The following is a 55998-nucleotide window of genomic DNA, read 5'->3' as shown; positions in this document are numbered from 1 at the left end:
GCGCCGGTTGGCCGACCGCTACGCGACCGAGATCTGCCTGGCCCGCTGCGCGGGCGATCCGGTGCCGCCGTGGGTGCGCGACGGCCTCACCGCGGCCGCGGAGTCGATGCGCCGCACCGACGCCGTCGCCGGAAAACTGGAGCGCGCCTGCCTCGATCTGACCGAGGCCACCGTGCTCGCCGCGCGGCTGGGCGGGGTCTTCAATGCCGTGGTGGTGCGGGAGGCCAACGGCAGCCGCCCCGCCGAAATATTCGTCTCCGATCCGCCGGTGGTCGCCCAATGCGTCGGCTCACCACCGGAAGGTTGGCGGGTGCGGGCTCGCCTGGTCGAGGCAGACCCGGCCAAGCGGACGGTCGTTTTCGCCTTCCCCGTGGACTGAGCGATCAATGCCGCGACACGGAATTGGGCTCGTGCCATACGTCCGATCCGTCGTCGCGGTGGTCGGCGCCGTCGTGCTGCCGAATCGGCGTCTCGCGGATCGGCTCTCGGATGGGGGCGAAGGGCGCGGTGACCTCGGTATCGGCGGGCGATGACACGCCGACGAAGGCGAGCCTGGATTCGTAAGGCGCCGTGTCCGTCTCGGCCGCGTCGTCCTCGATGTCCAATTCCTCCGAATGCGGTGGTGCGGCCTCGAGCCGCTGTTCGGTGAATTCCTTGGCGATCTCTACGCGATAGCCGATCAGGACCGAGGTGATCAGGGCGACGGAGATGATCGCTTCGGCCAGGAAGAACGAGGCGAAGTCGATGATCGAACCGATCGGCGGGGCGCCCGGGACGGCATTGCGCAACGGCACCAATGCGAACAACACCGCCGCCATCATGGAGCAGGCCGGGAAGAGCAGGCCGCGCCGCCACCGTAGGACGTAGTAGGCGGCCGTGGCGGCCGCCACCGCCAGGCCCAGCATCAGCACCATGATGAACAGGGCGAACACCAGGGTGGGCGTGGAACGCTTGATCTGCGTGTCTAGGACGGTGAGCGACGGCTCGGCAGCGGTGTCGAGGCGGGCGCCGACCTTGAAGAACGAATCACCGTTGCCCACGATCGTCACCGTCGGCAGCGGGTGCCCGTCGGCGCCGAACACCTGAAACGCCAGGCGCGTGCGATACCGGTCGAAGGGATAGTCGGTATTGGTGCCCAGCAGGGCGAATTTCGTGTCGATGGTCGAAACCGGCTGCCCCGCCGCGATTTTGATCGGATCCGACTTCGCCGCCGACGGCATGACCAGCACCGCACCGGACCTGAAGTATCCGGAGTCGTCGGCGAGTGCGCCCTGCGGGGACACATTGACGTCGACCATGACCGTCTGGGTCGCGGTGTCGACGCGGCTCACCCACACTCCCACGTCGACCCGGTCCGGGCGGTCGAGATCCCCGAAGGAGTAGGAGACGTCGGCACGGTGCTTGCCGAATACGTACATGCCCAGGCCGGCGCCTACCATCGCGATCAACGCCAGCGCGGCGAGCAGGGCCGTGAACAGGCCTCGTTGCTTTGACTTCGCGCGGTGCTGCATCGGGTGATGATAACGACGCCGGGGAAAACATTCCTAGTGACACGGCTAACTTGCGGCAAATTCTCATATCGGCGTTTCGGGACACGACCGACAAAGACCTGGTACTTCGCAGTGACCTGCTGATGACCCGTCGTGATCTCTCCGTTTCTTGTCGCAAATTCGACGTCCGGACCTGGAGATCATGCCATTCTGACATTGCGGGCCAACGGGACGTAACCGTCGAACGTGGCATCCGTCCAAGAGGATTCGAGGATCGGCGATCCGCTCCGGTTCAGCCCTCGAACTCATCCTGCAGAAAAGCCACCGCAACCGGATATTTGTCGAGTGCCTTGCGTGCCGCATCGGCCTCGGCGCGACACAGCTCGTCATACGGAGCGGTATCGGTGCCGCGCTTGCGGGCAGCCGCGGCACGGGCCTGGATGGTGGCCGTCGACTCGACGGCATCGCGGTGGTCGCCGAGCACCGACTGCAGCTTCTTGGCCCGGCGCGCCAACTCCTCGGCGGGTCCGTCGAGCACCCCGGCCGCGGCCTCGGCGGAATAGCGTAAACGCTTGGCCGCCTTGCGGATCTCGTGCAGATGCTCGATCCGTTCGTCCTCGGGAACGTCGGGCTCGGCGCGCGCCAGGCGGCGCAGGCGCCGGAAGTCCTTGCGCAACACCGTGGAAAAGACGTCGTCGGCCCCTTTCTCTGCGCGGTGCGACCGCAGGGGCGGATCGAAGCGCAAATCCAGCAGCCGCTCGCGCAGTGCGGCGTAGCGCTCCCCGTCGAGGGCGCGCAGCACCGCCTTGTGCGCACGGGTGTATTTGCCTCGTTCGATCGACGCCAGCCGCCTGCCGATGCGGCGCTGTTCCGGCGGCTGCTCCTGGGCCAGCGCCGCGAACCGCTCCGCGCGCACCTCGGCATCGCGCGCCACCCCGAGCAGTCCGGCCAGCCAGCGCAATTCGTCGCGGATCTCGTCGATCGGCTTGCGGTGGAACATCTTTCGATACGACTTCAGCACGCTGCGCAGCCGTCGGGTCGCCACTCGCATGCTGTGCACCGCATCCGGGCGGTCCGCGCGCACGTCGGGCTCGGCCGACAGCAGCCGGTCCAGATCGTCGGCCACGGCTGCGACGAGGGCGGGACCGGCTGCGGTGACCATCAGCTGTCCCGGAACTTGTCGGTGGCTTCGATCAGATGGTGGGTGATCCCCGGCTCGCTGGCGGAATGACCGGCGTCGTCGACGAGGTGCAGCACCGAATTCGGCCAGGCCTGATGCAGATCCCAGGCGCTGACGGCCGGGCACACGATGTCGTGGCGGCCCTGCACGATCACGCCGGGAATATGGGCTATGCGGTCGATATCGCGCAGCAGCTGGCCCTCGTCGAGGAATCCGCCGTTGACGAAGTAGTGGTTCTCGATCCGGGCGAATGCGAGCGCGAAACGTGGTTCGGCGGTTTCGGCGACCCGATCCGGTTGCGGCAGCAGCGAACTCGTCGCCCCCTCCCACGTCGACCAGGCCACGGCCGCGGCGGTGACGACGTCGGGGTCGGAGGAGTGCAGCAGCCGGTGATAGACGCTCACCAGATCTCCTCGGCGCTCGGATTCCGGCACTGGCGCCAAGAATTTGACCCATTCGTCAGGGTACACGTACCCGGCGGAGCCGTTGTAGTACCAGTCGATCTCCTTGCGGCGCAACAGGAATATCCCCCGCAGCACCAATTCGGTGACGCGGTCGGGATGGGTCTGCGCATACGACAGCGCCAGCGTCGAACCCCACGAGCCACCGAAGACCTGCCACCGGTCGATGCCCAGGTGTGTGCGCAGTTTCTCCATATCGGCCACCAGATGCCAGGTGGTGTTGGTGTCCAGGCTGGCGCCGTCGGCGATATGCGGTGTGGATCGGCCGCAACCGCGCTGATCGAACAGGACGATCCGATAGGCCTGCGGGTCGAAGAACTGCCGATGGTAGGGGGCGGTGCCGCCGCCGGGGCCGCCGTGCAGGAACACCACCGGCTTGCCGGCGGGGTTACCGCTTTCCTCCCAGTAGATGTGCTGGCCGTCGCCGACGTCCAGCATGCCGTCGCGGTGCGGGTCGAGGGGTGGGTACAGCTGACGCATCAGAACGCGATCCCCGAGGCGAGGTCCTGCAGCTCCAGCGCCTGCAGCGCCTGGGTGCGGACGTCCGGGCAGTTCTTGGTGGTGATGCGGTCGACGACCGGCTTGTCGGCGAGCACCTGCAGGTTGATGCCGCCGTTCTTCGCCGCCCATTCGTGGATGGTGATGTTCAGCGCGGCCCGGCCCAGCGTCGGTCCCTGCACCCGCCAGTCCGACAGCTGCGGTTGGAGGGCCTCGCAGAGCTGCTTGCCGGCCTCGTCGGTGATCTGCACCGGGCCCGGCCTCGCCCCGCTCGACGGCGCCGCCGACCCGCTCGGATGTGCCGTGGACGTGACCGATCCGCTGGATCCGGCGGGTGTCGGTGATCCGGTCGTACCACCCCCGCATCCGGCGATCAGCGCGGCGGCCACCACACCGGCGGCACCCAGCGCCCCGCGAGTCATCCAACGGCTCTGCGACATCTGTTCCCTTTGCTCGTTTCGTGCTCCGTCGGCTTCCGAGTCTGCCACTGATTTGCAGCCGACGTCTCCCGCCGTGGCGACGACCCGGCCGATTCCCGAGCTGCGCGGCCTCAGCCGGTGAGGGCGGCGCGCAGTTGGCCGAGCAGGGTGTCGACGAAGGGGGCGAGGCGGTCCGACGCCCCATCGGGCCACGCGTCGAGCGCGACGAAGGGGTGTAATGCGGTGAGCGGGGCGAGGCACTCGGCGAGCGCGATCTCGCCGGCGGTCACCGTGCTCACCGCACGCCACTGGTCGAAATACGCCGCACGCAGGGGGTCGCGCAACGTGCGGATGGACAGGAACGGATGCGTGATCAACGCATCTCCCCAGTCGAAAAGGGTTGTGGTGGAGTCGAAGACGTGCCGCGGATGCAGGTCGTTGTGTTCGAGGCTGAGGCGGCCGAAGGCGGCCAGCTCGGCCGCCGCGCGCTCGATGGCGGGTCCGAGGCCCGGAGCGCGGTGTTCGAAACGGCGGTAGACGGTGATCAACCGGCCCGGTGGCAGGACGGGTACGCCCGCGCCGCGCAACTCGCCGAGGTGCGCCGAAAGCCGGTGCTGCAGAGCCGCATACGATCGCAGGATGCCGCGCCACCGGTCCGGATCGGGCCGCACGACCGCGGCGGCACCGTCGATGAGATGCCGTTCGGAGGGGTCCTCGGGCAGCGTCGCACCACCGTCCGGGCTCACCAGCCACCCGTTGTCCCGATGCACCGCAAGGGGTTCGAGGACACTGCCCGGGGCGAGCCGAGCCAGCGTCTGCAGCAGTGGCCCTTCGTGGGCGAAGGCGCGAGAACTCGCCTTCGCCCACACCGGTCCGATATCGGTGGGTATGCGAGCCAGCAGCGTCCAGTCCCGCCGCCGCATCTCCTCGGCGGCACCGCACACCGCGATGCCCTGCGCCGCCAATTCCCGCGCGGCCCAGCCCACCAGCGGTTCCAGCGGCTGGTCGAGCAGAGAAACCGGCACGGACATCGGCCTCACCCCGGCAGGGGCGTCACCGGCTCAGAAGGTGTGTTCCTGGCTCGGGAAGGTGCCGCGGCGGACCTCGTCGGCGTAGGCTGCCGCGGCGCTGCGGAGCTGGTCGCCGAGTTGGGTGAAGTGCTTGACGAACTTGGCGGTCTTGCCGCTGGTGTAGGCGGCCATGTCCTGCCAGACCAGCACCTGGGCGTCGCAGTCGGCGCCGGCGCCGATGCCGACGGTGGGGATGGTCAGCTTGCGGGTGGCCTGGGCGGCCAGCTCGGCGGGAACCATCTCCATGACCACCGCGAACGCCCCGGCTTCCTGCACCGCGATGGCGTCGGCGATGAGCTGTTCGGCGCCGTCGCCGCGGCCCTGCACCCGATAGCCGCCGAGGGTGTTGACGCTCTGCGGGGTGAACCCGATATGGGCCATGACCGGGATGCCGGCCCTGGTGAGCGTCGCGATCTGCTCCGAAACCCGTTCGCCGCCTTCGAGTTTCACCGCCTGTGCGCCGCCCTCCTTCATCAGTCGCACGGCATTGGTGAGCGCCTGCTCGGGGGAGGCCTCGTAGCTGCCGAACGGCAGATCGGCGACCACCAGCGCATGCGGGGCGCCCCGAACGACGCCACGGACCAGCGGAATCAGCTCGTCCAGCGAGATCGGCACGGTCGTGTCGTAGCCGTACACCACATTGGCCGCCGAATCGCCGACCAGCAGGACCGGAATACCGGCCTCTTCGAACAATTTCGCCGTGGAGTAGTCGTAGGCGGTCAGCATCGCCCATTTCTCGCCCGCGGCCTTCATCTGCTGCAGATGCTGTACTCGAGTCTTCCGCCGGGAAGTTTTCGGTGCGGCACCGTAGGCAGGGGTTTCCTGATCGGACATCATCGTCCCTTTCGTTGTCGCCTCGAGGCCCGAACGGGTCCCCGGGATGTTCTGACCTGTCCAGTCTGCACCGGGCCGATCCGGCGATTAAGGCGTTCGGCCCATGCAATTCGTCACACGGGCGGGGATGGCAGGATCGGACCATGTCGTTGTTGCGTTCCGGTCGTGTCGCCGTCCTGGTGGCACTGACGTGTGTAGCCGCCGCCTGCACCACCTCCGGCAAGGAGGAACCCGCCCCGTCGTCGGCGCCCACACCGACGCCCGCGGCGCTGGACAAGTTCTACAAACAGACACCGCAGTGGGGCAGCTGCACCGGGTTCACCGGCGATCCCTCCGACCGGTTCCCGTCCGAGGCCGAGTGCACCCGGATCACCGTGCCGGTCGATTACGCCAAACCCGAGGGCAACACCGCGCAGATCGCGCTCTCGCGCATCAAGGCCACCGGGCAGCGCATCGGATCGCTGCTGTTCAACCCGGGTGGTCCGGGCCAGTCGGGGTTGTGGATGGCGCAGCAGGGCAAGGACACCCCGCTGGCCGAGCGCTTCGACCGGGTCGGATTCGATCCGCGCGGCGTGGGTGCCTCCCTCCCGGCGATCAAATGCCTGACGGCCGAGGAATGGGATAAGGAACGGGCCGAACCGCCCAAGGACAATTCGCCCGAGGGCATCGCGGCCGCCGAGAACGAGGACAAGCAGTTCGCCGCGCGCTGCAGCGAACGCACCGGCCCCGAATTCCTGGCCCACGTCGGCACCCGCGAGGTGGTGCAGGACATGGACGTGATCCGGGCGGTGCTGGGTGACGACAAACTCAACTACGTCGGGTACTCCTACGGCACCCGCCTCGGCTACAGCTATGCCGAGAAGTTCCCCGACCGGGTCCGTGCGCTGGTCCTCGACGGTGCGCTCGATCCGGAGCAGCAACCCGAACAGGAGTCGATCGAGCAGGCGGCCGGATTCCAGAAGGCCTTCGACGCCTACGCCGCCGATTGCACGAGCAAACCGGACTGTCCGCTTGGCACCGACCCGGCCCAGGCGGTGGCGCGGTTCCGGGCGCTGATGGCGCCGCTGTGGGACCGTCCGGCGACCACCAAGGACGGCCGGGGCCTGACCTACGGCGATGCGATCACCGGCGTGCAGAACACGCTGTACGCCGAGGACAACTGGGATCTGCTCAGCGCCGGGCTGAGCCAGGTCGCCGAGGGCAAGGGCGACATCCTGCTGAAGCTGGCCGACCTCTACAACGGGCGGCGCTCCGACGGCAGCTACGACAACTCCCAGGACGCCTTCCTGTCGATCCACTGCGTCGACGATCCGGCCATCAAGGACCGGGCCGCGACCGACAAGGAGGACGCCGAGATCCGCAAGGTCGCCCCGTTCCTCGACGACGGCCACGGCAGCGGTCACGCCCCGCTGGAGATGTGCGCTTTCTGGCCGGTGCCCAATACCGGTGGCCCCCATGACCTTTCGGTCTCCGGCCTGCCCAAGACCGTGGTCATCTCCACCACCGCCGACCCGGCCACGCCGTACCAGGCGGGCGTCGACCTGGCCAAAGACCTCGGCGCGGCCCTGATCACCAACAAGGGCACCCGCCACACGGCCTTCCTCTCGGGCGGCTCCCAATGCGTCGACAACGCCGTCTTCGAATACCTGACCGACCTGAAGGAACCGCCCGCCGGTCTCACCTGCGGGTAGCCACCGCCATCCTCCCGACGTGCCCTCTTCACTGTTCCCGGCGAGCGTCTTCACTGTTCCCGGCGAGCGTCTTCACTGTTCCCGGCGAGCGTCTTCACTGTTCCCGGCCTGCTTTTGGCCGGGACCACGCCGGGATGACGGGCGAGCTTTGCTTACGTAACACGGATTTAACGCCGTATGCCTACGCTCGCGGGCATGGATCGCCAGAAAGAATTCGTGCTGCGGACGCTCGAGGAGCGGGACATCCGCTTCGTACGGCTCTGGTTCACGGATGTCTTGGGGTATCTCAAGTCGGTTGCGATCGCTCCCGCCGAGCTGGAGGGCGCCTTCGAGGAGGGCATCGGCTTCGACGGCTCGGCCATCGAAGGCTTCGCCCGGGTGTCGGAGGCCGATATGGTGGCCAAGCCCGACCCGTCGACCTTCCAGGTGCTGCCGTGGTCGACCAGCAAGGGGCACCAGCATTCGGCGCGCATGTTCTGCGATATCGCCATGCCGGACGGCTCCCCGTCGTGGGCCGACCCCCGGCACGTGCTGCGGCGGCAGCTGAACAAGGCCGGTGACCTGGGCTTCAGCTGCTATGTGCATCCGGAGATCGAGTTCTTCCTGGTGAAGTCGGCCCTGGAAAACGGCAATCCGGTGCCGGTGGACAAGGGCGGCTTCTTCGATCAGGCGGTCCACGACGAGGCGCCGAACTTCCGCCGTCACGCCATCGACGCGCTCGAGTCGATGGGCATCTCGGTGGAGTTCAGCCACCACGAGGGTGCGCCCGGCCAGCAGGAGATCGATCTGCGCTATGCCGATGCGCTGTCGATGGCCGACAACGTGATGACCTTCCGCTACCTCATCAAGGAGGTGGCCATCGACGAGGGTGTGCGGGCGACGTTCATGCCCAAGCCCTTTGCCGAGCACCCGGGTTCGGCCATGCACACCCATATGAGCCTGTTCGAGGGTGAGCAGAACGCCTTCGCCGATCCCGACGACCCGATCAACCTGTCGGAGACCGCGCGCGCGTTCATCGCGGGAATCCTGGAGCACGCCAACGAGATCAGCGCCGTCACCAACCAGTGGGTCAACTCCTACAAGCGGCTGGTGCACGGCGGCGAGGCGCCCACGGCGGCGTCCTGGGGCCGCTCGAATCGCTCTGCGCTGGTTCGGGTTCCGATGTACACGCCGAACAAGCAGTCCTCGCGCCGGGTCGAGATCCGCAGCCCTGATTCGGCGTGCAACCCCTATCTGACCTTCGCGGTGCTGCTGGCCGCGGGCCTGCGCGGTATCGAGAAGGGCTACACGCTGCCGCCGGAGGCCGAGGACGACGTGTGGTCGCTGACCGCCGCCGAGCGCCGCGCGATGGGCTTCCGCGAGCTGCCCGCCAGCCTCGACGAGGCGCTGAAGGCGATGGAACGCTCGGAGCTGGTCGCCGAGACCCTCGGCGAGCACGTCTTCGACTTCTTCCTGCGTAACAAGCGCCGCGAGTGGGCGGGTTACCGGGCCCAGATCACCCAGTACGAGCTGCAGGAGTACCTGGACCTGTAACCGGGCCACGAAGTGAGAACAATCTCTCCGATACGCGGACACGCGGGCCCGGCGGTCGAGGCCACGATGTAGGTTGAGAGCATGGTACGGCCACCGACTGCCCGTCCCGCGGTTCCCGGTGCCGGCAGGCTGGGCCTGCTCGAACCGACGGCCGCCGATTCGCTGCGAGAGTTGGCGTGGGACAACGTCGAAAGTATTCCGCTGCTGTGGGCATTGTCGCGGTCACCCGATGCCGATCTGGCGCTGCTGACGCTGATGCGGCTGCGGGAGCGGCTCGGGTCGGATTGGGCCGCACTGGATTCGGCGCTGCGCACCGACATCTCGCTGCGCGGTCGGTTGTTCGCGCTGATCGGTTCCTCGAGCGCGTTCGGGGATCATCTGGTGGCCGACCCCGAGTGCTGGCAGCTGCTGCGCCGCGCGGACCTGCCCAAACGCGATGAGCTGAGCACCGATCTGCTCGCGGCGGTGCAGGCCCAGCCCGAGGACGGCTCGTGCGCCGGGCCCATGCTCTATCGTGCCGGAATCGCGGGCCCGGAAGCTATCGCATTGCTGCGCAAGCGGTATCGCGATCAGCTCATGTTGCTGGCGGCCCACGATCTGGCCGCCACCGTCGAGAACGAGCCGGTGCTGCGCTATCAGCAGGTGGGTAGGCACCTGACCGATCTGGCCGATGCGGCGCTGACCGCGGCGCTGGCGGTCGCGGTGGCCCGCGTCTGCCCGGACCGCCCGGTCCCGGTGCGCCTCGCCGTGGTGGCCATGGGCAAATGCGGTGCGTGCGAATTGAATTACGTATCCGATGTGGACATCGTGTTCGTCGCCGAACCCGCCGACACCACCGCGACGCGGTTGGCCGCCGAGCTGATGACCGTGGCCGGTAACGCCTTCTTCGAGGTCGATGCCGCGCTGCGGCCCGAGGGCAAGGCCGGTGCCCTGGTGCGCACGCTGGAATCGCATATCACCTACTACAAGCGGTGGGCGCGCACCTGGGAGTTCCAGGCGCTGTTGAAGATGCGCCCGGCCACCGGCGATCTGGAACTGGGCGAGCAGTATCGCGACGCGCTCATGCCGATGGTCTGGGCCGCCTCGGAGCGGCCCGATTTCGTCGTGGACGTGCAGGCCATGCGCCGCCGGGTGGAGGATCTGGTGCCCGCGGACCTGCGCGAGCGGGAACTGAAACTGGGCCACGGCAGCCTGCGCGACGTCGAATTCGCCGTGCAGCTGCTGCAATTGGTGCACGGTAAGGCCGACGAATCGCTGCACGTCCAGGGCACGGTGGAGGCGCTGACCGCGCTGGCGGCCGGTGGCTACGTGGGCCGCGACGATGCCGCCAACCTCACCGCCTCCTACGAATTCCTGCGCCTGCTCGAGCACCGGCTGCAGCTGCAGCGGCTCAAGCGCACCCACACCCTGCCCGCCGCCGACGACGAGGAGGGGATGCGGTGGCTGGCGCGGGCCGCGCACATGCGTCCCGACGGCCGCCAGGACGCGGTCGGTGTGCTGCGCAGCGAGATCAAACGCAACACCATGCGGGTGCGCCGCCTGCACGCCAAGCTGTTCTACCGCCCGCTGCTCGAGTCGGTGGCCCGGCTGGACGCCGATGCGCTGCGGCTGAGTCCCGAGGCGGCCGTGCGACAGCTCGCCGCGCTGGGTTATGCGGCCCCGGAGAACGCGCTCGGCCACCTCAAGGCGCTCACCGGCGAGGTCGGCCGCAAGGGCCGCATCCAGGCGTTACTGCTGCCGACGCTGCTGGAATGGCTGGGGGAGACCCCGAACCCGGACGCCGGTCTGCTGGCGTATCGGCGGGTCTCCGAGGGGCTGGACGATCAGATCTGGTTCCTGCGCGAGCTGCGCGACGAGGGTGCCATCGCGCAGCGGCTGATGATCGTGCTCGGCTCCTCGGCCTATCTGCCGGATCTGCTGATCAACGCCCCGGAGACCATCCGGATGTTCGCCGACGGGCCCGACGGCCCGCTGCTGTTGGCGACGCAGCCGGATCAGGTGCGGGAGGGCATCCTCGCCGGATCGGCGCGCTACGACGATCCGAAGCGGGCGGTGGCCACCGCGCGGTCGCTGCGCCGCCACGAACTGGCCCGGGTCGCCTCCGCCGATGTGCTCGGGATGCTGGATGTGCCGCAGGTGTGCCGGGCGCTGTCGTGGGTGTGGGTGGCGGTGCTCGAGGCCGCGCTGCAGGCGGTCATCCGGGCGGGCGAGCTCGACCAGGGCCGACCGGCTCCGGCCGAGCTGGCGGTGATCGGCATGGGCAGGCTCGGCGGTATGGAGCTGGGCTACGGTTCCGACGCCGATGTGCTGTTCGTCTGCGATCCACGGCCCGGCGAGGACGAGACGGTGGCCGTGAAGTGGGCCATCGGCGTCGCCGAACAGGTGCAGCGGCTGCTGGGCGCGCCGAGCACCGACCCGCCGCTGCAGGTCGACGCGGGCCTGCGCCCCGAGGGCCGTAACGGGGCCCTGGTGCGCACGCTGGCCGCCTACGACGCCTACTACCAGCAGTGGGCCCAGCCGTGGGAGGTGCAGGCGCTGCTGCGGGCCCATCAGGTCGCCGGTGATCAGGCGCTGGGCGTGCGGTTCCTGCACATGGTCGACAAGGTGCGCTACCCGCAGGGCGGTGTGTCGGCCGACGCGGTGCGCGAGATCCGGCGGATCAAGGCCCGGGTGGATTCCGAGCGGTTGCCGCGCGGCGCCAACCCCGCCACCCACACCAAACTCGGCCGCGGTGGGCTCGCCGATATCGAGTGGACGGTGCAGCTGATGCAGTTGCGCTACGCCCACGAGGTGCCGGAGCTGCACAACACCTCCACGCTGGAAACCCTGGACGCGATCGAACGGGCCGAACTGCTCGACGCCGAGGACGTCGCCCTGCTGCGCGACGCCTGGCTGACCGCCACCAAGGCCCGCAACGCCCTGGTCCTGGTCCGCGGAAAACCGGCCGACCAGCTGCCGGGGCCGGGCCGGTTGCTGTCGGCGGTCGCCCGGGTGGCCGGGTGGCCGAACGACGACGGCAGCGAATTCCTGGACCACTACATGCGCGTGACGAGGCGGGCGAAGACGGTCGTGGAGCGAGTGTTCGGCGGAGACGCCTAGCAGGCAACCACGTACGGTTTGCGCCTCAGGGCGCCGCAAACCTGCCGAGCGCAGCTCGGCCATAAAATCTGATTGCGTGGAACAAGGTCAGCGCGATATCGGTTAACTGTCATTTGGAAGCACATGCAGGGCCGCCGAGGTTGTTGGCACTGCGGCGGGCGGTGGCCGGGGTGGTGAATACCCGGAACCCGCGTTCCGCATAGTGTGTCGTTGGTACGCGACCATCGGGAGGACGACCATGGCGAGCCGGATTGCGGGCGCTCGAGCCCGCCGGGAGCGGTGAGATGGCTGAGCTGAATTCGGCTGTCACGCGCTCGCGGACCTACAGACAGGCGGCGCTGTCGCCTACACGCGCCGTGCGGGTGCCGCTGATCACAGTGCTGCTGCTGGTCGGTGTCGTGCTGCTGTACGCCGCCGATCGGGCCGCCCAGCATGGGGTGGACCACGGGTGGTTCGTCGCGGTGTCGATTGCGGGGCTCGGTGTGGCGCGTGGACTGCATCTGCGGCGTCCGATCACCTTGCCGCACTTCACTGTCGCGATCGTCGTGCTCGGCGTCTCCAATATCGCCTATCGCGGCGATCATGCGGGCATCGGCTTCGTCTGCCTGGCGTCGACCGGGTTCATCCTGATGCTGCCGCAGGGCTCGCGCGCCCAGCCCGAACAGCGCTTCCGGGTGGCGGCCCTGGTCGACCGGACGGTCGCCGATCCGCTGGCGCCGTTCGCGCTGCATTCGGCGAAAACCTACTTCTTCAACGCGAATTCCACGGCGGCCCTGGGCTACCGCACCCGCTTCGGCATTGCGGTGGTGGCCGGTGACCCGATCGGGGAGCGGGCCGACTTCGCCACGCTGATCCACGAATTCTCCGAGTTCGCGGGCAGCCACGGCTGGCGGATCGCGGTCCTGGGCGCCAGCCCCGAGGTGACCGAGCTGTGGCGCACGCGTGCGGTGGATCACCAGGGGCTGCACGCCATTCCGATCGGCCGCGACGTGGTGATCGATGTCGACGGCTTCGACATGGTGGGCCGCAAGTACCGCAATCTGCGCCAGGCGGTCAGCCGCACCCGCAACTTCGGGGTCACCACCGAGGTCCGCTACGAGCGCGAGCTGGATCCGCAGCTGCGCGCCACGCTGTACGACATCGTCGACGAGTGGGGGACGGGGCGGCAGACCCGCGGCTTCTCGATGATCCTGGACCACCTGCTCGACGGCCGTAACCCGGGCATGCTGGTCGTGCTCGCCCGCGACGCCGACGGCCGGGTGGTGGGCTTCCAGCGCTACGGCGCCTCCAACCACGGCAGCGAACTGAGCCTGGACGTTCCGTGGCGCCGCAAGGACGCCCCCAACGGCCTGGACGAACGCATGATCGTCGACTTGGTCGATTACGCCCGCGACAAGGGCGTGCAGCGGATCTCGCTGGCCTTCGCCGCCTTCCCGGAGCTGTACAGCGACAAGCAGCGCACCCGCACCAGGCAGGCGCTCTACGTGCTGGCGCGAATGCTGGATCCGATGATCCGCCTCGAATCCCTGTACCGCTTCCTGCGCAAATTCAACTCCTTCGCCGACCAGCGCTTCGTCCTGATCCGCTGGCGCGAAATCGTCTTCACCGCGGCGGCCCTGCTGACCCTGGAGTTCGTGCCACACCGCAGACAGGACTAGCCCCGTCGATCATTCCCTGATCAGCGCTGCCGGTTCGGGTGGTAGATGCTCGGAGCTCGGCCGGTGACGCGGTGGAACGCGTCGCTGAAGGCGCCGGGTTTGCCGTAGCCGACGGCGCGGGCGGTGGCGCCGATGGAGGTGCCGCGGGCGAGGAGGGTCAGGGCCGCCCGGATGCGGACGTGGGTGCGCCAGCGTCCGAACGTCATTCCGGTTTCGGCGGAGAACAGGCGGGTCAGCGTGCGCACGCCGGCGCCGACCTCGTGGCCCCAGGCGGCGAGGTCGCGCTGGTCGGCCGGATCGGCGATCAGTGCGTCGGCGATGGTGCGGAGGCGAGGGTCGGCCGGCAGCGGCACGTGAAGGCTTGTGCTGGGGGTGGGTTCGAGCAGGTCGAGCAGGACCGACTCGACGCGGGTTCGGGTGCGGTGGGGAGCCGGGTGGGTGTGGAGGTAGGTGATCAGTTCGCGGATCAGGGGGGTGATCAGGACGCCGGTGGGTTCGGTCCAGGAGATCGGGCAGCGGGCATCGACGGCGACGACGCAGGAACCTCCGGGGTGGAGCACGTCCACGGCGTGCGGCGTCGCGGCGGGTATCCAGAGGCCGTGAGTCGGCGGTACGAGCCAGTCCCGGCCGTCGGTGCGCACGGTCACGGTCGCACCTGTCTCCCACACGATCAGGTGATGGGGATGGTGGTGGTAGGCCAACCGGGTGCCTCGATCGAGCTGTGAGTGGGTCACGACCAGCAATGGAAGTCCTTCGGCGTTCACGCGTTCGCTCCTTACCGCACAAAGGTTGGCCGTTTCGCGGTCATGGTTGGCCACATGCCGTCGATCAGCCGGATTAGCCTGACCTTACTGCCTAGCCACGTGCGGCGGCGCGGCAGGTCATTTACCTTGGACCGCAACGTGTTTCAGGAGACCCGATCATGGCCGACGACAGCCACCGACCCCTTCGCGACCCCGCGGTCAACACCGTCATCGAGAAGCTTGCTGCGGCACAACAGTTTCCGGTCGACGACCCACGCATCGGCCAGGAGCGCGATCCGCACGACTACAGCGAGTGGGGCTTCTCGATCTCTCCGGACCAGGGCGACCTGATCTACCTGCTGTGCCGCGGCATCGGCGCCACACGGACCGTCGAGTTCGCCACCTCCGTCGGCATGTCGACGCTCTACGCCGCGGCCGCCGTGCGCGACAACGGGGGAGGGACGGTGATCGGATCGGAGATCGTGCCCGCCAAAATCGCTGCCGCGCGGCGCAATCTCGCCGATGCCGGACTCGCCGACTACGTCGACATCCGTGCGGGCGATGCTCGCGCGACGTTGCGTGACCTCGGCGGTCCGGTCGACTTCGCGCTGATCGATGGGTGGGTCGGCGTCGAACCGTCGCTCGCCCGCGAGGTCATCGAGATCATCGCGCCGCAACTGCGCATCGGGGCTTACGTCATGAACGACAATGCCGAGCCGGATTTTCTTGCCTACATCCGCGATCCGGCCAACGGCTTCCTGTCGGTAACGCTGCCGCTGCACGGCGGCACCGAACTCTGTGTCAAGGTGGCCGATCGGTGAACAGAATGACCCAGCGCGCGTTCGGCTCGGTCGAGTCGGGTCGCCGAATCATGTCCTGCGGATTCGCGGGCGATCGCCCAGAAAATCGGATAACGAGGTTCGCATATTCGCCAACTGGTCGATAATCTGTCTTGGATTCCACCAATTGATCCGTGCAGCTGGATCCGCAAGTTCTGAAAATAGGGAGCAACGTCTACACTCCGGGAGTCGTCATGAACCTTCCGCAGGACTACCTCGACCGGCCGGTTGCCGTGATCGGCGCGGGATTTTATTCGGACTACTCCGCGACGCCGAAAGCTCGGCGGTGCGAGGAGGTTCACTCATGACCGAGCTCTTGGTTCTCAATATCGTCGAGGGACTGATTCAGGCGGTGTCCCTGGATGGTTCGCGGGTGCGGACCGTGGCCGACGGCCTCGACGAATACCCGGACGGCATCGTCGTCGATCAACGACGCGGCCACATCTACTGGACGAATATGGGCACGCCGGACCCCGGGCAGCCCGAAGGCGGGGAGATAACCAACTTCGGCCGTAGCGGCTCGCTCGAACGTGTCGACTTCGACGGCCGCAACCGCCGGACCATCGTTCCCCGGGGCGGTTTCACCACCGGCAAGCAACTGACGGCCGACTTCGCCGAGGGCAAGCTCTACTGGTGCGACCGCGAAGGCATGCAGGTGCTCCGCTGCGATCTGGACGGATCCCACCTCGAGCCCCTCGTCGTCGTGGCTACCGGTGACGAGGCCGCCCGCGACAGCCGGAACCATTGCGTCGGCATCGCCATCGATCCCCGCAACCGCCTGGTCTACTGGACACAAAAGGGCTCGACCACCGCGGCGGAAGGCCGAATCTTCCGGGCGCCCATCGACACTCCATCCGGGCGAACGGCCGCCGACCGCGACGACATCGACCTGCTGTTTGCCCGACTCCCTCAGCCCATCGACCTGCATCTCGACGGCCGCGGTTCGTTGGCGTGGACCGAGCGCGGCGTCGGATCCGCGGGCAACACCCTCAACCGTGCCACGATCGCCCCCCGGGTCGGCGCCCCCGAAGTCTGTTCCCACGGTTACAAAGACCCCATCGGCCTGACCACTCCCGACGGCATCACGTATTACGTCTGCGACACGGGCGGTTCCATCCGGGAGGTGAATCTCGCCGACGGAATCGACCGCGAACTGGTCCACCTGAACCCGTCGCTGTGCGGGATGACCCTGGCCGAACTCTGATTCACCCGTGTTCGATGTCCGGGCCCGAATGCTCCGGTGGGTGCCCGTGAATGTTGATGATGTTGCTGCCGAAATGAGCGCAGGTCGGATGGTGCGGGACGCCACCGTCCGCGCCGCCGTCCGGCGGAAGCACAGTCATGGCGGCGGGGACCGCAGGCAGCCACCCCTTGTCCTGCGTCCAGACGTACTCGGACACCTGGGCCGTGAGGGTGTCGTCGATGACCACATAGGACCGCTGTTCGGCGGTGAGATCGAGGTTCTCGTTCACAAAGCGCAGAGGGTCGGCCAAGAGCCGGCGCGTCTCGTCGGCGGTCAGATCGAAGTGCAACAGCGGCACCTCATCCTCACGCCCCGGCACTCCCGGTCCACTCAGCATGTCGACCGGGATTTTGCGATGGGCCTTCATACCGGCCGATTATCCGGCAGGCATCAGGTCAGGGTGGTGAAGATGTGGCGTGCGGATTCGGCTATCAGGTCGTCGCTGGGTGGGGCGTCGTAGCCGCCGGGGCGGTCGGACATGATCGCCAGGACCAGTGGGGCACCGGTCGGGGGCCAGACGATGGCGATGTCGTTTGCCCGGCCGTAGTCGCCGGTGCCGGTCTTGTCGGCGACCGACCATTTCTCGGGGGTGGCGGCTCTGATTCGTTTCGAGCCGGTGACGTTGCGCCGGAGCCAGTCCGTGAGCAGTGCCCGTTTGTCGTCCGGGAGAGCCGAGCCCAGGATCAGCGCGCGGTAATCGGCGGCGATCGCACGCGGGGTCGTGGTGTCGGCCTCGTCGCCCGGAGCGACTCTGTTGAGTTCGGGCTCGTAGTGGTCCATGCGGCCGACCCGGTCGCCGAGACTGCGCAGGTAGTCGGTGAGTCCGGCCGTGCCGCCGATATCGTCGAGCAGCAGGTTGCCCGCGGTGCCGTCGCTGTAACGGACCGCGGCGTCGCACAGTTCACCGATCGTCATCCCGGAGTCGACACGGGTCTGGGTGATCGGTGAAATGGAGCGGATGTCGTCGCGGGTGAATGTCACCCGGGTATCCAAATGTGACAATGGATTTCGGGACAGCACCGCGGCCGCGGCCAGGGCCTTGAAGGTGGAGCAGAAGGCGAAGCGCTCGTCCGCGCGATAGGCGAGAGTGTTTCCCGTTCCGGTCGCGACGGCGAATATCCCCAGGCGGGCATCGAATTTCCGTTCCATCTCGGCGAAATGAGCGGCCGGATCCGATACCGGTGGTGGTGCGGTGCCGGGGGGAGAGGCCGTCGGCGCCTTCGTGCAGGCGGCCAGTGGGACCAGTAGCGCGGCACTCAGGAGCGCGCGACGTCCCGGATCGATGCCGCCCGATCGAATCGCGGTGTGTCCTTTCGTGGTTACAGCCACGCGAGCACTCTATTCGAGGACCTCGTCGGCGGCGCGTTCACCTGCCTGGATGGCGCCGCTGAGGAAACCCTGCCAGGTGTCGGCGGTTTCGACGCCCGCCCAGTGGATGCGGCCCACCGGGGTTTTCGGGAGGCGGCGGGCGGTGGTGAGGGCGCCGGTGGCGAGGCCGCCCTCGCAGCCGTGGGCGTAGGGCTCGTCCTGCCAGTTCTTTTCGAGGTAGTGGAGGGGAGTGGCCGCGCGCGGGCCGAACAGTGCCGCGCATACGGCGAGGACCGTGCGGCGGCGTTCGGCGGGGTCGGTGGGGCCGCGGTCTGCGGGGAGGTAGCCGGCCAGGACGCCCGCGCGCCCGTCCGGTGGTGACGCGTCGAGCAGGCCGGGGACGGCGTCGAGGTCGGTGAGTGCCGCGCCCGACCGTCCGGACCGTCGCCAGAACGGTTCGGAGTAGACGATATTGATCTTGCGGCCGTGTACCGGCTGCCAGGCGTTCTGCAGCGTGACGCGGTCGGCGGGTAGTGGGGGATCGAAGTGCAGGTCTCGGACGCCGGAAGGGCCGATCGCGACGATCACTCGGTTCGCCACGAATTCGGTGTCGGCGCAACGCACCACGACCCCCGTCGGGTGCTGGGCGATTTCCCGCACCGGACTGGCGAGCGTCACTCGATCACCCAGCGCCGCGGCCAGTGCGCGCGGCAATTCCTGGGCGCCGCCGCGGAATCGGTACAACCGGGCGGGTCCGGCGACGAGGTTGCCGACGCCGTCCCAGGTGCGCAGGAAGTGCAGGGCGTAGAGCAGAGAAGTGGATTCGGGCAGATACCCGGCGACATTCGCCTCGAACAACCGGCGCGCCTGGGGTGCGGGCATCTGTTCGCGCAGCCAGGAGCCGAAGGTGCGGCGATCGAGGTCGTCGGCCTCGGGTGCGGTCCACGGCGCCTCGGGTGGGACCGTCGCCGCGAGTTCGTCCAGCGCCGAAATGACGTGCAGCAGTTGGATTATGGCATCGGGCGGCAGGGGAAGCGTCGTCCAGCGCGCCGCGAGGCGGAGGGTGATGCGAAGCAGAGGGCGCAGCGCCGGGATGCCGAACAGCTTCATGCCGCGCGAATTGCCGAATCGGAAACTGTGTGCGGCGCCGTCGGTGTAGAGCAGGAAGCGTCCGTCGACGCTGCTCTCGAACATGTCGACGCCGAGCACCCGTGCGAGCCGAAAGACGTTGTGGTGGGCGGGGTAGACGAGTGTGGCTCCCTCGTCCACCAGGACATCCCCCGCCCGGCCGGTCAGCGTGCGTCCACCGACGCGTGGTCCGGCCTCGAGTACGGCGACCGACAGCCCCCGGTCGGTCAACCTCCGCGCGGCGGCCAGGCCGGACAACCCGGCGCCGACGACCACGACATCGACTGTGCGCGTGTGACCTGCGGACATCACTACCTCACTACTACCACACCTGACCTCCGCAGACGGCCTGCGCCCGGCCTAGTGGCTCAACACGTCGAATACGACGAGATGGTCCTCGTCTCGATACGGCCGGAAGTATCGCCAATGTTCCTGGCGGAAGGAAGTTGTCGGGAACACGTTCAGCGCCAGTTCGCCGGACATGAGTACTCGCAGCCCGCCGTGCCGATCGGCTCGCACATTCTCCACTACGTACAGATTCGAATCGAGCGAGGCGCGTACCGAATCCGCTTGCACGTCGAAGTAGTTCGCGCCCTGGCGGTCCCACCCGAACCCGGCCTCTCCGGATAACGGATCGATCGCCGGGTAGTACACGTCATGGGAAGCGAGCAGCGTGCCGCTTGGATCGTCGAGCCGGAACGGGCACTGCAGGTGCAGTGCGTGCTCATGGACCTTTCGGGTTTCCCCCTTCCACGTCAGCACGTCCCTGATCTCGCCGAAGTGCAACCCGACCAAATCAGCGGCCCGGCTCACGTCACGCAAACGCGATCCGACCAGGGCTCGCACGCCGATCTCGATCGACTCCTCAGCCATACCGGCCCGCCCTAACTCATCACAGATCATGCATCGGCCCAACCCAATCAAATCTTGCCGCCGCGGTCCATCCGATTTTCGACAACCCTTTTGGACGAGGGACTGGTCAGGGCGTAGGGCACATGGCGGCGTCGAATGCCTTGCGGACCGCGGCTGTCTCGGCGTCGCTGTCGGAGAGTTGGTTGACCGTCACGGTCACCGCTCGTCCGTCGGTGGCAACGCCATCTACGGTCCGGAAACCCGGTATGCCGCCGCCGTGTCCCCACACGTCCTTACCGCAGGACACCGAGATGTGGCCCAGCCCGAGGCCGTACAGCCGGCCGTTCCGGTTCGTGACAGGCACGGCGTTCCGCCGCATTTCCTCCACTTGCGCTGCGGGCAACAACTTCCCGGCCAGCAGTGCCGTGAAGAAGCGGTTCAGGTCCGCGCCTGTGGACACCATCGCACCTGCCGCGCCGTACAACGAGGGGTCCAGGTCGGTGTACTCGGCGCGGTGACCGTCGCGGAAAAGATAACCCCACGGGTGCGGGTCACGGAGACCGGTATCGCCCGGCGGTGGGAAATATGTACCCGTCAGCCCGAGCGGTTGGATGATGCGCCGGTCGATCTCGGCCGCGATCGGCTGTCCGGTGACCCGCTCCACCACCATCCCGGCGAGCAGATAGTTGGTGTTGCTGTACTCGGCCTTCGCGCCCGGCTCGAAATGCGGCGGCACCGCCATGGCCCGGCGCACGAGATCGGCGGCATCGAAACGCTGCCACCGCACCTGGTCGAAATCCACCTGTTGGCCCGGCAGATCCAGATAGTCCGCCAGGCCGCTGGTGTGCTGCAACAGATTCCGCACCGTGATCCGGGTGCCGTCGATGCCGTTTCCGCGGACCACACCGGGCAGATACCTCTCCACCGGTGCATCCAGCACCACCCGCCCTTCGGCGGTCAACTGCAGCAGCACCGTCGCCACGAACGATTTGGTGTTGCTGCCGATCCGGACCTTTCCGTCGTCGGGAAACCGTGCACCGGTGGCGATATCGCCCACCCCCGCGGTCGCCGTCCACTCGTGCCCCTGGTCGGTGACCACGACCTGGACGCCGGGCGCTCCCGACCGGACCACATCGTCGAGGGCTCGGAGGATCTGGGCCCGCCCGGGTTCGGTGAACGGACTCTTCGGCCCTGCTTGTGCAGTACAGGCGGCAGCGGCGCACACCATCGCGATCGCCACGCCGGATATCACCCAACGGGCCATGTTGCGCCGAAAAGACCTGGTACTCAAGGGTTCACCTGCTCCGGTAGGCCGTGCCCCGGGTCGGTCACGAGCCAGTGATCACGGTAGGAACCCCAGCGGGGTGAGCCCATGGCGGAAGCACCCGAATTGCCGGTGCGGCCTGCACCCCCGTGGAGGTGGTGCCGACATCACCAAGATCGGGCGAAGCCTATTCCGGGGCAGTAGGTTTCGAGGTGACGCCGAAAGCGCGCAGCAGCATGTCGGTGAGTTGGTCCAGGTAGCCGGGATCGGTGACGTCGGCGCGCATGAGCTGGCGCCAGAACAGGGGGGCCACCGTGAAGTCCAGGGCCAGTTCGATATTCAGATCCGAGGGGAGTTCGCCGCGGGCGATGGCTCGGTGCAGCAGTTCGGCCACCCGCAGGCGGCGTTGTTCGCCGAGACCGGTCTGCAGGGCCTCGGCGAGGGCGGGGGTGCGGACCGCCTCGGCGAGAAGGTCGGGGATGATGCGCGCGGCCAAGGGGTGGGACAGGCCCGCGGCGGTCACCTCGAGGAAGGCGCGCAGGTCGCCGTGCAGGGTTCCGGTGTCGGGGGTTTCGGCGGCGTGCACCGCGACCTCGGAGATCAGCGACAGCACCAGCTGCTGTTTGGACGGCCAGCGGCGGTAGAGGGTGGGCTTGCTGACACCGGCGCGGCGGGCGATCGCCTCCATGGACAGCTTTCCGTAACCCACCTGCGCCAGTTCGGTGAAGGCCGCCTCGCGGATCGCGGCGGTCACCTGAGGCTGCAGGACGGCGGCGCCGGCCGGGGCGCGTCTGGTGGTCATGACAGCACTCTACCAACGACGATACGGTTGCGTTTCATCGTAACTCGGCCTACTGTGGCTGTCGTACGGCGAAACGGTGCCGTATCGACGTAAATCGGGAGGTCACAGCCATGAAATTCCTGTTCGACGACGAGTCGTACTCGTTCGAGACGCTGCGCGCGGCGGGCTTCGCCTGCTATCAGGGCGCCGATCTGGGCGAGGTGCTGGTGACCGCGGCCCGCATCACCGAGGCCGACGACGCGTCCTGGTTGCGGGAGTGGAAGGCCACCGCCGATCGGGTGCATGCGATCGGTCGCGAATGCCTGGCCCAGGGGCGGCGGGTCAGCGCCCGGGAGGCGCTGCTGCGGGCCTCGAACTACTACCGCACGGCCGAGTTCTATCAGCGTGAACACCCGGCCGACGACCCGCAGGTGCGTGAGCTTTCGCGGCTGTCGCGCGAAACCTTCTCCGCCGCAGCCGAATTGCTCGACACCCCGGTGCGTAAGGTCTCGATCCCCTACGGGGACACCGCCCTTCCCGGCTACCTGTTCCTGCTCGACGATTCCGGGACGCCACGGCCGACGGTGATCTTCAACAGCGGCTTCGACTCCACCCTCGAGGAGGCGTGGTTCGCGCTCGCGGCGGCCGCGGTGGCACGCGGATACCAGGTCCTGGCCTTCGACGGACCCGGGCAGGGCGCGGTGATCCGTGAGCAGGGATTGCCGTTCCGGCCCGACTGGGAGGCCGTGATCACGCCGGTGGTCGACTTCGCCGCCGGCCTGCCCCAGGTCGATCCGCAGCGAATTGCGGTGTACGGCTACAGCCTCGGCGGATATCTGACCGCCCGCGCCGCCGCCTTCGAGCCCCGCATCGCCGCGCTGATTCTCAACGACGGCCTGTTCGATTTCCATGCCGCGCTCGTGCGCATGCTGCCGCCGTTTCTGGCCGAATGGATCCACGCCGGTCGCGACGACGCCGCCGATCCGGTGGCCTTGTTCCTGGCCGCCCACCACACCCAGTTGCGCTGGGCGATCCGCAACGGCATGTGGACCTTCGCCGCCGACTCGCCGTCGGAGTTCGTCCGCAAGTCCGCGGACTTCACCCTGGCCGGGGTGGTGGAGCGAATCGCCTGTCCCACACTGGTTCTCGATGCGGAGAACGACCAGTTCTTCCGCGGGGAGGCGCCGCGCGTGTACGAGGCGCTCACCTGCCCGAAGGACTTCGTCGTCGGCACGGAGGCCGAGGGTGCGGGCGAGCACTGCCACATGGGCGCGATGCTGATCACCCATCAGCGCGTCTTCGATTGGCTGGACGGCACTTTCGCCACGGCCGCCACCGGCACGGCGGCCGCGTGACCGACCTGGCGGCTACTGTCGCGGGATGAGCATCCGCTATCAGGTCGTCATCGACACACCGGATCCGAACGAACTGGCCCGGTTCTGGGCGCAGGCGCTCGGCTACGTGATCGAGAATCACACGCCGCTGTTGCGCCGCATGGTCGCAGCGGGGGAGATCGCGCCGGACCGTGTTGTGCACGACGGTGATCGGTTGTACTGGCTGGATTTCGCGGCGATCCGGGATCCGCGCGCCGAGGTCGACGAGACGACCGGGATCGCGCGCGGCGACCGGATCGTGTTCCAGCGCGTGCCCGAGCCGAAGACCGGCAAGAACCGGCTGCATCTGGATGTCGAGGTGGGCGCGCAGCGGCGCGAGGCCGAGGTCGCCCGCCTCGAGACGCTCGGCGCGCGGCGGCTCTACGACGGTGATCTCGGCGGCGCCTGGACCACCATGGCCGATCCGCACGGCAACGAATTCTGCGTGCAGTAATACCGAAAACCGGGGGGTTGACTTCCGGTGGCCCGGACACCGACAGTACGCAGGTGTTGCCAGCCACCGATGTCTCCCGAAGCACCCTGCGCAAGGTCGGCCTGCGGTTGGTGCCGTTTCTGGGGTTGCTGTATTTCGTCAACTATTTGGACCGGGTGAACATCGGCTTCGCCGGCCCCAACGGACTCAAAGAAGAGCTCGCTGTGAGCGAGACGGTGTTCGGTTTCGCCTCGGGCATCTTCTTTATCGGCTATCTCGCCCTCGAGGTGCCCAGCAACCTGGCCCTGCACCGGTTCGGTGCGCGGCGATGGATCGCCCGCATCATGCTCAGCTGGGGAATTGTCGCCACGGCCATGGCATTCGTGCCGAATGCGACGGTGCTGGTGGTGCTGCGCTTCCTGCTGGGCGTGGCCGAGGCCGGATTCTTTCCCGGCATCCTGCTGTATCTGACGTACTGGTTCCCGCAGGCCTATCGCGCCCGGATCGTGGCGCTGTTCATGGCGGCCGTGCCGATCTCGACCGCGCTCGGCGCCACGCTGTCGAGCCTGATCATCGAATACGGCGAGGGTGTCTTCGGGTTGAGCGGCTGGCGGTTCATGTTCCTCGTCGAGGGGCTGCCCGCGCTGCTGCTGGCGGTGGTGACGTGGGTGTTCCTCACCGACCGGCCGGAACAGGCGCGCTGGCTCAGCGCGGCGGAAAGGGATTGGCTGGCAGGCGAACTCGAACGCGATCGAATCGCGGTCGAGCGCGCCGAACACTGGACCGTGCGCAAGGCGCTGACCCATCCGCGCATTCTGGGGCTGGCCGTGATCTACGGCGGCATCGTCTACGGCCTGTACGCGCTCGGATTCTTCCTGCCCACCATCATCGCCGGATTCCAGGAGCAGTACGGGGTGAAATATTCGGTGGTGGAGCGCGGGCTGATCAACGCGGTGCCGTATGTGGTCGCCGCGGTGGCGATGGTGTGGTGGGGCCGCCACGGCGACCGGACGGGAGAGCGGCGCTGGCATGTGGCCCTGCCCGCGATAATCGGCGGCCTGGCCATTCCCGTCGCGCTGTATCTGGGCAATCCGTTCGCCGCCATGACCGCGGTCACCGTCTGTGCCGTCGGGGTCATGGCCGCCCTGCCCACCTTCTGGGCACTGCCGGGTACCTTCCTGACGGGCGCCGCAGCGGCCGGAGGCATCGCGCTGATCAATTCGCTCGGCAATATCAGCGGTTTCGCTGCGCCCTACATCACCGGATGGCTGCGTGATCTCACCGGCACCCAGCGGGCCGGTCTGTGGATCGTCGGCATCTACATGGTGATCGCGGGACTGTCCGCCCTCGCCCTGCGGACTCGGCGGATCGTCACCGATACATCCGCCGATGTCCGAGAATGAAGTCCGGCTTCGACGTACCCGGTGAACAGCGCCGCAGGGGTGCCGGTCGAAAGGAGCAGTCGTGAAGTACATGATTCTCAGCTACGGCTCGCAGCGGGACTACGACGGAATGGGTGGGGGCGGTGAGTCGGCGTGGGCGCCGGAGGACTTCGAGAAGATGGTGGCGTTCATGACCGCCTTCAACAAGGAGTTGGAGCAGTCGGGGGAACTGGTGGAGACGCGAGCGTTGGCAGCGCCGGTGCACACCCGGCGGGTCGGCAGTCGCGGCGGGCAGGCGTTCGTCACCGACGGCCCCTACGCCGAGACGGAGGAGGTGCTGGCCGGATACTGGATCGTCGAGTGTGACAGCTTCGACCGGGCCACCGAGATCGCGAGCCGGATGCAGCAATGCCCGGCCCCGGCACAGATGAACCCCGACGCCTACGCCGATATCCGGCCGATCATGGAGTCCGCGGACGAGATGTGATCTCTCGCAGCGAGTTCGAGAACCTGCTGCGCCGCCTGGCGCCGCAGGTCCTCGGCGCGCTGGTGCGCCGCTACGGGCATTTCGACATCGCGGAGGACGCGGCGCAGGAGGCGTTGCTGGCCGCTGCCGTCCAATGGCCCGGGCAGGGACTGCCGGACGACCCGCGCAGTTGGCTGATCACCGTCGCCTCGCGCCGCCTGACCGATCTGCTGCGCAGCGAGCAGGCGCGGCGGCAGCGGGAGCAGACCGTCGCGCAGTGGCGGCTGCCGCAGGACTGGCTGGCCCCACCCGCGGATCGCCCGCCCACCGACGCCGACGACACTCTGATACTGCTGTTTCTGTGCTGTCACCCGGCGCTGTCGCCGCCCTCGCAGATCGCGTTGACGCTGCGCGCGGTGGGCGGCCTGACCACCGCCGAGATCGCCCGCGCCTTCCTGGTGTCCGAGGCGACCATGACCCGGCGGATCAGCCGGGCCAAGAAGACCATCGCCGACAGCGGCATCCCGTTCGCCGCGCCGTCGCCCGCCGAACGGGGCGAGCGGCTGGCCGCGGTGCTGCACGTGCTGTATCTGATCTTCACCGAGGGCTACGCCGCCACCTCGGGCGCGAGCCTGCATCGTATCGAATTGACCTCGGAGGCAATCCGTTTGGCCCGCGTGCTGCATCGCCTGCTGGCCGACGACGGCGAGGTGGCGGGACTGCTGGCGCTGATGCTGCTGACCGATGCCCGCCGACCCGCGCGCACCGGTGCGGCAGGGGAGCTGATCCCGATGGCCGAACAGGACCGAAGCCGGTGGCGGGCAGGCGATATTGCCGAGGGGATCGCGCTGATCACCGCGGCACTGCCGCGCGGTGCGGTCGGTCCCTATCAGCTGCAGGCGGCGATAGCGGCCGTGCACGACGAGGCGCCCGACTACGCCTCGACCGACTGGGCCCAGATCGCGGCCCTCTACGAGCGGCTGCTCGCCTTCGGTGACAACCCGGTGGTGGCCTTGAATCATGCTGTCGCCGTGGCCATGTCGCGCGGCCCCCGCGAGGGGCTCGAACTGGTGGAGAAGGTGGCCGACCGGCTCGGCGGCGACCATCGCGTCGATGCCGTGCGGGCGCATCTGCTGGAGATGCTGGGCGATCGTGGCGCCGCGCGCGCCGCCTACCTGGCCGCGGCGGGCCGGGCGAAGAGCCTGCCGCAGCAGCGCTACCTCAACGCGCGTGCCGACCGGCTGGCCTGAAGTCTGTATCTCGTTGCCGTGCCGATGTCGGTGGGTCCGATTACGATGTGATCGCTCGGAGACGGGGGACCGCTGGCGCGGTTTTTCCGGACCGTCATGGGTCCGGGTGTAGGACAGCGGTATTCGGGGAGGCGAGAGCGTCGTGATGAACAGTGGGCGGCTGCGGTGTGCGGTGGTCGCGGGCCTGATGGCGCTGGCGGTGATGTCGGCCGGATGCGGCAACGATTCCATGAGCGGTGCGCCGCAGCCGGTGGCGACCGCCGACGACAATCCGTTCCAGGTGGCGGGGGCGACCCAGAGCAGCGGTCCCAGCGGGCCGCGGGCCGGGGTGCCCGATGCCGCCCTACGGGCCGACAACGGTGACGGCGGCGAGATGGACCGGCTGGCATTGAATACGCTCGCCGACCTCGAGGAGTACTGGAAGGTCGAGTACGGCAAGAACTTTCCCGGCACGTTCGCGCCGGCGAACCACTTCATCTCCTGGGATGCGGCCGCGCCCAGGGATCAGGCGGTCACCTTCTGCAAAACCACCACCTATCGCCTGGTGAATGCCGCCTACTGCAAACTGGACAAGACCATCGGGTGGGATCGCGGCAAACTGCTGCCGCTGGTCGCCGGCAAGTACACGAAGATGGCCGTGGTCATGGTGCTGGCGCACGAATACGGTCACGCGCTTCAGGATCAGGCCCGGCTCAACGGATTTCTGACGCCGGGCATCGTGCTCGAACAGCAGGCCGACTGCTTTGCCGGAGTGTTCCTGCGGCATGTGGCCGAGGGCAATTCGGCGCATTTCACGCTCAACACCACCGATGGGCTGGACGGAGTGCTGGGTGCGGCGGTGGCCGTGCGCGACCGCGATCCCAACAATCCCGAGAATGTGCACGGGTCGGCGTTCGAGCGGGTGAGTGCGGTGCAGATCGGGTGGACCGACGGCACGCAGGCCTGTAAGAGCATCAACCGCAAGGAGATCAACAAGCGCCGCGGCGATCTGCCCAAGACCTTCGAACCCGGCGACAAGGAGAATCAGGCCCCGGTCGATGTGGAATGGCTGACCAAATTGAGCCAGACCCTGGGCCGGGTCTATCCGGTGCAGGCGCCGCCGCGGTTCGACTATTCCGGGATCGTGCCGAACTGTGCGGGGGCGGAACCGGTTTCGTACTGTCCGGCCTCCAATACGGTCGGTACCGACGTGCCGGAGCTGGCCGAGCGCGCCGGCGCCCAGCCGGGCGCGGACGAGCCGTTGTCGGCTGTCGTGGGCGGCAACTACAACGCCTTCTCGGTATTCATCTCCCGCTATGCCCTGGCCGCCCAGCAGGATCGCAAGCTGCCGTTGACCGGCGACACGGCGGGTCTGCGCACGGCCTGCCTGACCGGGGCCATCACCACCAAGCTGACCGACAAGACCCTCGACCCGTACCTGGACGCCGGGGATGTCGACGCCGCCGTCTCGGGCATCCTGGCCGACGGCCTGGTCGCCAGCGACGTCGACGGAAAGGTCGTGCGCGGCGGATACTCCCGCCTCGACGCGTTCCGCACGGGAGTCCTCGACGGCGAGGGAGCCTGCCTGGCGCAGTACAAGTAGCGGGACAAGATCATCGTGGGCGGCCGTCCATCCGGGGGACAACCGGGGTTCACCCGGAATGCCCAGGATGGGGCCCATGGTGGGACGCATCGGGGACGGCGACGTGATCGGTGGTGCGCTGGCACTGCTGGCGGCGTTGCTGTTCGCGGTCGCGGCGGCGCTGCAGCAGGGCAGTGCCCGCCGGGCGGCGCTCGACGACCCGCGGCAGGGTCGCGTGCTGGCGGTGATCGGCATCGCGCGCACGCTGGTGACCAGTCGCCGCTGGCTGCTCGGGCAGGGGGCCAGCGCCACCGGGTTCGTCATCCATGCCGCGGCCCTGCGATACGGGGCGTTATCGATGGTGCAGGCGCTGCTGGTGGTTCAGTTGCTGTTCGCGCTCCCGCTGGCCGCCGGTCGGCGGCGCAGACGATTGCTGCGGCGGGATTGGATCGGCACCGGGGCGGTGTGCTGCGGGCTGGCGGTGCTGATCGCCCACGGCGTGCCGCACGGTGCGCTGCGAGCCCATGTGCTGCCCTTCGCCATCGCGGTCGTGCCGACGGCGGTGATCCTGCTGGCGGCGGCGGCGCAAACGGTCCGCTCGCCACAACTTCGATCCGCGCTGACCGCCATGGCCTCCGGCTGCTGCGTGGCCACCACGGCCGTCCTCGTGTCGATCGCGGCCGCCGCACTGCCACATCCGAGCTGGGCACTGCTGGGAATTCCCCTCTCCACCACTGTCGGCGCAATCCTCACCCAGGAGGCGTTCGCCCGAGGCTCCCTGCCCACCGCCCTCACCACCATGACCATCACCGACCCGGTCCTCAGCTACGCCGCGGGCCTCACCCTGTTCACCACCGCCGCCTACCCCGACCTCATCCCCCTCACCACCGCCGCCGTCCTGATCATCGGCGGCGTAGCCCTACTCGCGAATTCGCCGACCCTCCACGACGAACGAGACACCGAACACCCGGTGGCAGTGGGATAGTCGGCCATTCGGCGCCGAGCCGATTGCCGCCACTCAGGTGGTTTCGAGGGAGTCGAGCCAGGCGAGCAGGCGGGCGCCCTCGCGTTGCACGACTTCCGGATCCCGCAGGGCGTTGGCCATCAGGGACATGCCCTGGTAGGCGCTCACCAGGGTAAGTGCCAGGCCGTCGGGGTCCGGCCGGCCCAGCTCGCGGAATTGGCGTTCCACCCAGGTGAGCAGCAGCCGAATGACCCTGCCCGCTTCGAGGTCCAGGCCACCCTCGTCGCGCTTGTCCAGCTCGGCGGCGAGGGTGCCGGTCGGGCAGCCATAGCGGGCGGTGAGGTCGCGTTGGCCGACCCAGGCATTGATCAGGCCCCGGAGGCGTTCGCGGGGGTCGGGGAGTTGATCCAGCTGGTCGGTGAGTAGTTCCAGCTGCCGCGCGTGCTCGGTCAGGGCGGCGGTGACAAGCTCATCCTTGGTCTTGAAGTAGTAGTACACGTTGCCCACCGGGACCTCGGCCGCCCGAGCGATATCGGCGATGGTGGTGCGCTCGGCACCCTGCCGGTGGATGACTTCGGCCGCCGCCCGCATGAGCCGCTGACGCTTCGTGCTCGACGCCCGACCGCGCGCGGATGCTTTCAAGTCAGTCACCTGACTAACTATACGTCCCGGGCTGTGCTAGGTTCATGATTGTAAGTCAGTCAACTAACTAAGGACTTCACATGATCGTTGTCACGGGTGCCACCGGAAACGTCGGCCGCACGCTTGTCCGCAGCCTCGCCGAGCAGGGTCACGAGGTGACCGCCGTCTCCCGGCGCATCACACAGGCCGATATACCGCCCGGTGTCCGCGCGATCGCAACCGATCTCTCGGGGTCGCCTGCCGGTCTATTCGCCGACGCGGCCGCGGTCTTTCTGCTGATCGGAGGAGACCTGATGGCAGGCGGCGAGCCTGCCCGGGTCGTCGCCCCGTTCGCCGGTTCCGGCAGGATGGTCCTTCTCTCGTCTCAAGGGGTGGCCACCCGCCCGGACTCCCCGTCACACGGCCGAGCCTTTGCGGCCTTCGAGCAGGCTGTCGCCGAGTCCGGTGCCGATTGGACCATCCTGCGTTCCGGCGGCTTCGCGTCCAATGCCTATGCCTGGGCGCCGTCCGTCAGGGCGAGCCGCACGATCGCAGCACCCTTCGGCGAGGTCGCCCTGCCGATCATCGATCCCGACGACATTGCCGCCGTGGCCGCGACGACCCTGACGCAGCCGGGTCATGCCCGGGCGATCTACGAGCTGACCGGTCCCGCGCCGATCACCCCACGCCGGCAGGCGGTCGCCATCGGTGACGCCATCGGCGAACCGATCACCTTTCTCGACCGGACCCGGCAGGAGGCCCGCACCCACATGCTCACCTTCATGCCCGCCCCGGTCGCCGACACCACCCTGGACATCCTCGGCAGCCCAACCGCCCACGAACAGGCCGTCAGCCCGGACGTCGAGAAGATCCTCGGTCGCGCTCCCGCCGCCTTCGCCGACTGGGCCGTGCGCAACGCCGCGGCATTCCGCTGACATCGCGGGGCCAGTCCTGCCCAGGCGTGTTGGGGGGCTCGACGCACTGCGACGAATTAGGCTCGTCCTGCGGTCATGAAAGTTTGCCCACCGACAAAGAGGTCAGCAAGATACGAGTGAGGAGGCTGAGTGTCCGTACGATGCTCCGTCGCGCGTGTGGTGGTGATCGTTTGTGGTGTTGCGACTTCGGCGGTGGTAACGGGATCGGCCGCGGTGTCGGCGGAACCCGGGATCGGTGGTGATTTACCTCCCGAGTTGGGCATTGCGATTTCCCGCGACCTCGGACTTACGGTGGCGGAATATCTCCAGCGTTCTGATGCGGCCCAGCGGCTGAGTGAATTCGAATCGGCGGCACGCCGCGATTATCCGGCCGTCCTTGCGGGCGTTCGGCTGGACGAGGCGGGCCGTCCGGTCGTGACATTGGTCGACGGCCCGACCACGCCTGCTGCCCGCAAGGCCGCGGAGACCGCCGGATTTACGATCGAGACCATTGCCGAGACCGAATCGACGCGGAGGAACGGGAAAGAGGTCGTCGACGCGCGGTCCGCAGTGCCTGCGGCCACCGCTGCCGACGGTCCGGCCGTCGTCGGCGGGACACCGTATATCGTCATCTCGAACGGCCGAGGTGGTAACGGGGGGCCGTGCTCGACGGGGTTCAACGGCACCGACGGCGACGGCAATACCGTGAATATCACCGCAGGTCACTGCGACCTGAACCGTGCCGGCGCGGGCACGCCGAACGCAGCCGCCCTCGTGCTCGACCTCGCACCTCCCCCCGGTCAGCAACTCGGAACCTTCCAGAGGATCGGCAGCTTTCAGAAGTCCGTGTTCGGTGATCGCGATTATGCGATTGTGCGGATCGTCAACGCGGCCGCCGAGTCCCGTTTCCGGAACAACCTGGTGGGCGTGCGCGGTGGCCCGGCGATCCCGATCAATGGGGTCGCCGAGCCTGTGATCGGCGCACCCGCCTGTAAATCCGGCGCTATCACCGGCTTCACCTGTGGCACAGTGCATGGAGTGGATGAGTCGTTGACGACCAACGGAGACGTTCCCCTCCACAACATGTTCTGGACAGACATTCTCTCTGTGCCCGGCGACAGTGGCGGTGCGGTGGTGACCGGGACCAAGGCGCTCGGCATCGTGTCCGGCGGGACCGCCGGGTACCTCGATACGGGGCAACTCGTACCCGTAACCACCGCCCAGCCGCTCAGTATCGTGCTCGCTGACAATCCCGGCCTGAAGATATACACCGACTGACGCCGCCGGATGCTCGTTCCTATACAGTCGTACTGTACGTCTGTATAGGAGGGCTTGTGGGAACGAAGTGGTCGATCGGCATCGGTGTCGTGATGGTCGTTGTCGGGGTGGTGTTGTATTTCGTGTTCCGGGATGTGGAGACACCAATAGTGGGGTTGCGGCAGGCCGGGGTCGTGCTCGCGGTGGTGGGGGTGTTGGAGGTGGCCGGGTCCGGATACGCGTGGTGGCGCGCGTCGAAGGGCCGGTGATGCAGGGGGAGCATGTGCTGGAGGCGGTATTGACGGTGCTCGCGGAGCGGGGGCCCGACGCGTTGAGCGTGCGCACCGTGGCCGCGGCGGCCGGGGTGTCGCCTGCTCAGGTGCAGTACTACTACCGAACCAAGAGCGAGCTGATCCGGTCCGGTTTCGCATACGCCGGGGAGCGGTTCCTTGCCGATCTGCGGGCCGCTGCGCCGAAGACGTTGCGAGACACGATCCTGCATTGGTTGCCGCTCGACGACCGTCGAGATCGCCGGGCTCGGGTGTGGCTCGCCTACGCCGCGATGGCGGCGGTGGACCCGGAGCTGGCCCGCGAGTCCGCGGCGCTGGACGCGGAACTGCGTGCGTGGTACGCCGACGCCGGACTGTCGGAGAGCGAAGCCGCGCAACTGCTGGCGTTGATCGATGGACTCACCGTGCAATGCCTGGTCCTGCCGATTCGACAGCGGCAGGCGCTGGTCGAGCGGGTGATGGATCCGTTCCTGGCCACGCTGGCCACATGAGGGGCCGGTCAAGCGGATTGGGCGGCGGGGGCGTAGTCGGCGTAGAGGTCGAGGAGGGTGGTGACCGTGGTGGACCACGGGAAGCGTTCGGCGGTGCGGCGGGCGGCGGTGCGGCGGCGGTGTTCCGGAATGGTCAGTAGGGTGCGGACGCCGGTGGCGAGACCGGCGGGGCTGCCGTCGCATTCGATGCCGGAACCCGGTGGGCCGAGGAGTTCGCGGGCGGCCCCTGCCCGCGGGACGACCACCGGGGTGCCGCAGGCGAGGGCCTCGAGGACGGCCAGGCCGAAGGTCTCGGCGGGGGAGGGGCACAGGGCGAGGTCGGCGGCGGCGACCATCCGGGCCACGGTGCGGCGGTCGCAGACGTGACCGAGGAAGGTGACGGGAAGGCCGGAGGCCTGCTCGCGCAGGCGATCTCGCAGCGGGCCGTCGCCGATCACCGTCAGTTCGGCATCGATACCGCCGTCCCGCAGCAGCCGTAGCGCCTCGATCGCTCGTCCCGGCCGTTTCTCCCGGGACAGACGGCTCACCAGAACCAGGCCCACCTTGCGCGCCGGTTCGGAAGGCTCACCCGCACAAAAGGTTCCGGGCAGACCGGAATCGGGGACCAGCCGCAGTGACACCGGGCGCGGTTCCAGCGGACGGAATGTCTCCAGATCCACACCCAGCGGAATGCGATGCACATTGCGGGCACCGATGCGGGTGAACTCGTCGCGGGCGAAGCCCGAGGTGACGATGATCTGGTGAGCACGCGCGGACAGGCGGCGATTGGCGAGGTCGGCAGCGGTGGCCAGGGGGAAGCCGGGCGGCACCCGCGAGCGCAGGATGGCGTCGATGCGTTCGTGCGAGAACAGCACCAACGGCACGCCGGTGCGTCGTGCCCACGGCGCCAGCCAGCGCACACTCAATTTGTCGCTGCATTCGAGCACGTCCGGGCGCAGCCGCTCCAGCAGCGACCGGGTGCGCCGCGCGGGCAGGACGTGGTACCCGGCGCTGCCGAAACGCGGCCCGCGCACCGTGATTCGGCGTCCGGCCGAGGTCTGTTCGTCGGCGTCGGTCGTGCCCGGCACCACCAGCACCCGATCGTGTCCGGCGGCCAGGTAGCCGCGGCCGATCTCATCGACGCAGGTGCGCAGCCCACCCGACGCCGGGGTGTAGAAGTTGGCGAGCTGCACGATCCGCATCAGCCGACCACCTCCCGCGGCGCGACGACTTGCATGCCCGCGCAGCCGATCACCTCCGCATAGGTCATGGCGTGGGCGCCGGCGGTGAGGGCGGCTTCGATGGAGCGCAGGGCGGCGTCGCGGAGCCCGGGACGATGCAGATCGTCGGGGTGCAGGGCGATCCGCACGAATCCGCCGCGCAGGGCGGTGCTATGGGCCAGGGCCTGCATCAGCCGGGCCGCGGTCCGCTCGCCCCGTCCACCCGGCCGCTGCGACAGCGCGAAACCGCGGTGGCGGCGGCCCGTGCGCAGGTCCCGCACGCCGAAATGGTCGGTGGTGTGCGAGAAACCGGCGCGGCGCAGCACCCGCACGGCGGCCGGTGAGGCCAACCACCCGGGCGGGGTGAAACCCGTTGTCGCCAAGCCCATGTCGTCCATCACCGTCATCGCCTGTCGCAGCCGGACATCGGCGGCGGCGGTGTCGAGGGCGGCGAATTCGGCCGCGCCGCGCGCCACCAGATGCGCGACCGCCCGGCGCAGCAGCGACCCGTCCCGCGGCGCGCGATGATCCCACCCGTGCAGCACGATCTCGTCCCCGTGGGCGCGGCGCTCGCGCAGGAACATTCCGTAATCGGGCGCGTCGGCCAGGCTCGTCCCGCGCCAGGGACCGGGGATGACCAGCAGCGATACCGGGATTCCGAACGCATCGGCGTCGGCGCACCAGCGCGTGGTCTCGGCGTCGCTCCCCGGAGCGACATCGTGGATACTCACCACCAGACGTGCGAACACGCGCGCACGCTAGCAGCGTCCGGTTGCCATCAGCTGAACAATCGGAATCAGCGATCCGCGAGGTGCTTGTCCAGCCAGTCGACGACGTCGGTGAGGACGATGTCCTGCTCGGGCTCGTTGAAGATTTCGTGGTAGAGGCCGGGATAGCGCTTCACTGTGAGATCCTTCGCCCCTGCCTCCCGTTCGACGAGGTCGGTACCCTTCGGAGAAGCCAGTCCGTCGCCGGTGCCGTGCATGACCAGGGTGGGAACGGTGAGCCGGTCCAGGCGCCGCCGCACGGTCTCGGTCGTCTGCAGCATCTCGGCGGCGGTGCGGGCGGGGAGTTTGCCGCGGAATACCAGCGGGTCGGTGTCGTAGGCGTGCACCACCTCCGGATCGCGGCTGACGGTCGACGAATCCAGTTGCAGCACCCCGAGATTCGGAGTGAAGCGGCTCAGCAGGGGAGCGAGCAGCCGTTGCACGGGATTGCCCGCCTCGATCACCAGCGGGGGCGCCGAGACGGCGATACCGGCGACATCCAGCGGCGCCCGGGTGGCCAGGCGGAGCGTGATGAGGCTGCCCATGCTGTGGGCTACGAGGAAGCGCAGCAGTCCGGGGTGTTTACCGGACGCGAGCTCGAGCAGGGCCGCCACATTGTCGGCCGCGCCGTCGATGGAGTCGATATTGGCCTTCGTCCCGGCGGATCGCCCATGCCCTATGTGGTCGGGCGCATACACGGCGAACCCGCTGTCGGCCAGCCGCCGCCCCACATGCTCGTAGCGCCCGGAGTGCTCGGCCACCCCGTGAATCAGGCCGACCACCGCACGCGGCTGCCCCTCGGGCAACCATGCACGCCAGAAGATCGGCCCACCGCGCCCGTCGAATTCCCCTGTCTCGCTTCGCCCCATGCCGCCTCCACTGTTCTCCAACCGATGCCGCACCCGCCCGGCCATCGATCCCAACCGACACGTTACGCCGCGCCATTGTCCCCCAGCGCCTTACCATTACGCCGGAAATGTCGCCCTTTCCCCAGCGCTGGGCACCACCGGCGGGGGCTCACCGCGTGTTCTCCGGGACCGCCAATTCGGCGAGCGTCCGATAACCGGTGCGTTCCGCGGTGATGATCCGCTCCTCCGGCAGCGGTGCGCTCCACCACTCCCCGCCCGCCGTGTCGGCCGCCTCGCGCAGCTCGACCAGGGCCCCGCCCAGCCGGGCCCGCGTCGCGGACCGGTCGGGATCGGTCGAGACGCTCGCGGTGATCTCCTCCACGTCGCGCAGCGTCCTTTCCAGGCGACCGGATACCCGCTTATTGGGTACGAGGAAGACGACCAGCACACCCACCGCGGCACCCACGCAGGTGTCGAGCCACCGGTCCACGACCAACCGGTGCGCCGACGGATTACCCGCGAATTCCGCCATGAACAGGGCCAACGGCGTCGCGAAAACCATTCCCAGACCGTAGTTCCGAGGGAAGGCCCACTCCGCGGGCACGATCAGGACCACAGTGGCGAGGACCAGAGCCGTGGGGCTGTGTGTGACCGGGACGAGCGCGGTGAACAGCACGACGCCGCCGAGGCTACCCAGGACCCGCAACGCCGCGCGCTGCCAGGTCACGGCGCTACTTGCGACGACGATGACGGCGGCGGTCAGCACCGCCCAATTGGGGCGTTCGACTCCCGCGGCCCTTGTTGCGATTGACCTGGAGGAAGAACCACCCCATGCCCGGTACTCGGCTACCCTCGAGTGCGCCGCCGCCGGAGTTTCGTCGGCCGTTCGGCCGCGAGGAGGTGTTCATGGTCACCGCGATGCCCCCTTCCCGTATGTAGCTATGAATTAGCTATTGCGGCAATAAGGCTCTGCTACGGTTCCCGGACGACGCTCTGTGCTCTATGGTCAGCCCATTTTGCCGTGACGCGCTCATTTTGCTGGCCATTTCTATGAAAGCCCGCCGTCGCGGCCGAACGCACTGGGCGCACGATCCCGGAATCCGGCATCGGACTGTGCGGTGGCACAGTAGTCGGCACCGTCGGCTCTGATCGGGACATCGTGGATGGTCCAGCGACTGCCCGAGAGCGTGCCCGAGGTCGGCGGCCTCGACCCACAGCAGCGTGTCCTGATGGAAAAGAATCTGCGCGAGGCCATGGAGACCGTCTGCGAACACCTGCTCGGCGGTGCCGCCCGGTTCGACTACGCCTATCGGGCCGGTGAACGCCGCGCCGAGGCCGGGTTCCCGTTCAAGGCGATGGTGTCGATGGTCCTGGAGACTTCTCGCGTGTTCAACGAGGAGATCCTCGCCGAAACCCGCGATGCGGACCCGCAGCTACAGACCGTGCTCAACGACCGATTGTTCACAGCGATGAATACCGGCATCGCGAACCTTCTCGCCGGGTACCACCAGGCGTCCGTCACGCGGGTGCAGCACGACTACGAACACCACACCGCCCTGGTCGACACACTATTGGCCGGGCGCGGCCGCGCACCGGCCGCGCACGGCACGGTCGCGGAATCGCTCGGCCTGCCGCTGTGCGGAACCCTCCGGGTGCTGGTCTGCGAGCGCCGAAACGGCGGGGACTCGCCGGTTTCCGACATGCGACACCGCCCCAACGATCCAGTGCGGATGGTCCGGCGGCTCAACCCCGGTGAGGAGATCGCCGTCGTCGCGCTCCCCGGCCCGGATCCGCGGATACTGCAGGGGGTACTCGAGCGCTGCGGGACGGCCCGGACCGGCGTGAGCGCCGAATACACCGACGTCGACGACACCGCGGAAGCCCTTCGGCAGGCCCGGCGGGCGCTGGCCGGTCTGGCCGGTACCGACCGCCGCGTCGCCAACTACGGTGACGATCCCTTCGCCCTGCTGATTCTCGCGGCCCCGACCGAAGCACGCCGGGTGGTCCGCACCCGCCTGGGCCCCATCCTCGCCCTGCCCACCGCCGATCGTGACATGCTGGTGGACACGCTGCGGGCCTGGTTCACCGCCCACGGATCGACTCCGCAGACCGCGAAAGCCCTACGCCGCCACCGCAACACCGTTCGCCTGCGGCTGCTGCGGATCCAGGAACTCACCGGCATCGACATCACCGACCCGACCGCCGCCACCGACCTGCGCGCGGCGTTACGCGCCCTGGACCTGCTGCCGGACCTCATTCGGCCCCCTGACGCGTCGATTCCTGGGCCGGGACGGTGAGGTGGGTGATGAGGTGGTGGTTGAAGGCGATGAGGCGGGCGTAGTTGAGGCGGGACAGGCGTTCGTCGGTGCCGTGGATGCGTTCCAGATCGGCGCTGGTCAGGGCGATGGGGGCGAAGTTGCAGCGGGTGGTGGCCAGGCCGTCGTAGTGGCGGGAGTCGGTGGCGCCCGGGACGACGCCGGTGGTGATCACGATGCCGGGGACGACCGTGCGGGCGATGTCGGCGATCAGGTCGAAGGCCGGGCCGGGGGCGCCGATCGTGGAGGGTTCGGAGGACATGCCGTGCAGATCGATCGACACGCCGCTGTCGCGTATCACCCGGCGGCAGTGCTCGAGTACGCCGCCCACCGAATCACCTTGCAGGATACGGAAATTCACCAGCGCCTCGGCCTGCTGCGGCAGCACGTTCGCCTTCACCCCGCCGCGGATGACCGTCGGCGCGGTGGTCGTGCGCACCAGTGCCTCGGTTTGCGGGCGGGCCGCCAGCACCCGCGTCACCGCCGGTCCCGCATACGGCAGCAGCCCGAGCGCCGGACGGGCGGGCGCGGGTAGGGCGGGACGTATCCGGCTCAGCATCTCGGCGATGACCGGCGTCATGCGCAGCGGTAACGGGTTGTCCTGCAGCCGCCCCACCGCCCGCGCGATCCGCCCCACCGCGGTCTGACGCCCCGGCATCGAGGAATGCCCGCCGACGCCGGTGACGCTCAAACGCACCGTCGCCCAGCCCTTTTCACCGCGCATGATCGATGCGACCGGCCGCCGCGCCCCGGCCACATCGGTGAGAATCACCCCACCCTCGTCGAGCAGCAGATCGGCCCGCACCCCGAGACCACGCAGCCGGGCCGCCATAGACGTCGCCCCACTGGTGCCGAACGCCTCCTCGTCGTGACCGAACGCCAGATACAGTGTGCGCCGCGGCGTTCGGCCCGCCGCCAGCGCCGCCTCGACCGCCTCGAGAATCGCCAGCACCCGGCTCTTGTCGTCGATCGCACCACGGCCCCAGACGAATTCATCGTCGACGACCCCGGCGAACGGCGGATGCGTCCAGCGCTGCTCGTCGTCGACGGGCACGACGTCCAGGTGCGCCAGCAGCAGCGCCGCGGTGCCGGGTTCGGTTCCGGCCCAGCGATACAGGCGGCTGTGCCCGAACGTCTCCAACTCCAGGTGGGCGTGCACCCGCGGAAAGGATCGTTCGAGGTGGGCGGCCAGCCGCTCGAATTCGCCCTCCGCGCCGTCGTCGTCACCGTCGGAGGAGATCGTGGCGCAGCGCAGCGCGGCCGCCAGTCGTTCGGCGGTGGGGTCGTCGACGCCGGTGGTGGGTGCGGCGGTCATCGGTCGGCACGGTCGGGAAAGGTGACTGTCACCGTTGCATTGTTCAGCACATCGGGGCTCACCGTGGTGCCCTTCTCCCTGCGCCATTTGGTGATCGCCTCGGTGACCGCGCCGACCACGTCGGACTGCCGCACCCCGGTCACCAGCGGCAGCTCCACCGTGCCACCGGCCACCGTCACCCGGGCGTTGGCGGGGGTGTGCGACCACACCTCGTCGACCACATCGGTGACCCGCACCCCGATCCGGTGCCCCGCGGGGACGAGCCAGTCCTGCCCCAGCAGCCGCACCTGCGCGGTCTCGGTGACCGGGGCGATGCCGCGAGTGATCACGGTGCCGCGCCCGTCCGGCGCGAGATCGTACAGCTCGACGGTGACGGTCGCCTCGGCGGGCCCACGCAACGACAGTGTGGCCGTGGGGATTCCGGACAGATGCTGATCCTGCGCCAACGGCTGCGAAATCGACCAGATCTCCCGATCGGGCCCGGGGATCAGGCCGCGATCGGTGTAGACACCCGGACGCAGCGAGACCGGCACTCGCCGGGCATCCGCGGGCGGCCACGCCGTCTCACCCCGCCACTGGCCGTCGAAGCGGCCGACCGTGATGCGCGGTCCCGGCACCTGCACATCCCGCCCGGCCACGTGCCGGTCGAAGAAGGCCAGCAGTTCGGTGTCGAATTGCGGTGTGCCGCAATCCACGTGGCACGTGCGGTGGCCCCACTGCCCGAACCAGGCCTTGTGCTCACCCGGTCCGAGCCCGTTCCAGAGGTCGAACACCCGATAGGCGCGGGTGTTGTAGTCGACGAAACCCTGCCCGAGAAACAGCGGAATCGTAGTGCCGCGCAGCCGATCCACCAGATCGCGGTCGCGCCAGAATTCGGTCGCGCCGTCGTGGTTCATGATCTCCGACAGATACGGCTGCGCACATTCGAGCGGATTGCGCGCCGCATCGGCCTGATATTCGGCCGGATCCGCCGGGTGCGCGGGGGTGGCCGAGATCAGCAGATGTTCGAATCCGACGAAATCGGCGGGCCGAACCCCGTTCTCGGTCACCGGCTTTCCGGAGAACTTCCAGGAGATGCCCTGCATGTACAGGTAGGAGTAGGGATCGACCACCGGTTCGAACGCCGCCACCGCCGCCAGCCCCTGCGGTTCGGTGGCCAGGCCCATCAATCCGGTCCAGCCCTCGTAGGAGGTGCCGAACAGCCCGACCCGGCCGGTCGACCACGGTTGGCGCGCAGCCCATTCCACGGCGGTCCGCACATCCTCACGCTCACCGGGGCCGCCGAAATCGGGGCATCCGCTCGACCCGCCGAACCCCCGCAGATCCACGATCACATAGGTGTACCCGGCCTGCAGGAACATCTCGGTCTGCAGGTTCTCGGTGGACGGGCCACCCTGTGGCCGGGGATTGCTCAGGTAGGCCAGATGGGCGCGATACGGGCTCACCGTCATCGCCACCGGGGTGCGCACGTCGTCGGCGATCCCGGCCGGACGCAGGATATCGGCATGCAGCCGAACGCCGTCGGGCGTGGTGAGAAATTCCTGCCGCCACTGAAACGGCACGGTCGGCGCGGCGACCGCCGTCACGGGAGACAGCAGACCCAGCACCAGTAGCAGCCCGGTCAGGCCGCGCACGATCAACGTCCGGAGCACCATAGGACTATCGAGTCTGCCCGGACGCAGGTCCAGCCCCCGGAACCGGGGTACTTAAAGCGGCCGCAGATCGATCATCTTGCGCAGGCGGGCGCGGTCGCGCTCGAGGCGGCGGGCCTCGTAGGCGATGGGGAAGTAGCGCAGGCGTTCCGGCAGCAGCGGCACGGTGCGGCCGATGGTCCAGCCGAGGGCGCGCAGGGTCAGCTCGTCGGTGGCCGACCAGCGCAGGCCGAGTTTGCGGCGGACGCTGTCGGGGGTGGTGCCGACGGTGAAGAAGTACTGCAACCGCCCGACCGGCGCGGCCGCCACCTTCCACAGCGGGTTCAGCGCACGCGGGACGAACGACGGTCGCCCGATCGTGCGGATGACGCGTAGATAGTCGTAGGCGACCTCGTTGGGCTCCAAGTGGGTTTCGACCGTGTCGGCGAAGAACTTCTCCCACTCGGCGTAGGTGGCGGGAATCTCCTTGGGCGCCACCGAGAAATTGCGCATGAGCTGCACCACCTCCCGGTAGTACTGCTCTTTTTCGGCCTCGGTCAGTTCCTGGCGCGTGAAGTATCGGTTGCCCTCGGTGTAGGCGTAGACGGCCGTGTGCAGCACCCACGCCCAGGGACCCGACGACAGCGCGGTGTGCCGGACGCCGTGGGCGTCGACGGTGTTCAGCGTCGCGTGCATGGTGCGCAGCCGATCCGCCTCGGCCAGGGCCTCCTCGCCCGCGTAGATCCACATCATCACCGAGGCGATACTGCGGGCCGCGCGGCCGAGCGGGTCGGTGCGGAAGGTCGAATGTTCGTCCACCACAGCGGCGATCGTGGGTTCCATCGTCTGCAGCAGAAATGCCGACCCGCCGGTCAGGGAGAAGGTGATCAGCCCGGCCTCGTCCCACATGCGCGAGCCCGGCCCGAACGGCCGCCGGTCCTCTCGGGTCTTCCGATCGATGCGTGCGACTGAAGCGGTCATGGGTGATCTCCTTTGATCACTCGACAATGAGAGACTTATATTCGAATCATCTCACTATGTCGATCTCGGGGCAAGGTCGCATGTCAGCGCTGACCGGCCTCGCGGGCGAGGATGGCGGCCTGGACCCGGGAGCGCACGCCGAGCTTGGTCAGCACCCGCGAGACGTGCGTCTTCACGGTGGCCTCGCCGATGTAGAGGCGCCCGGCGATCTGTGCGTTGGACAGGCCCTCGCCGAGGCAATCGAGCACCTCGCGTTCGCGGTCGGTGAGGTCGGCGAGCAGGTCCGGCTGCGGTTCGGCGGGTGGGCTGCCGGCGGCGAAGGCGGTGATCACCGCCCGGGTGACCTCCGGGGCGAGCACCCCGTCTCCGGCGGCCACGGCACGGACCGCGTCGACCAGCGCCGGGCCGGAGGCCGATTTCAGGATGAAGCCGGAGGCGCCCGCGCGCAGCGTGCGGAAGACGTATTCATCCAGGTCGAAGGTGGTGAGGATGAGTACCCTGGCGAGGCCGTCGGCGACGATCCGCTCGGTCGCGGTGATGCCGTCCACGCCGGGCATCCGCACATCCATCAGCACGACATCCGGTCGCAGCGCCTTGGTCTGGGCCACCGCGATATCGCCGTCGGCGGCCTCGCCGACCACCTCGATACCGTCGGCGGTATCCAGAATCACCCGCAGCCCGGCCCGGATCGCGCCGTGGTCGTCGGCGATCAGCACCCGAATCGTCATGCCACCTCCGGTTTGTCGTGCAGCGGCAGCCGGGCTCGCACCACCCAGCCGCCGTCATCGGGTCCGGCCGTGAGGCTTCCGCCGAGGGCGGCGGCCCGCTCGCGCATGTTGATCAGGCCGCGCCGGGCGTATTCTGCCTCGTCACCGTCGCGGGCGACGGGGGCCGGGAGCGGATTGCACACCGACAGCGTCAATGCGTCGCCCTCGGCGTCGACCGCGATATCGACCGCGCGGCCCGGCGCATGCTTCATCGCATTGGTCAACCCCTCCTGGATGATTCGGTAGGCGGCCTGATCCACCACGCTCGGCAGCGCCGCGCTGTCGCTCGAATCCCGCACGCGCACGGCAATTCCCGTGGCCCGGGCGGCGTCGATCAGGAGGGGGAGCTGGGCCAGCCCGCGTGGCGCGGCGGCCTCGTCGGCGCCCCCGTCGTCGCGGCGCAGCAGCCCGATCATGGCGCGCATCTCCTGCAGGGCGGCAACGCTGTTGGAGCGGATCGAGCCGAGGATACCGGTGACCGCCGGATCGGCGTCCTGACGGGCGAGCAGGCCGAGGACGGCCTCGGACTGGATGGCGATCGCCGAGAGATGACCGGCGATCACGTCGTGCAGATCGCGGGCCATGGTCTTGCGCTCGTCGGCAATCGCCGCGCGCCGGTCCAGTTCGGCGACCAGCTCCAGGGCTTGCGCGCGGGCGTGTTCGGCCTCGGCCATCTCCTTGTGATGGCGCACGGCCAGCGCCCACCAGATCGGCATGCCGATGAACGCGAACGCCGCCGCGAACGCGATCGCCATCAGCCGCCAGTTGCCGGTGGCCACGAGGACCGCGAGCGGGATCGCCGCCATGACCACCGAGCACACGACAACCACGACGCGTGATCGGGGCCGGGTGGCGTACAGGCATGCCGCGTAGATCAGGTCCGAGTAGATGATCCAGATCGGCAAGGTGGGGCCCAGCACCGCGTCGATGCCGATCGGCACCAGCCCGAAAACCAGTGCCGACATCGGTGTGCGCCGCCGCAGCAGGGTCGCCGTGCACAGCAGCGCAAGCACGCCGAACCGGACTGCCAGAGGGCGATCGGGGGACGGAATGGCCATCGGGTAGAGGCCGGACAGATACAGAGCCGCGCCCACGGCGAACGAGAGCAGCGCGATGAGCACGTCCTGCACCGTGGCCGACAACGCGTTCCACTGCTTCACAGCACCATCACAGCACAGGCCCGCAGAATCGGGGTCAGCCGAAATGAGGACCCGCGTTCGATCCGACGGCCGACGCCGCGCGAGTGCGCCGCAGGCGAGTCTGGCTGCGTGATCCTGATTCCGGCCCTCATCGGACTTGCCCTGGTGGACAGCACCAGCATCGGCACCCTCATCGTCCCGATCTGGCTGCTGCTGGCCCCGGACCGGCCACCCGCGCGGCGGATGCTGGTCTATCTCGCCGCCATCGCGGTCTTCTACTTCATGCTCGGCGTGGTGCTCATGACCGTCGTGAGCACGGGCTGGGATCGGCTGGGCGGGTTGGCACACAGCCCGGTCGTGCTGGTGCCGCAGTTACTGCTGGGCGTCGCGCTGTTCGCGGTGTCCTGGCGGTTCGATTCCAAGAAGCGCCGGGCCCGCGGTGAGCCCGACCGCACGGCCGCCTGGCGCACCCGGGCCCTGCAGCGGCAGTCCTCCGCGGGCGGGCTGGCCGTGCTCGCGGTGAGTGCGGGTACGCTGGAAGCGTTTTCGATGGTGCCGTACCTCGGCGCGATCGGATTGCTGGTGTCCAGCGATCTGCCGATCGGTGTCTCGATCGCCTTGCTGGCCGGGTATTGCGTGGTCATGGTGGTGCCCGCGCTGGTGTTGATCGCCGGACGGTCGCTGCTGCACTCCGCGATCGAACCGCTGTTGACCAAGGTCGACGGATTCCTGTCCCGGCATGCCGACAGCGCCACCGGGTGGGCCCTGGCCATCGCGGGAATCGTGTTGGTGCGCGGGGCGATCAGCGGGCTCGCGGCCGCTTAGCGTCGATCCCGGCGTGTAGTGGATAGGGGCAGGGCAGTCGAGGGGACGACGCGGAAATTTTTCGTCAAGACGGCGGCGGGAACTTGCCCGAGACCATCGTCACCAGGTCTGATGGAGTCATGGCCGACATGCGCACGAACCTTCGTGCCCCGCAGGCGATCCCGGATATGTCCGGGACCGGCGGGTTGTCGCCGTGCCGCCGGGAGCCGGCGCCGACCGGTCTGGAGCGTTTCGGCTTCGGCGGCGAGGACGAGCCGCCATCGTGCCGCTCGCTGATCCTCTGACGGCCGAGCCCGGCCGAATTCGTCACCGGTAGTACCGGATTCGCTCGACGTCTTTCCCCCTCTCACGCGCAGGTCCCGTCGCGCCCGATCGGCGCGGCCGCATCGGCCTGCCCTGCTCCGGAATGGATGACCCATGCCCGATTCTGTTTCTCCCGCTCCCACCGCGCTCGTCACCGGGTCCACCAGCGGTCTCGGATTCGCCCTGGCCCGCCGTCTGGTCGACGACGGCGCCACCGTGATCGTGCACGCCCCCGACCGGGCCAGCGGCGATCTCGCCCTGGAAGAGCTGGTCAAGGACGGCGCCGAACCGTTGCGGCTGCGTCTGGTAGTGGCCGACTTCACCGACTTCGCCGCGGTGCTCACGCTGGCAGGCGAATTGGCCCGGACCGTGCCGACTTTGGACGTGCTGGTCAACAACGCCGCCATCGTGGGCCCGGAGCGGCGCACCCGCACCGCGGCCGGTCACGAGGTGACCCTGCAGGTCAATTACCTTGCGGCGTATGCGCTGACGAAGGCGCTGACCGGCGCGCTCACCGCCGCCCGGGGCCGGGTCGTCAACATCTCCTCCGAAATGCATCGCGGCGGCGCCATCGCCTGGAACGATCTGGACCGCAAGAAGGGGTACTACCTGCCGCTGCCGGTCTATGCGCAGTCCAAGCTGGCGCTGACCATGTTCACCCGCACCCTCGCCGACACTCACGACGGTGCGTTCAGCGCCGTCAGCGTGGATCCGGGCAATGTGAAGACCGGAATGCTGAAGCTGTACGGGCAGGTGGGCCGCCCGGCCGCCGAGGTGGCCGCGGAGATCGCGCCGCTGTTCGACCCGCGCGGCGCGGTGGTCGACGGCGGCTACTACGTCCGCCGGGAACCGGCGAAACCCGCTGCGTTGGTGGACAACCCGGGTATTCGCACCCGGTTGGCCAAACTCACCGCTCGGCTCACCGAAATCCACTGACAGACAGGAGATATTCGATCATGTCCAAGCGCGCCGACAAGAAACGCGCCCGCCGCAAGAAGAAGGCCAACCACGGCAAACGGCCCGGCGCATAGTGCCACCCACCGGCGTCCCGTCACCCAGGGTGACGCCGGTGCCTCGGCCTCTGAAACCGATACCCCACACGGTATTTCGGCGGCACGGCGGTGGCGACGGCGTATGATCGGCCCATCGTGAGAAGGGCGCCGGGGGACAGATGAGCGAAGCGGTGGCTGCGGAATGGGTCGGATTCGTGCAGGCGCTGGCCCGATGTCTGTCCGAACTGCCCTCGCGCGCCACCCTGGTCATCGCCGCGCCCGGTAACCGATACGTGCAGTTTCTGCAGTACGACATCAAGCTGACCGTCGAACTCACCGGCAATCACTATCTGGCCGAACCGATTTCCGCCGCCGCCGAACAGCGATTACGGGAACTGGGGTGGACCCCGCCGGTGCCCGCGCACGAGATCGAGAACTGGCACCGCACCCTGCTGTGGCCGATCTCGCGGACCGGACTGATCGAATTGGCCGCCGCGGTGGCCTACGGACTGCACGACGCCCTCGGTGTCGGCTCCCCGTCGGAGTTGCGGGCCATGGGCTGGACCGAGGCTTCGGGCGATCTGGATCTGACCGTGCTGGGCGCGATCGCACGCCGCCGCGTGATCTGAGCGGTGCCGCCCGGCGGTGGCGCGTAACCCCGGTGTACGAGATCCTTTCCGCCCCAGCGAGTTCACCTGTTGTTTCAACAGAGTTTCGACAGATTTCTTGTGGGATCGGTGGAACAATAGATCTTCCCCCGTCCCGGGAGGTGAAGGAGTCCCAGCAATGATCCGTCCGCACTTGCGCCACGGCGACCATCGCCCCTGGCTGCCCGCCCTGCGCGACTACGCTCGCCGTTCGCTGGCCCGTCGCACCTTGACGCGCGAGGAACGCCGCAACATGGCCGCGTCCCAGCGTCCGGCGGCCGTCTACAGCGCCTCCCTGGGCTGTCATCCGCACTTCTGATCGTCGGGGAGCGATCGTAGAACGCGCAGAGCCCCAGCGGTATTCGCTGGGGCTCGGGTCAGAGGGTGTCTAGCCGACCAGGTTCCTGCGGAGTTGCACGATCGTCTGCGGGTCGAGGCCCAGACCGTTGGTCAGGTACCTGCCGAAGTCGCCGATCTCCCGCAGCGCGGTGTCCAAGTACTCGTTGCGGACCTCCTGCAAGGGGATCAGCAGATCCGGATTCTCCATGTAGCCCGCCTGCTTGACCTGCTCGCGCAGTTTGGCGTCGGAGGCGGCGCGGTACTGGTTCGACAGCAGGTAATCCTGGCGCGCGGTGCGCTCCGGGACGCCGACCGCCCGCAGCACGATATAAGTCGTCCAACCGGTGCGGTCCTTGCCTGCGGTGCAGTGATACAGCGTGGGCCTGTCGGTGGCCGCGAGGTCGCGAATGGTCTGGGCGACCTTGGCCTTGGTATCGGCACTGGTCGCGAGGGAGATGTACATCTTCTTCATGATGTTCTCGGCACCGCCGTTGCCGAGGACCTCCTGCTGCCTTTGGTAATCCCTGGACTGAATCAGCTGCACCATCAGCTGCAGCATCCCGGTGTCATCGATCGGACGCGAGATGAGTGGCACGCCGGGCGGCAACCTGTCCGCACCCATGATCCGGACCTCTGTCGGGGTGCGCAGATCGATCACCTGCTTCAGGTTCAGCGCGGCGAGTTTCTGGATGTCGGAATCGGTCAGCCCGTTCAACGCGTCGGCACGAATTGCCTTGTCGGACTTCACCGTCTTTCCGTCATAGGTGCGATACCCGCCGATATCCCGGACGTTGACCGCACCTTGTAAATCAATCTTTCCACCGGCCACGGCCTCCACCGACGGCGCGGACTCCACACCGGGTGCGGGCTCCACCTCGGGCTGGGCCGTCACCGTCGTCGCCGTCAACGCAATAGTCGCCAAACCGGCGCCAATCAAGGAAATTAACGAAACCTTCATGGCGGGCGACATTAGAACCGCCGCTGTACCCCCGAGGTCTTTCCGCACCAGAAAACCGCATCAGCCCCACTCACCGAGACTGCCCACCGTACCCACCGGGACTGCTCCTGGACAACGAAAATCGCCGTGCTCTCGCGAATTTCAGCGAAGGGCATTTCGGCTGAATGATCTTTCCCCCATTGCTCATGCCACCATACCGTCGAATCGGCCACCACGCACGTGTCGGTCAACCGTCTTTACCCGGGCTGCCTGATACGGTTTTCGATATGGATCTGACGCCCCGGCTGTTGGAGCAATACCTGGCCGTCGCCGAGGAACTGCACTTCGGCCGCGCCGCGCAACGGTTGTCGATCAGCCAGCCCCCGCTGTCACAGGCCATCGGACGACTCGAACGCGGGATCGGTGTCGCACTGCTCGACCGCAGCAACAAGAAGGTGCGCCTGACCGCCGCGGGGGCGGCCTTCGCCCAGGATGCGGCGCGCCTGCTGTCGGCTCAGCACGCCGCGGTGGACCGGGCCCGCCGCATCGGCCTCGGACAGGCCGGTGACCTGCGCATCGGCTCGGGCACCATGCTGTCGTTCCGCTACTTCCCCGACCTGCTCGCCGCCACCGCCGAACACCTCCCCGACCTGCACCTGCACACCCGCCAGGAACCCTCCGCCCGGGACCTGATCGAACTGGTACAGGCCGACGCCCTCGATATCGCCTTCGTCGTCGCTCCCGCCCCCGATACGTCGGGTCTGGAAGTGATCACGGTCCACACCGAAACTCTGCGCGCCGCGATCCCGGCCACCCACCGCCTGGCCGGCGCCACCTCGATCACCCTCGCCGACCTCCGCGACGACAACTTCGCCCTGCCCAGCGAGAACGTCCACGAACTGGGCCACCAGATCCAACTGGCCTGCCGCCAAGCCGGTTTCACCCCCCGCGACTACGCCCGCTCCGACAACTCCATCGGCCTGCTCAGCTACATCGCCGCCGGTCTGTGCGTCAGCCTCATACCGCCCACCCCCTACCCGGGCGTCACCTATCTCCCCCTCGACAACCCGCCCTCGGCCGCCGAAATCACCGTCCTCGCCGTCCACCGCGCCAACCCCGACCCCGCCATCCGCCAGCTCCTCACCCTTATCCACGCCCGACAAGGGAATCCCGGCCGAGATCGGTGAAGTGCCGGATCCACCGCCGTTGCTGCGCTGGTCGTCACGAATTGGAGGCTGAGCCCAAGACGCTGGGCTTGTCGTCGAGGTCGATGTCGAAGTTCTCGATGAATCGTGTCGTCGCCATGTAGTGGCCGACCAACAGGGTGAGCGTGACGAGGTTTTCGTCGCCCAGCGCGGTGCGGGCTACATCGAAGGTCTTTTGGGGCACACGGAAATTCGCTACGCATTCATCGACGTAGCCGAGAGCGGCCGACGACAGCTTGTCGAGTGTCGCGTAATTGCCCGTCTTCGCCGCGCTGATCTGTTGTTCGGATGCTCCTGCGTCCCTGGCCCGGCCGACGTGTTGTAACCATGCATAGTCGCAGCCGGTGAGTGTGCCGACACGCAGTATCGCCAGCTCCCGCAGGGCCGGGTCGAGGGAGGACCTCGCAAAGCTCATGCTCAGCCGCAAATAGCCCTCCGCGATTTCGGGGTTGGTCGTGAGCAGGCCTCTGATCAGGTTGGAGGGGAACGCCTCATACACCCGGCGTTTGTCGGTCGCCATCTCCGACGGATCGAGAAGATCAATGCGAGCCATCAGGATCCTCCTGTGTGTCCAATAGTGAATGGTGGTTGCGCCCGCTACGGGATCAGCCCGCCATCGACGGGCACCGCATGCCCGGTGATGTAGCCGGCGGCGTCCGAGCACAGCCATGCCGCCGTCTCGGCGACTTCGGCGGGTTCGCCGAACCGTCCCAAGAGGATTCGGGACACCAGTGCTTCGGCCAGGGATCCGGTCTGAATGGCGGTTTCCATCATCGGCGTTCGGGTCCCTCCCGGGCAGAGGGCGTTGACCCGAATGCCGTGTCGGCCGTACTCGACCGCGCCCGCTTTGGATAGTCCGACTACCCCGTGTTTGGCCGCGTCGTAATCCGCCTGCCGGGGAAAACCCGCCAGGCCCCCGACGGAAGCGTTGTTGAGAATCACGCCCCCGCCTTGGGCGAGCATCTGCGGGATCTCGTATTTCATGGAAACCCACACGCTGGTGAGATTGACCGCGATCATCCGATCCCAGCTCTCGGGGGTGATCTCGTGCAGCAGAGCCGAGGTTCCGGAGATGCCCGCGTTGTTGAAGGCGCAGTCCAGGCGGCCGAATCGGGTCACCGCCGCAGCGACCATGGCAGCGACGTCGTCGTGCGAACAGACATCGGTTCGGACGAACACCGCTTGTCCACCGGAATGCCGGACCGCGTCGGCGAGTTCGCGGCCTTTCTCCTCGTTGATATCGGCCAGCACCAGGCGTGCGCCGTGCCTGGCGAACGCCTGTGCCGCTGCCGCGCCGATACCCGACGCGGCACCGGTGATCAGCGCAACTTTGTCTTCGAGAAGGTTTGTTCCCATTGCGTTTCCGTTCGCCGGTCGTCGCCGTGGGGGTCATTCGGCGAAGGGCGAGTCCTGGGGGTCTCGGTCGAAAACGCCGGAGTTGACGAGCTGGGCGGAAAGGGAGTCGGGTTTGCGTTCGGCGTGGTCCTGGCTGGTGCGCCGGGTGTATTCCCGGTAGGCCTTGCGTGGCCATTTCTGCACCACGGCGTCGATGAAGTCCGCGTCGAACTCATCGGCGAACTCGCCCCGGTTTTCCATGGCGCAGGCCATGGCCAGCAAGGCCACTTCGTGCCTGGGGTCCTGGAAGGTCTTGGTGTCCACGTGGAGCAGGGTCGCCTCTTTCACGGTCTCGGCGCGCTTCTTGGGGCAGCCGTGCTCGAGGAGGAATTTCTCGGCGGCGTTGCCCCCTTCCACCTCGAACGATTTCGGGCCGTCGAAACGCTCGGTCACGCCCAGGTCGTGCAACATGGACTCCAGGTACAGCAGCTCCCGGTCCACCCGCCACTTGCGGTGTTCGCCCAGGGCACAGGCCCACTGGTAGACCCGGTGGCAATGGTTGACCAGCACCTCGGGTGCACAGTCGGTCAGCAGGTCGGTCGCCGCCTGGGCCAACGCCGAATCCGGCGCCGCCACCAAATCCACGTGTCCAGACATTGTGCTACTCCTTTCTCCTCCTGACGCTCGCTCTCAGGGTGATCCTGCATATGGTTGATAGCTTCAGCTTCGCTCCAGCAAACTATTCCGTCAAGTATCTTTACCTGGCAGGGTTGATATGGTTTTTAATATGACCTGAGCGCGACGTCGAATTGTTTCGGAGCGAGGGTGGAGGCCCGAAAAGGCCGAGGCCCCAGCCGGATTCGGCTGGGGCCTCGGGGGAGTTGGTGCGGTACTGCGACTTACACGTCGAAGTAGAGCTCGGACTGCTATCTAGGCGTTTGTCGTTTGCGGCAGGTATTGGTACAAGGGCTCTACCAGCGGATTCATCCGTTGGTAGCGTTGGCGTCAGAGGGTGCCTTTCGACTCTGCTGCGTACTCTCTGCGTACTGATGCGACAGACCTCGGCTTAGGTCGCAAGCCCCAGGGCGGACGCCGGTTTCTCGGCATCCGGTCGAACCGTCGCCCCGCCGTGTCCGACCAGATCGGGCACGGCCGACTTGGCAGGCGGGCATGTACGGGCTTATCAGGTTGCGACGCTGCCAGAGTGGTTTGGTCCTGCAATCTCTTCCATGAGCATCCGCAGCGTGAGCGAGTGTTTCTCCTGCGGTAGCGCGTCCAGGGCAGCTCGAGCGAGCTTCACCCCTTGGTCGCTGTCCCCGGCGCGTACCAACATCAGGCCCCGGTGCATCTCCAGATGGGTGGCGAAGCGGGGCAGCTCCGGTGGCAGTTCTGCACGTGCGTCGTCCTGTGCCTTGACTGCCAACCGTTCTTCACCGAGGCGGGCCGCCAGGAGTGACAGGAAGACGTTTACTCGCCACCACGGCACCGCGTAGTCCGAGGTCTGTTCCTCGGAGTAGGACACTTCGAATTCCCGGCGTCCGGTGTCAATCAGCTCGCGTGCGGTAGCTCGGTCGCCTTCGAGCGCTGCCGCGTGAGCCTTACCCCAGATGGCGTTCAGGCGGCCGAGGCTGTGGCGTTCGGAGATACCCAACGCTTGATCTGCGAACGTATGGGCTACGGGCAACGACGCCCCTTCGTAGCCGAGCGCGATGGCGGCTCTACCGCGCACCCAGACACGGATGTCGGTGTCTCCGGACCGATCGGCGGCATCGGCAGCCATGCGGTACCAGGAGATTGCCTTGTTGCCGTCACTGCCCGGATATGTCTTCGCGAATAGCGTCATCAGCCGGGCGGCAATAGCCCACATACGTGGGGAATCCAACTGCTGTTGCAGTACAACGAGATCGGCGGCCAGGCGCTGTTGGATCTGTGCCGCGCCTTGGCTCATGTAGTCGGTGCCGTACTGAGCCAACGTCCCCTCCCACTGTTCGACAGTGGGGCCGGTCGAGTGCAATCGAGCCGAAAACCCTTGGGACAGTAGATCGGACGCGACCACAGGCGCAATCGATGTCGCGGCGAGATGCGATAGGAATTCGCGACGGTTCACGTCGGCCTCCAACAGTTCCGGTGGACAATCCAACACCGTCGCGAGGTGACGCAGCCAGAACGACGACGGTTCGGTCTTGCCCGACTCCCAATTCCGCGAGATGTACTCGCGGCTCATGTTGAATCCCGACACCTTGGACAGCTCGCTGGCGAGCTTGCCCTGACTCCAACCTTTAGCAACGCGAAGCTGTTTGATCAATGTTCCCGTGGCCGCCGACATGGCTCAAGCCTGCCACTTTCCCCACCTTTTGTACGCCCCTGCTCGTGGATGCCACCCCCGATGCCACTAGCGTGCACGAATCGCCGTAACAGGGCCGCGACCTGCGACGAGATGCCACCCTCTTACCACTGCCGTCATATCCCGGCCAGCAACAAGGCTCTAGGTAGGCCCCGACGCCGGGATGATCGCCTCGCTCGGCGTCGGGTGCCTCTCCAGTGACCGGTTCGTATGACGGTAAGGGGTGACGTGGTGGGGTTCGACTGGTGGCGTGAGGACGCCGATCCGAAGCAGGAGGGCGTGAGCGTGCAGGAGCTCCGTGCCCGCATCGAACGCGAGGACGACCTGTCGGGGCGCGGGGTGGTCTGGTACCACGGGGCACCCGTTCGCCCGCTCACCGAGCAGCAGGCGCACCGGATCACCCAGCTACACAGGGATTGTGGGCCTGATGTATGTCCGCGTAAGGCGGCGGCGCTATCGGTCTTGATCGCGGCGGGGAAGGTCAAGCCCGACAGCAGCCGTGCCTATTGAGGCGTTCCGCACCACCACACCCCCACGCAGGCGATCGGGGATCTCGTGGTGCGGCACGAGAAGAATACGACGACCACAGGAAGGAGGTGCCTATGGACAGCCCGGACGATGACGCCGCGATCGACAACGAGGTCGCGACGGAAACAGAGAACGACAGCGCCGCCGAGTAGCGCGGTGAAACACGCTGAGTCACGACAACGGTAGTGCTGGTTATCGAGCAATGCCCCCGGATATCCGATTAGGCGCGAAGCAGCGGACTCCAGCCGGGGGCATTGTCTCGAGTTGTCACCGCGCATCCGTGGATGTCATTGCGCTCGTTTGCGGTACCGGTTGAGGACGTAGGTTTCGGCGAGTGACCAGCTGGTGAAGCTGCTGGCTTTGCGGTCGGTGAAGGGTCCGGTGGTTTGTTCGTGGTCGATTTGTTCGGGGTTGGCGACCATGCGGGCCGATGCGGTGGTGATGACAGCGGCCAGTTCGTCGTTGGGTGTGGGTCCGGTGAATCCTTGACCTCGGGTGTATGCCTTGGCCATGAGGGCGACGAGGGGGACGACTTGGTCGGCCAGGGCGACCAGCTCTGTGTTGTCGCCTTGGCCGAGGAAGTCGGCGATCTGCTTGCCGGTGATGGTTGTCATGGCTTTTTGGTGAGGACGATGACGCCTTTGGGGTGCAGCAGTCCGAGGTCGTAGCGGGTCACGACGCGGATGGCTTGCTGGTCGTATTCGGCGTATCGCTCCGACAGCAGGGTCACCGAGGGCGCGAGGTCGCGGGCGATGGCGACGTGGGCCATGTCGATCAGCACGGCCTTGCCGACGGCGAGCTTGTTGGTCACGGTGACCGGGATGCCGAACAGACGGTAGGTCACGTCCTCGGTGAGGTCGCTTTCGAGGATGTAGCGGCCGGTGGTGTCTTTGAGCTTGCGCAGCGCGATGAAGTCTTGGCCGTTGAGGAACCACCTGTTCGGGGTGACCTCGGCGGCCGAGGCGAGCGCGATGGCGTCGAGCAGGCTATTCGGGTTGCTCACGTCGAGGACACCGGTCTGTACACCCGGTTGGTTGATGATGCCGGTGATGGACTGGGCGGTGCTGTCGCCGGTCAGCAGCGCGGTATCGAGTCGATCGGAGACGTCTTTGACCAGACGGGTTTTCAGGGTGGCGTCCAGGCCGATCACCGATTGGCGCAGTAGTTCGTTGGTGAATCGGATCAGCACCTTCAACGATTTGCGGTCGGTGGGCATGAGGGTGATCTCGGCGAAGTCGACGTCGCCTTCGGGGATGAGTTCGCCTTCGCCGACGAATCCGACTGGGGCGCCGGAGACGAGTTTCGGGATGCGCAGCGGGGCGGCGGTATCGAAAATACGAGGCCCAGACGCGAGCACGACAGAGGCGGCTTCGAGGGGCTGCACGAGCAGGGACGCGACTTGGTCCCGGAGCAGTTCGGGATTGGCGGTAGTAGTTTCGACCATGGGAATGTCCTTACCGGGCGTAGGGATTTCGGGTACCCATTGCCACCAGGACAAGTGAAGGGGCCGCGCACCAGGCGCGACCCCTTCAGATTACCGGATGCGAGCTAATCGCCAACGGGCCAAGTGTGTACCTGCGGGCTCGCTGTCGGTGCGGACTCGGCGGTGACGACGAGCGCGTAGGCGCGGGCGAGTGATTCGAGACTGGGCATGTTGGCGGAGGCTGCCTTGTCCTTGATCGCCGTCAACAGTGCCTCGGCGGTTTGTGCTTTCAGCTCATTCATGGTGGTCACCGCGCCCGTGCCCGTAGCAGGCCCGCGAGGTCGACGGCGGCGGCTGAGGATGTCGCTCCTTGGCCGATGTCGCCGACCGGGGTGCGGGCGGCGAGGTGGGGTTTTCTCGCCAGCAGCGCGTCTATCGCGGTGGTCAACGTCTGCGGGTCGGTCAGATGGTCCGGATCGAACGGAAGGTCTGTCGGATCGGTCAGTCGGCCGGTCGCACGGACCAATTCGGCGTGCAGGCGGTGGGCGTATTCGTCGGCCCGCCCGGCGCGCTGCCGGTACTTGGCGTTCTCGTCGCGCAACTTCTCCACATACGCGCGCGGGAACATGTCGGTTTGCTCGGTGTCGGTCTGCACGGGGTCGGTGGTCTCGGTCGTGTCGGAGGAGGTGAAGGTGTCGTTGTCCTCAGGCATGGGTGGGCTCCGTTGTGGTGTCGAGGATTTCGGTGCGGCGGGCGTGGCCGATGGCGGTGATTTCGTCATCGGTGTAGCCGAGGCGGCTCAGCGCGATGGATGCGGGCAGGAGCCCGGCACCGTGCAGCTTGACGATGGCGTCGGCTTGCTGGGCGACCGAGCGGGTTGCGGCGTCGGCCCAGCCGACCCGAACGTCCACCCCGAGCGGGTCGGCACCGTCGCGGACGGCGACAATCAGGCGGGCCACGTCTTCCCAGGAGCGGCCGAACATCGCTTGGCGCGCCTCGGCGCGGGCGGTGAGGCTGGCTTCCGACGCGCGCAAGGCGTCGGCGCTGGCGGGGTTGTCGGTGAAC

General features: G+C 67.8%; 60 protein-coding genes (2 of these 60 cut by a window edge). 27 read left to right on the top strand and 33 right to left on the bottom strand.

All coding sequences use genetic code 11. The annotated features are described in order from the left end of the window. On the top strand, positions 1-379 hold the end of the coding sequence (locus IU452_RS17505) for an RNB domain-containing ribonuclease (protein ID WP_195110114.1). The gene continues 1061 nt to the left of window position 1, outside the view; only the last 379 of its 1440 coding nucleotides appear in the window; the start codon falls outside the window, past its left edge; its stop codon occupies positions 377-379. Positions 380-383: 4 nt separating this feature from the next. On the opposite strand, the gene IU452_RS17500 is transcribed toward IU452_RS17505, so the two are convergent. From IU452_RS17500 to panB, 6 genes are all read right to left on the bottom strand, one after another. Then, positions 384-1511, bottom strand: coding sequence for a DUF4436 family protein (locus IU452_RS17500; protein WP_195110113.1), 1128 nt, complete (start codon positions 1509-1511; stop codon positions 384-386). Positions 1512-1782: 271 nt separating this feature from the next. Beyond that, positions 1783-2652: a CHAD domain-containing protein gene (locus IU452_RS17495; RefSeq protein WP_195110112.1), complete on the bottom strand. Its 870-nt coding sequence runs from the start codon at positions 2650-2652 to the stop codon at positions 1783-1785. After that, a complete protein-coding gene (gene pip, locus IU452_RS17490) occupies positions 2652-3611 on the bottom strand; it encodes a prolyl aminopeptidase (protein WP_195110111.1) in 960 nt (319 codons plus the stop codon). Before pip ends, IU452_RS17495 begins: the two co-directional genes overlap by 1 nt. Next, on the bottom strand, positions 3611-4051 hold the full coding sequence (locus IU452_RS38190) for a hypothetical protein (RefSeq protein WP_228817968.1): 441 nt from the start codon (positions 4049-4051) through the stop codon (positions 3611-3613). The genes pip and IU452_RS38190 overlap by 1 nt, the downstream gene beginning before the upstream one ends. Before the next feature lie 128 nt (positions 4052-4179). Then, positions 4180-5079, bottom strand: a complete 900-nt coding sequence (locus IU452_RS17480) for a hypothetical protein (RefSeq protein ID WP_195110110.1) — start codon at positions 5077-5079, stop codon at positions 4180-4182. A gap of 30 nt (positions 5080-5109) precedes the next feature. Beyond that, a complete protein-coding gene (gene panB / locus IU452_RS17475) occupies positions 5110-5952 on the bottom strand; it encodes a 3-methyl-2-oxobutanoate hydroxymethyltransferase (protein ID WP_195110109.1) in 843 nt (280 codons plus the stop codon). 143 nt (positions 5953-6095) lie between these two features. Here panB and IU452_RS17470 point away from each other — a divergent pair, with 143 nt between their 5' ends. From IU452_RS17470 to IU452_RS17455, 4 genes are all read left to right on the top strand, one after another. Then, positions 6096-7643: an alpha/beta hydrolase gene (locus tag IU452_RS17470; protein ID WP_195110108.1), complete on the top strand. Its 1548-nt coding sequence runs from the start codon at positions 6096-6098 to the stop codon at positions 7641-7643. A 195-nt stretch (positions 7644-7838) separates the two neighbouring features. Further along, positions 7839-9176, top strand: a complete 1338-nt coding sequence (gene glnA / locus IU452_RS17465; RefSeq protein WP_195110107.1) for a type I glutamate--ammonia ligase — start codon at positions 7839-7841, stop codon at positions 9174-9176. 81 nt (positions 9177-9257) lie between these two features. After that, positions 9258-12275 carry a bifunctional [glutamine synthetase] adenylyltransferase/[glutamine synthetase]-adenylyl-L-tyrosine phosphorylase gene (locus IU452_RS17460; RefSeq protein WP_195110106.1) on the top strand — a complete coding sequence of 1006 codons (3018 nt, stop codon included), beginning with the start codon at positions 9258-9260 and terminating at the stop codon, positions 12273-12275. A 284-nt stretch (positions 12276-12559) separates the two neighbouring features. Then, positions 12560-13933, top strand: a complete 1374-nt coding sequence (locus tag IU452_RS17455) for a bifunctional lysylphosphatidylglycerol flippase/synthetase MprF (protein WP_195110105.1) — start codon at positions 12560-12562, stop codon at positions 13931-13933. 20 nt (positions 13934-13953) lie between these two features. Here the strand turns inward: IU452_RS17455 and IU452_RS38925 are convergent, their stop codons facing one another. Next, positions 13954-14697 carry a helix-turn-helix domain-containing protein gene (locus IU452_RS38925; protein ID WP_195110104.1) on the bottom strand — a complete coding sequence of 248 codons (744 nt, stop codon included), beginning with the start codon at positions 14695-14697 and terminating at the stop codon, positions 13954-13956. A gap of 158 nt (positions 14698-14855) precedes the next feature. Here IU452_RS38925 and IU452_RS17445 point away from each other — a divergent pair, with 158 nt between their 5' ends. Continuing rightward, on the top strand, positions 14856-15497 hold the full coding sequence (locus tag IU452_RS17445; RefSeq protein ID WP_195110103.1) for an O-methyltransferase: 642 nt from the start codon (positions 14856-14858) through the stop codon (positions 15495-15497). 322 nt (positions 15498-15819) lie between these two features. Continuing rightward, on the top strand, positions 15820-16719 hold the full coding sequence (locus IU452_RS17440) for a hypothetical protein (RefSeq protein WP_195110102.1): 900 nt from the start codon (positions 15820-15822) through the stop codon (positions 16717-16719). A 1-nt stretch (position 16720) separates the two neighbouring features. Here IU452_RS17440 and IU452_RS17435 read toward each other — a convergent pair whose 3' ends face one another. The 6 genes from IU452_RS17435 to IU452_RS17410 all read right to left on the bottom strand — a co-directional run bounded on the left by IU452_RS17435 (position 16721) and on the right by IU452_RS17410 (position 22112). After that, positions 16721-17125, bottom strand: a complete 405-nt coding sequence (locus IU452_RS17435; RefSeq protein WP_195110101.1) for a hypothetical protein — start codon at positions 17123-17125, stop codon at positions 16721-16723. A gap of 23 nt (positions 17126-17148) precedes the next feature. After that, entirely contained in the window at positions 17149-18057 is a 909-nt protein-coding gene (gene bla / locus IU452_RS17430) for a class A beta-lactamase (protein ID WP_195110256.1), read from the bottom strand. A 39-nt stretch (positions 18058-18096) separates the two neighbouring features. Then, entirely contained in the window at positions 18097-19503 is a 1407-nt protein-coding gene (locus IU452_RS17425; RefSeq protein WP_195110100.1) for a flavin monoamine oxidase family protein, read from the bottom strand. A 51-nt stretch (positions 19504-19554) separates the two neighbouring features. Continuing rightward, positions 19555-20067 carry a hypothetical protein gene (locus IU452_RS17420; protein WP_195110099.1) on the bottom strand — a complete coding sequence of 171 codons (513 nt, stop codon included), beginning with the start codon at positions 20065-20067 and terminating at the stop codon, positions 19555-19557. Between the two features lie 106 nt (positions 20068-20173). Beyond that, positions 20174-21337, bottom strand: coding sequence for a serine hydrolase domain-containing protein (locus IU452_RS17415; protein WP_228817966.1), 1164 nt, complete (start codon positions 21335-21337; stop codon positions 20174-20176). A 160-nt stretch (positions 21338-21497) separates the two neighbouring features. After that, positions 21498-22112 (bottom strand): TetR/AcrR family transcriptional regulator, encoded by a 615-nt coding sequence (locus IU452_RS17410; protein WP_195110098.1) that lies wholly within the window; start codon positions 22110-22112, stop codon positions 21498-21500. A 110-nt stretch (positions 22113-22222) separates the two neighbouring features. On the opposite strand from IU452_RS17410, the gene IU452_RS17405 reads away from it, so the two are divergent. From IU452_RS17405 to IU452_RS17375, 7 genes are all read left to right on the top strand, one after another. Next, on the top strand, positions 22223-23446 hold the full coding sequence (locus tag IU452_RS17405) for an alpha/beta hydrolase family protein (protein WP_195110097.1): 1224 nt from the start codon (positions 22223-22225) through the stop codon (positions 23444-23446). A 25-nt stretch (positions 23447-23471) separates the two neighbouring features. Continuing rightward, positions 23472-23918 carry a VOC family protein gene (locus IU452_RS17400; RefSeq protein ID WP_195110096.1) on the top strand — a complete coding sequence of 149 codons (447 nt, stop codon included), beginning with the start codon at positions 23472-23474 and terminating at the stop codon, positions 23916-23918. Positions 23919-23974: 56 nt separating this feature from the next. Further along, a complete protein-coding gene (locus tag IU452_RS17395) occupies positions 23975-25300 on the top strand; it encodes an MFS transporter (RefSeq protein WP_228818173.1) in 1326 nt (441 codons plus the stop codon). A gap of 70 nt (positions 25301-25370) precedes the next feature. Next, the gene (locus IU452_RS17390; protein ID WP_195110254.1) at positions 25371-25766 is read left to right on the top strand and encodes a YciI family protein; all 396 of its coding nucleotides are present in this window, start codon (positions 25371-25373) and stop codon (positions 25764-25766) included. Next, positions 25763-26995: an RNA polymerase sigma factor gene (locus tag IU452_RS17385; RefSeq protein ID WP_324192678.1), complete on the top strand. Its 1233-nt coding sequence runs from the start codon at positions 25763-25765 to the stop codon at positions 26993-26995. Before IU452_RS17390 ends, IU452_RS17385 begins: the two co-directional genes overlap by 4 nt. A 145-nt stretch (positions 26996-27140) precedes the next feature. After that, on the top strand, positions 27141-28577 hold the full coding sequence (locus tag IU452_RS17380; protein WP_195110093.1) for a metallopeptidase: 1437 nt from the start codon (positions 27141-27143) through the stop codon (positions 28575-28577). Positions 28578-28653: 76 nt separating this feature from the next. After that, positions 28654-29541 carry a DMT family transporter gene (locus IU452_RS17375; RefSeq protein WP_195110092.1) on the top strand — a complete coding sequence of 296 codons (888 nt, stop codon included), beginning with the start codon at positions 28654-28656 and terminating at the stop codon, positions 29539-29541. Positions 29542-29574: 33 nt separating this feature from the next. Here the strand turns inward: IU452_RS17375 and IU452_RS17370 are convergent, their stop codons facing one another. Continuing rightward, positions 29575-30171 (bottom strand): TetR/AcrR family transcriptional regulator, encoded by a 597-nt coding sequence (locus IU452_RS17370; RefSeq protein WP_324192677.1) that lies wholly within the window; start codon positions 30169-30171, stop codon positions 29575-29577. 71 nt (positions 30172-30242) lie between these two features. Here IU452_RS17370 and IU452_RS17365 point away from each other — a divergent pair, with 71 nt between their 5' ends. The 4 genes from IU452_RS17365 to IU452_RS17350 all read left to right on the top strand — a co-directional run bounded on the left by IU452_RS17365 (position 30243) and on the right by IU452_RS17350 (position 33093). After that, the gene (locus IU452_RS17365; RefSeq protein WP_195110091.1) at positions 30243-31076 is read left to right on the top strand and encodes an SDR family oxidoreductase; all 834 of its coding nucleotides are present in this window, start codon (positions 30243-30245) and stop codon (positions 31074-31076) included. A 156-nt stretch (positions 31077-31232) separates the two neighbouring features. Next, positions 31233-32333 (top strand): S1 family peptidase, encoded by a 1101-nt coding sequence (locus IU452_RS17360; RefSeq protein ID WP_195110090.1) that lies wholly within the window; start codon positions 31233-31235, stop codon positions 32331-32333. A gap of 56 nt (positions 32334-32389) precedes the next feature. Then, positions 32390-32581, top strand: a complete 192-nt coding sequence (locus IU452_RS17355; protein WP_195110089.1) for a DUF5708 family protein — start codon at positions 32390-32392, stop codon at positions 32579-32581. Next, a complete protein-coding gene (locus IU452_RS17350) occupies positions 32557-33093 on the top strand; it encodes a TetR/AcrR family transcriptional regulator (RefSeq protein ID WP_195110088.1) in 537 nt (178 codons plus the stop codon). Before IU452_RS17355 ends, IU452_RS17350 begins: the two co-directional genes overlap by 25 nt. An 8-nt stretch (positions 33094-33101) precedes the next feature. Here IU452_RS17350 and IU452_RS17345 read toward each other — a convergent pair whose 3' ends face one another. From IU452_RS17345 to IU452_RS17330, 4 genes are all read right to left on the bottom strand, one after another. Further along, on the bottom strand, positions 33102-34274 hold the full coding sequence (locus tag IU452_RS17345) for a glycosyltransferase (RefSeq protein WP_195110087.1): 1173 nt from the start codon (positions 34272-34274) through the stop codon (positions 33102-33104). Beyond that, positions 34274-35041 (bottom strand): DUF2334 domain-containing protein, encoded by a 768-nt coding sequence (locus tag IU452_RS17340; protein ID WP_195110086.1) that lies wholly within the window; start codon positions 35039-35041, stop codon positions 34274-34276. The genes IU452_RS17345 and IU452_RS17340 overlap by 1 nt, the downstream gene beginning before the upstream one ends. A 47-nt stretch (positions 35042-35088) precedes the next feature. After that, positions 35089-35928 carry an alpha/beta hydrolase gene (locus tag IU452_RS17335; RefSeq protein ID WP_195110085.1) on the bottom strand — a complete coding sequence of 280 codons (840 nt, stop codon included), beginning with the start codon at positions 35926-35928 and terminating at the stop codon, positions 35089-35091. A gap of 148 nt (positions 35929-36076) precedes the next feature. After that, positions 36077-36715 carry an FUSC family protein gene (locus tag IU452_RS17330; protein ID WP_324192691.1) on the bottom strand — a complete coding sequence of 213 codons (639 nt, stop codon included), beginning with the start codon at positions 36713-36715 and terminating at the stop codon, positions 36077-36079. 355 nt (positions 36716-37070) lie between these two features. Between IU452_RS17330 and IU452_RS17325 the strand changes: the two genes are divergently transcribed. Next, on the top strand, positions 37071-38204 hold the full coding sequence (locus IU452_RS17325; protein WP_195110083.1) for a PucR family transcriptional regulator: 1134 nt from the start codon (positions 37071-37073) through the stop codon (positions 38202-38204). Here IU452_RS17325 and IU452_RS17320 read toward each other — a convergent pair. From IU452_RS17320 to IU452_RS17300, 5 genes are all read right to left on the bottom strand, one after another. Continuing rightward, positions 38161-39537, bottom strand: coding sequence for a M20/M25/M40 family metallo-hydrolase (locus tag IU452_RS17320; RefSeq protein ID WP_195110082.1), 1377 nt, complete (start codon positions 39535-39537; stop codon positions 38161-38163). The genes IU452_RS17325 and IU452_RS17320 overlap by 44 nt on opposite strands. After that, positions 39534-41189, bottom strand: a complete 1656-nt coding sequence (locus IU452_RS17315) for a CocE/NonD family hydrolase (protein ID WP_416382333.1) — start codon at positions 41187-41189, stop codon at positions 39534-39536. Before IU452_RS17315 ends, IU452_RS17320 begins: the two co-directional genes overlap by 4 nt. 54 nt (positions 41190-41243) lie before the next feature. After that, positions 41244-42149, bottom strand: coding sequence for an oxygenase MpaB family protein (locus tag IU452_RS17310; protein ID WP_195110080.1), 906 nt, complete (start codon positions 42147-42149; stop codon positions 41244-41246). Positions 42150-42232: 83 nt separating this feature from the next. Then, positions 42233-42877, bottom strand: coding sequence for a response regulator (locus IU452_RS17305; protein ID WP_195110079.1), 645 nt, complete (start codon positions 42875-42877; stop codon positions 42233-42235). Continuing rightward, positions 42874-44076 carry a sensor histidine kinase gene (locus IU452_RS17300; RefSeq protein WP_324192676.1) on the bottom strand — a complete coding sequence of 401 codons (1203 nt, stop codon included), beginning with the start codon at positions 44074-44076 and terminating at the stop codon, positions 42874-42876. Before IU452_RS17300 ends, IU452_RS17305 begins: the two co-directional genes overlap by 4 nt. Before the next feature lie 108 nt (positions 44077-44184). Between IU452_RS17300 and IU452_RS17295 the strand changes: the two genes are divergently transcribed. From IU452_RS17295 to IU452_RS17275, 6 genes are all read left to right on the top strand, one after another. Further along, a complete protein-coding gene (locus tag IU452_RS17295) occupies positions 44185-44880 on the top strand; it encodes a GAP family protein (RefSeq protein WP_195110078.1) in 696 nt (231 codons plus the stop codon). A 119-nt stretch (positions 44881-44999) separates the two neighbouring features. After that, the gene (locus IU452_RS17290; protein ID WP_195110077.1) at positions 45000-45164 is read left to right on the top strand and encodes a hypothetical protein; all 165 of its coding nucleotides are present in this window, start codon (positions 45000-45002) and stop codon (positions 45162-45164) included. Positions 45165-45297: 133 nt separating this feature from the next. After that, on the top strand, positions 45298-46119 hold the full coding sequence (locus IU452_RS17285; protein ID WP_195110076.1) for an SDR family NAD(P)-dependent oxidoreductase: 822 nt from the start codon (positions 45298-45300) through the stop codon (positions 46117-46119). 20 nt (positions 46120-46139) lie between these two features. Continuing rightward, on the top strand, positions 46140-46214 hold the full coding sequence (locus IU452_RS39500; protein WP_393454191.1) for a 50S ribosomal protein bL37: 75 nt from the start codon (positions 46140-46142) through the stop codon (positions 46212-46214). A 152-nt stretch (positions 46215-46366) separates the two neighbouring features. Then, on the top strand, positions 46367-46804 hold the full coding sequence (locus IU452_RS17280) for a TY-Chap domain-containing protein (RefSeq protein ID WP_195110075.1): 438 nt from the start codon (positions 46367-46369) through the stop codon (positions 46802-46804). 157 nt (positions 46805-46961) lie between these two features. Further along, positions 46962-47141, top strand: coding sequence for a hypothetical protein (locus IU452_RS17275; RefSeq protein ID WP_195110270.1), 180 nt, complete (start codon positions 46962-46964; stop codon positions 47139-47141). Between the two features lie 69 nt (positions 47142-47210). Here the strand turns inward: IU452_RS17275 and IU452_RS17270 are convergent, their stop codons facing one another. Then, complete coding sequence (locus tag IU452_RS17270; protein WP_228817963.1) at positions 47211-48068, bottom strand: tyrosine-protein phosphatase; 858 nt, start codon at positions 48066-48068, stop codon at positions 47211-47213. Between the two features lie 317 nt (positions 48069-48385). Between IU452_RS17270 and IU452_RS17265 the strand changes: the two genes are divergently transcribed. Continuing rightward, positions 48386-49285, top strand: coding sequence for a LysR substrate-binding domain-containing protein (locus IU452_RS17265; RefSeq protein WP_195110073.1), 900 nt, complete (start codon positions 48386-48388; stop codon positions 49283-49285). Positions 49286-49319: 34 nt separating this feature from the next. On the opposite strand, the gene IU452_RS17260 is transcribed toward IU452_RS17265, so the two are convergent. The 4 genes from IU452_RS17260 to IU452_RS17245 all read right to left on the bottom strand — a co-directional run bounded on the left by IU452_RS17260 (position 49320) and on the right by IU452_RS17245 (position 52964). Next, positions 49320-49856 (bottom strand): carboxymuconolactone decarboxylase family protein, encoded by a 537-nt coding sequence (locus IU452_RS17260; RefSeq protein WP_195110072.1) that lies wholly within the window; start codon positions 49854-49856, stop codon positions 49320-49322. Positions 49857-49900: 44 nt separating this feature from the next. Next, positions 49901-50659: an SDR family NAD(P)-dependent oxidoreductase gene (locus IU452_RS17255; RefSeq protein ID WP_195110071.1), complete on the bottom strand. Its 759-nt coding sequence runs from the start codon at positions 50657-50659 to the stop codon at positions 49901-49903. Between the two features lie 33 nt (positions 50660-50692). Continuing rightward, the gene (locus IU452_RS17250; RefSeq protein ID WP_195110070.1) at positions 50693-51295 is read right to left on the bottom strand and encodes a phosphohydrolase; all 603 of its coding nucleotides are present in this window, start codon (positions 51293-51295) and stop codon (positions 50693-50695) included. 526 nt (positions 51296-51821) lie between these two features. Beyond that, positions 51822-52964, bottom strand: a complete 1143-nt coding sequence (locus IU452_RS17245; protein ID WP_195110069.1) for a helix-turn-helix domain-containing protein — start codon at positions 52962-52964, stop codon at positions 51822-51824. 249 nt (positions 52965-53213) lie between these two features. Between IU452_RS17245 and IU452_RS17240 the strand changes: the two genes are divergently transcribed. After that, positions 53214-53492: a hypothetical protein gene (locus tag IU452_RS17240; protein WP_195110068.1), complete on the top strand. Its 279-nt coding sequence runs from the start codon at positions 53214-53216 to the stop codon at positions 53490-53492. A gap of 305 nt (positions 53493-53797) precedes the next feature. Here IU452_RS17240 and IU452_RS17235 read toward each other — a convergent pair whose 3' ends face one another. From IU452_RS17235 to IU452_RS17215, 5 genes are all read right to left on the bottom strand, one after another. Beyond that, positions 53798-54124 carry a hypothetical protein gene (locus IU452_RS17235; protein ID WP_195110067.1) on the bottom strand — a complete coding sequence of 109 codons (327 nt, stop codon included), beginning with the start codon at positions 54122-54124 and terminating at the stop codon, positions 53798-53800. Then, positions 54121-54954, bottom strand: coding sequence for a phage major capsid protein (locus IU452_RS17230; RefSeq protein WP_195110066.1), 834 nt, complete (start codon positions 54952-54954; stop codon positions 54121-54123). Before IU452_RS17230 ends, IU452_RS17235 begins: the two co-directional genes overlap by 4 nt. Before the next feature lie 104 nt (positions 54955-55058). Further along, positions 55059-55235 (bottom strand): hypothetical protein, encoded by a 177-nt coding sequence (locus tag IU452_RS17225; RefSeq protein ID WP_195110065.1) that lies wholly within the window; start codon positions 55233-55235, stop codon positions 55059-55061. Positions 55236-55240: 5 nt separating this feature from the next. Continuing rightward, complete coding sequence (locus IU452_RS17220) at positions 55241-55645, bottom strand: hypothetical protein (protein WP_195110064.1); 405 nt, start codon at positions 55643-55645, stop codon at positions 55241-55243. Beyond that, positions 55638-55998, bottom strand: the 3' portion of a protein-coding gene (locus tag IU452_RS17215; protein WP_195110063.1) for a phage portal protein. 911 nt of this gene lie beyond the right edge of the window; the window shows 361 of its 1272 coding nt (coding positions 912-1272); the start codon falls outside the window, past its right edge; it ends in the stop codon at positions 55638-55640. The genes IU452_RS17220 and IU452_RS17215 overlap by 8 nt, the downstream gene beginning before the upstream one ends.

The organism is Nocardia transvalensis (assembly GCF_015477765.1).
Classification (GTDB): Bacteria; Actinomycetota; Actinomycetes; order Mycobacteriales; family Mycobacteriaceae; genus Nocardia; species Nocardia transvalensis_A.
Note: the sequence above shows the minus strand (reverse complement) of the source record. Positions and strands in the feature narration are given on the sequence as shown.

What these genes read in the sequence shown, in the direction of transcription:
- IU452_RS17255 (WP_195110071.1), bottom strand. Translation starts at nt 50,659, where the DNA reads ATGGGAACAAACCTTCTCGAAGACAAAGTTGCGCTGATCACCGGTGCC.
- IU452_RS17495 (WP_195110112.1), bottom strand. Translation starts at nt 2,652, where the DNA reads ATGGTCACCGCAGCCGGTCCCGCCCTCGTCGCAGCCGTGGCCGACGAT.
- IU452_RS17435 (WP_195110101.1), bottom strand. Translation starts at nt 17,125, where the DNA reads ATGAAGGCCCATCGCAAAATCCCGGTCGACATGCTGAGTGGACCGGGA.
- IU452_RS17310 (WP_195110080.1), bottom strand. Translation starts at nt 42,149, where the DNA reads ATGACCGCTTCAGTCGCACGCATCGATCGGAAGACCCGAGAGGACCGG.
- panB (WP_195110109.1), bottom strand. Translation starts at nt 5,952, where the DNA reads ATGTCCGATCAGGAAACCCCTGCCTACGGTGCCGCACCGAAAACTTCC.
- IU452_RS17245 (WP_195110069.1), bottom strand. Translation starts at nt 52,964, where the DNA reads ATGTCGGCGGCCACGGGAACATTGATCAAACAGCTTCGCGTTGCTAAA.
- IU452_RS17320 (WP_195110082.1), bottom strand. Translation starts at nt 39,537, where the DNA reads ATGACCGCCGCACCCACCACCGGCGTCGACGACCCCACCGCCGAACGA.
- IU452_RS17455 (WP_195110105.1), top strand. Translation starts at nt 12,560, where the DNA reads ATGGCTGAGCTGAATTCGGCTGTCACGCGCTCGCGGACCTACAGACAG.
- IU452_RS17390 (WP_195110254.1), top strand. Translation starts at nt 25,371, where the DNA reads ATGATTCTCAGCTACGGCTCGCAGCGGGACTACGACGGAATGGGTGGG.
- IU452_RS17445 (WP_195110103.1), top strand. Translation starts at nt 14,856, where the DNA reads ATGGCCGACGACAGCCACCGACCCCTTCGCGACCCCGCGGTCAACACC.
- IU452_RS17275 (WP_195110270.1), top strand. Translation starts at nt 46,962, where the DNA reads ATGATCCGTCCGCACTTGCGCCACGGCGACCATCGCCCCTGGCTGCCC.
- IU452_RS17220 (WP_195110064.1), bottom strand. Translation starts at nt 55,645, where the DNA reads ATGCCTGAGGACAACGACACCTTCACCTCCTCCGACACGACCGAGACC.
- IU452_RS17470 (WP_195110108.1), top strand. Translation starts at nt 6,096, where the DNA reads ATGTCGTTGTTGCGTTCCGGTCGTGTCGCCGTCCTGGTGGCACTGACG.
- IU452_RS17305 (WP_195110079.1), bottom strand. Translation starts at nt 42,877, where the DNA reads ATGACGATTCGGGTGCTGATCGCCGACGACCACGGCGCGATCCGGGCC.
- pip (WP_195110111.1), bottom strand. Translation starts at nt 3,611, where the DNA reads ATGCGTCAGCTGTACCCACCCCTCGACCCGCACCGCGACGGCATGCTG.
- IU452_RS17425 (WP_195110100.1), bottom strand. Translation starts at nt 19,503, where the DNA reads ATGTCCGCAGGTCACACGCGCACAGTCGATGTCGTGGTCGTCGGCGCC.
- IU452_RS17500 (WP_195110113.1), bottom strand. Translation starts at nt 1,511, where the DNA reads ATGCAGCACCGCGCGAAGTCAAAGCAACGAGGCCTGTTCACGGCCCTG.
- IU452_RS17420 (WP_195110099.1), bottom strand. Translation starts at nt 20,067, where the DNA reads ATGGCTGAGGAGTCGATCGAGATCGGCGTGCGAGCCCTGGTCGGATCG.
- IU452_RS17405 (WP_195110097.1), top strand. Translation starts at nt 22,223, where the DNA reads ATGAAATTCCTGTTCGACGACGAGTCGTACTCGTTCGAGACGCTGCGC.
- IU452_RS17230 (WP_195110066.1), bottom strand. Translation starts at nt 54,954, where the DNA reads ATGGTCGAAACTACTACCGCCAATCCCGAACTGCTCCGGGACCAAGTC.
- IU452_RS17335 (WP_195110085.1), bottom strand. Translation starts at nt 35,928, where the DNA reads ATGGGGCGAAGCGAGACAGGGGAATTCGACGGGCGCGGTGGGCCGATC.
- IU452_RS17290 (WP_195110077.1), top strand. Translation starts at nt 45,000, where the DNA reads ATGGCCGACATGCGCACGAACCTTCGTGCCCCGCAGGCGATCCCGGAT.
- IU452_RS17285 (WP_195110076.1), top strand. Translation starts at nt 45,298, where the DNA reads ATGCCCGATTCTGTTTCTCCCGCTCCCACCGCGCTCGTCACCGGGTCC.
- IU452_RS17440 (WP_195110102.1), top strand. Translation starts at nt 15,820, where the DNA reads ATGACCGAGCTCTTGGTTCTCAATATCGTCGAGGGACTGATTCAGGCG.
- IU452_RS17265 (WP_195110073.1), top strand. Translation starts at nt 48,386, where the DNA reads ATGGATCTGACGCCCCGGCTGTTGGAGCAATACCTGGCCGTCGCCGAG.
- IU452_RS17260 (WP_195110072.1), bottom strand. Translation starts at nt 49,856, where the DNA reads ATGGCTCGCATTGATCTTCTCGATCCGTCGGAGATGGCGACCGACAAA.
- IU452_RS17410 (WP_195110098.1), bottom strand. Translation starts at nt 22,112, where the DNA reads ATGACCACCAGACGCGCCCCGGCCGGCGCCGCCGTCCTGCAGCCTCAG.
- IU452_RS17460 (WP_195110106.1), top strand. Translation starts at nt 9,258, where the DNA reads ATGGTACGGCCACCGACTGCCCGTCCCGCGGTTCCCGGTGCCGGCAGG.
- IU452_RS17325 (WP_195110083.1), top strand. Translation starts at nt 37,071, where the DNA reads ATGGTCCAGCGACTGCCCGAGAGCGTGCCCGAGGTCGGCGGCCTCGAC.
- IU452_RS17480 (WP_195110110.1), bottom strand. Translation starts at nt 5,079, where the DNA reads ATGTCCGTGCCGGTTTCTCTGCTCGACCAGCCGCTGGAACCGCTGGTG.
- IU452_RS38190 (WP_228817968.1), bottom strand. Translation starts at nt 4,051, where the DNA reads ATGACTCGCGGGGCGCTGGGTGCCGCCGGTGTGGTGGCCGCCGCGCTG.
- IU452_RS17380 (WP_195110093.1), top strand. Translation starts at nt 27,141, where the DNA reads ATGAACAGTGGGCGGCTGCGGTGTGCGGTGGTCGCGGGCCTGATGGCG.
- IU452_RS17250 (WP_195110070.1), bottom strand. Translation starts at nt 51,295, where the DNA reads ATGTCTGGACACGTGGATTTGGTGGCGGCGCCGGATTCGGCGTTGGCC.
- IU452_RS17225 (WP_195110065.1), bottom strand. Translation starts at nt 55,235, where the DNA reads ATGAATGAGCTGAAAGCACAAACCGCCGAGGCACTGTTGACGGCGATC.
- IU452_RS17235 (WP_195110067.1), bottom strand. Translation starts at nt 54,124, where the DNA reads ATGACAACCATCACCGGCAAGCAGATCGCCGACTTCCTCGGCCAAGGC.
- IU452_RS17400 (WP_195110096.1), top strand. Translation starts at nt 23,472, where the DNA reads ATGAGCATCCGCTATCAGGTCGTCATCGACACACCGGATCCGAACGAA.
- IU452_RS17375 (WP_195110092.1), top strand. Translation starts at nt 28,654, where the DNA reads ATGGTGGGACGCATCGGGGACGGCGACGTGATCGGTGGTGCGCTGGCA.
- IU452_RS17345 (WP_195110087.1), bottom strand. Translation starts at nt 34,274, where the DNA reads ATGCGGATCGTGCAGCTCGCCAACTTCTACACCCCGGCGTCGGGTGGG.
- IU452_RS17365 (WP_195110091.1), top strand. Translation starts at nt 30,243, where the DNA reads ATGATCGTTGTCACGGGTGCCACCGGAAACGTCGGCCGCACGCTTGTC.
- glnA (WP_195110107.1), top strand. Translation starts at nt 7,839, where the DNA reads ATGGATCGCCAGAAAGAATTCGTGCTGCGGACGCTCGAGGAGCGGGAC.